Genomic DNA, 57,671 nt, shown 5'->3' with positions numbered 1-57,671 from the left:
CTCAGAATTTGCAAGATCGTGGATTTAGCATTAAAGTGGTTATAAGAAAAAAACAAACCGCATGCATTACCACATGCAAAGAGAGGCCACATCAATATGCAAACTATTATAATCACAATCGGAATGGACGTCCACAAAGAAACCTATGCTTTATGTTCTTATTTATCAACAAGTCAAAAATTTTTACAATTCAGTATATTAATTATATCTTAAATGTGAACATTTCCTTTTAAAATAAAAATAGACTACCTCTAAAATTAGATTATAATTCCCCAAATAATAAGATTTGGAAGAAATATGATAATTAAAGGAAATATAATTGTTAATTTTGATTAAAAAAGTATTAATTACTCAGCTTTAGGTAAAGAATTAAACATAGATAGAAGAACTGTAAAACATAAATTTTTGGTTTAATTACCACCCTAATATGTAAAGAGTTAATATATCTATCTTGTTATTCACACTTAATTATTCTAGATGATTTACTTGTAAAATCATCGATGACTATATTAACTTTTGCTACTTCATTACATATTTTTGATGCTCCAACTTGTAATACTTCTAGTGGATTCTAAACCAATCTGCAATCATATCAACTTAACTAGTTACATCTCTTAATGAACAAACTTCTATAAATATTCTCTCAACACCTTAAACCCAACACTCTTTATAGGAAGTTAAACAACAAGAGCTTGCTAAATTATTTCTATCAAGATTCTTTTCTCTAGGAAATTTTAATTTAAAATTGTTATTTTTAAAATGACCGAATGAATATTGCTAAAATGACCGAATGAATATTACGAAAACGACCGAATGAATATATAATATACTGTGAAGTTAATTATAAATAAATATAAAAAACATTTTTTTTTCTTCACTGCCCCTGCTAGCCAGTCCATTATTAAATATATCAAAAAAAATATTATTAAATGATTTACCTACATTAAGATTTTTATTTGAATCATTTTGTGCAATATTATTTCATCACCAAGAATATGATAACGATTAAATAGATTCTGTTATTAAATTAGATAAAATACAAAAAAAGCTATTAACACATAACTCCTTTCAAGAAAGGAGTTATGTTATTTATACTATTATTCCCACTCAATTGTTCCAGGTGGTTTACTTGTAATATCATAGAGGACTCTATTAACTCCAGCCACTTCATTACAAATTCTTGATGCTGCATTTTGTAATACTTCTGGTGGCATCCTATACCAATCAGCAGTCATAGCATCTTCACTAGTTACAGCTCTTAATGAACAAACTTCTCTATAAGTTCTTTCATCGCCTTGAACACCAACACTCTTAACAGGTAATAAACAAGCTAAAGCTTGCCATATTTCACCATAAAGTCCAGCTTTTGTAATTTCTTCAATAAAGATTGCATCAACATCTCTTAATGTATCTAGTCTTTCTTTTGTAATCTCACCTACACATCTAACACCAAGACCAGGACCTGGGAAAGGATGTCTATTTACCATATTTTCAGGGAGTCCTAATTCTCTTCCTAATTCTCTTACTTCATCTTTAAATAGAGATCTAAGAGGTTCTAATAAATCCCATTTTAAATCTTCAGGTAAACCGCCAACATTATGGTGTGATTTAATAGTTGATGAAGGACCACCGAAAGCACTTTGTGATTCTACAACATCAGGATATAAAGTACCTTGAGCTAAGAAAGAAATATCCCCAGCTTGGCGAGCTTCAGTATAGAATGTATCGACAAATAATTTACCGATAATCTTTCTCTTTGCTTCAGGTTCACTAACCCCTTTAAGAGCATCTAAAAAGTCATTTTCTGCATCAGCATATTGTAATCTAATAGAATAATTATCTCTAAATACTTTTTGTACGTTTTCTGCTTCATCTTTTCTTAGTAATCCATTATTAACAAAAACACATACTAATTGATCTCCAATTGCTTTATGAATAAGAACTGCTGCAACAGAAGAATCAACCCCGCCAGAAAGACCACAAAGAACTTGTTTATCTCCAACTTTTTCTCTAATTTCTTTCACAGCTTGATCAACGAAAGAAGACATACTCCAAGTTTTATCACATTCACAAACATCAATTACAAAATTTTCTATTAATTGAGTTCCTTCTACAGAATGAACTACTTCAGGGTGAAATTGAACACCATAAAATTTCTTTTCTTTATTTTCAACAGCTGTTATTGGACAGTTTTCAGTAGAAGCTACTACTTCAAAACCTTTAGCTAATTGAGATACTGAGTCTCCATGGCTCATCCAAACTTGTGATTTATCTGTCATTTTATTAAATAAAATAGAATCTTTAACAAAATCAATATTTGCAAGACCATATTCTTTTTTCTCAGGGCAAGTTACTTCTCCACCATTTTGTTTCATCATGACTTGTAACCCATAACAAATACCTAAAATTGGGATATCCAAACTGAAAATTCTACTATCGACCCTTGGTGATCCTTCTACAGACACAGAAGCGGGTCCTCCTGAAAAAATAATACCTTTAGGATTTAATTCTAAAATGTCATCGATTTTACAATTAAATGGCAATATTTGTGAATACACTCCTACTTCACGCACACGTCTTGCAATTAATTGGCTATACTGTGCACCGAAATCTAATACAACTATTAAATCAGATTTTTTTTGATCCATTTCAACTCCCTGAAAACAAATTTATGTCATTGTTATATTTTTTAATTATTTTTTCAATTACAAAATAATCATATATAAAAAAAAACGTTAGAAAATTCCAACGTTTTTTGATTTATTTAATAATTTAATAAGTTTTGCACTGGCGGATAAGCTTTTACAACTGCTCTTGATAATGCATAACCTGCTACAACACCGATACCTGCTTGAGCTATATTCCCAGGAATACCTGCTGCTGCCGCTCCTATTCCAATACTCATAAAAATAGCTGTTAAAATAAAATAACCACCAGCTACTATTATTACACAAACTACCATAGCGAGAATAACTCTAAGTGGAGAAACTTTTACTCCATCACTTATATCTTGTACGCTTCTTTTTACAATAAGTGCTACAACTAACCCTTCAAGTCCATGTACAACAAATGATATTGGTGCCCATTGTGGATAACCTGAAATAATATCGGCAATTGCGGTCCCCAAACCACCTGCTATAAACGCTGTCATTGGACTGAATGTAAAAGCTATAAAACAAATAGCTAAATCACAAAGATTCAAATATCCTTTAGTTGGAGTTGGAATCTTAATAATAATAGTAAACACTACAACTACTGCTGTTAATACTGCAATTAATGAAGTTCTCAATGCAGAATTTGATTTTTGATTTCCCATAAAAATTACTCCTAAAAATTTTTAAATGCAATTACCATTATAGTAAAAATAAACATAATGACAACAGTTTGGATAAAAAAACACTTATTTTTCGATAATTGATGAAAATTTGTTCTTTTATTTTTTAATCCATAACCCCGAGCTTCGAGTGACATTGCTAATGAGGGTATTGTTTTAAGAGATACTACTAGAGCACTAGTAAGGGTTGGAAAAAGGTTTTTTATCTTCTTTTTATTAGTTTCTTTAGATCTTCTTAAACTATGAGAATCAGAAATTTGATTAAAAGCATCGAAAATTGTTGGTATTGTTCTAAATACTAAAGAAATAGTTAAACATGTTTTATAAGGTATGAAAAAGAATTGTAAAGCTAAGATAAAATCATTCATCTTTGTTGTAAAAAACAAAAGAGAACAAGCGAATGTAATAGAATAAAATCTTAGAGTTAAAGTTAAGCTATGCAATAAACCTTCATAAGTAACTATTAATGAATTTTTTAATATAAGTAATGGAGTCCCAGATCTTTCATATAAAGGTGAAAATATTATTACTAAAATCATCATTGGAACTATAGCCTTAATTATTCCATTTGTACTTTTTCTTCCAACTGAATAAAAAGATAATATAGTTAAAAAAGCTGAAAAAATAACTAGAGCAGTAAATTTCATAGGTAAAAAAACAAACACACAAGCAACTAAAGTCACAATAACTTTAGTTCTCGGATCAAGTTTATATAATACACCTTTACCTTCACTATATATTGTAGCACTACTCATTTTTCACTACCTCAACTTTTCCACTCTTTGCTATATATGTTCTATCACTAATACTTTTAGCAAAGCTGTCATCATGTGTAATTATAATGATAGCAGCTCCTCTTTCACTAAGTTTATCAATAATATAGTATGCATCTTCATAATTCATTGCACCATCTATTTCATCAAAAATAATAAATGGCCTATCTAATAGATAATATACTCCTGCTTGTAAGAATTTTCTAAGAGCAAAACTCATAGTAGAAGGTGTTTCATCTAAATCTAAATTAAATAGAGCAGCACAATCACTAACTTTACTTTTAATTTCTTCTGAGCTGTAAGATGAATCATTTTCAAGACCATAAGCTAATTCTTCTTTTACTGTAGGTAAAAAAATCTGTAAATCTGGATTTTGAAATAAATAAGCTATTTTAGTTCTTAATACAGCTTCTTCAACTTCCTTTTTATTTAGTAAAACCTTTCCCTTAATCGGTGAATCTAATCCACATAGAACTCTACTTAGAGTTGATTTACCACTTCCATTATTTCCTACTAAACGAACAATTTCTCCAGTTTTTATAGAAAAATCGTTACAAAGAAGTTTAAAATTATTACTCTTTGAACTCTCTCTCACTCTCTCAATTTCTAAAGACTCAATTTGTAACTCTTCTTTATTAATTAATATATTTTCAACTCTTTTTTCGTGCTCATAAATTAATCTAGTATCATTTAAATATGTTGTGACATCTTGGTGTGTAAATTTATTTTTGAAGTTTTCATTTTTTACTATTTGTTTATTCTCAAGTACATTAATTGTATCAAAGACATCTTCAAATTGAGTTAAATATCTAGCACTAAAAACTAATACAGTGCTTTTACTTTCTTTTACTTTTTTTGCTAATAAAGCTCTATAATCTTTATCTAAATCATCAAAAGCTTCATCGAGTAAAATGATTTTAGAATTTAGTGCAAAAGTTACAGCTAGTAATAATCTTTTCCTCTCGCCTCCTGATAATTCAGAGGGTGAGACATCACGGTATTTTTCTAAGCCCCATTCTTTTATTGCTTTATTTACTTTTTTTATTATTAAAGATCTTTCAATACCTAATGTTTCAAATGGAAATGCTATCTCATTCTCAACTGTAGTAGTTATGAACATTTCCATTGGATTTTGAGAAACGTAACAAATCTGCTCTACTAAATCATAAGGTTCAAATTTTGTTATATCATTATCAAATAGCTTAATTGAACCACTAATTTCACATGGAATAAATTTTAATAATAGATTAGATAACAAACGTGACAATGTAGTTTTACCTTCATCGCTGTTTGCTAAAATTAGAGCCTTTTCACCTTCAGCTACACTTAAATTTAAATTATCAAATACATTTTCTGTTTGTTTTGATGTCCAACTTTTATATTTTAAAGTCAAACCTTTAATTTCTAGAGCTAACATTTTAATATTTATATTCTGGTAAGTTCTTATATTCTTCTCTAATCAAATTCGAAACTTTTTCAGGGAATGCTTTTTGTTCTTCTTTAGTTAAACCTTTTGCACTAACAGGTTCAAGAATATTTATATAACAATCATATCTCTTAAACCCTTTTTTAGATTCTAATGCACTTCTAGTACCTTGAACAACAAGAGGAACTAATGTGCTTTGAGCACGTAGTCCCATTTTATAACTTCCAGCTTTAAATTCACCTAGTTTTCCAGTTTTAGATCTAGTACCTTCAGGGAAAATAATAACACTTTTACCTTTTTTAAGTTCATTAGTACCATCTAATATAGCTTTAATTGAAGATTTAGGACTTTTTCTATCTAATAAAATAGTTCCAACACCTTTAGCAAAAGAACCAACAAAAGGAGCTTTTAATACTTCTATTTTTGCAATAGGTGAAGCTTTTACTTTTAATTTTCCTACAACCATACAAATATCTAATAAACTTTGATGGTTTGAAATGTAACATATATTTGATTGATCTTTTGGTAAATTTTCTAAACCCTTAATATGTACTCGACAATTTAATAACCATAGAACATAACTTGCTAGCTTTGGAGCCCAAAACCAATATATTTTTTTTGAAAGATTTTTACCATTAAACAATCTGATAATGTTTGCAGGTATTACACATAAGACAGTAGAAATAATTACTCCAATAAAAAATAATATTCCAACAAATAAATAATGTATATATTTCATAATTTTACCATTCCATTTTTGTATATCTAATAAAAAAATAATCTATCTATTTTTATTCAACAAGGTTATTTATTTAATAATTTTGAAAAAAATCTACTAAAGAGACCTTTTTTCTTATTACTTTCAGCACTCTGTGGTTTAACTGCCTTTCTATTACTATTAGAAGTAGTTTTCTTTACTTCAACCTTAGCAGGCTTTTGACCTTTTTGTAGAGGTTTTTTAGGGTTTTTACTATTAGTAGATTTCTCTAATAATTTATCGTCCCCATATAAGGTTTTATAATAATTTAGACGTTCTTCGATAGATAAATGCCTAATTTCATTATATTCTTTCTTATTTTTATTTCTAGGATATTCTTTTTTTACTCTAGAATCCTTATCATAATTCTTCTTGTTTTTATAGTTATTATTTCTATCTTTATTTCGATCATTATTTCTATTTCTATCATAAGATCTATCAGATTTTTTATTTTTGTAATTTCGATTACTAGAATTAGGACTTCTCTTATTTCTTGATGAAGGAGTTGATCTTCTTGAAGCATATTCTTTTTCACTAACTAAATCTCTAAATTTATAATCTTTAGATTTATCTTCGATTTTAGCTAATTCATCTTCATCAACCCACTCTACAGGAATTTTCATTTCAATATAATTTTCAATTGGTTCAAGTCCATAAATAAACTCTTCACAAGCTAAAGTTATTGCTTTACCAGTTTTACCAGCTCTTGCAGTTCTTCCAATTCTATGAACATAACTTTCAAAATCTTCTGGGATATCATAGTTTATAACTAATTGTAAATCATCTATTTGCAAACCTCTTGCTGCAACATCTGTTGCTACAAGATACTTAATTTGCCCCTCTTTCATCCTCTTAATAGTATTTAATCTTTTAGACTGACTTAAGTCCCCCATAAGATATTTGGTATTAAATCCATTTAATGAAAGTCTTTTAGCTAGTTCAATTGCTTTAGCTTTAGTATTTGTAAATATTAATGCATTTTCACTATTTTCTCTTTTCATTAAATATAAGAAATGAATGAACTTTTCTTCCTTTGAAACATGATAGAGTTCTTGAGTAATCTTTTCTACACAAATTTCTTCTGGTTCAACTTCAATCTCAATAGGATTACTCATGTATTCCCAAGCTAGATTTCTTACTCTTAAACTAAGTGTAGCTGAAAATAACATTGTTTGCATTTTATCTTTATTCTTTAAAAGAGAGAACATTTTTTTGACATCTGGATAAAATCCCATATCAAACATTCTATCAGCTTCATCTAAAACAAATATATCAAATTTCTTAAAGTCTATTTTCTTACTTTTTTGAAAATCTAATAATCTTCCAGGTGTACCAACAAAAATATCACAATTTTTTAATTGTTTCTCTTGTTTTTCATATCCTACGCCTCCGTAGAAAACACCAATATTAACATCTAATTCAGAACTTAATAATTTAGCATCTTGCTTTATCTGTACAGCAAGCTCTCTTGTAGGTGCTACAATTAATGCTTTCTCTAATGGTTGATTATTTTCAATTGATATAGCAATTCTTTGTAATATTGTTAATAAATAAACAGCTGTCTTACCAGAACCTGTTTTAGATTGAACCATTAAATCTTTATTTTCTAGACTTACTGGCAATACTTTTTCTTGAACTTTAGTACATTCAATAAAGTTCGCTTTTTTTATACCTTTTAATACATTTTCATTAAAAGGTAATTGTGTAAATTTCATTTATATTTCACCTTATTAGGAATTATTTCTCAAAAAACAAGCAAAGAATAATATAAATTCATTATTATTACAAGAATACTCTATATTATGTAAGGTTTTACTTATCAAACTTTTCTTTATCTCTAACCATTTTCATCAAAGATAGAGTTCTTGAGAAATCTGTATCAAAAGGCATCTCATCAATTTCTTTAATTGGCATAGCTGCCATAGAAGTAGAAGATATAAATAATTCATCAAAATCCCCATGTCTAATTTCTTTTAACATAGGTGCTCTCATTACAACTTCTATTCCTAATTCACTAGCAGATTCCAATATTCTTGTTCTAGTAATTCCTTCTAATACTTTCTCATTTTCTGCAGTATATAATTTTTTATTTTTGAAACCATAAAAGTTTGATCTAGTACCTTCTAATAAATATCCATCAGGATTAACTAGTATAGCCTCAAAAGCTCCTTTTGTTTTCGCATCTTCTAATGCAATATAACTTAATAATAAGTTACTTGTTTTAAATTTAGGAAATATTCTCTCCCCATCATATGTTGTAACTGATACTCCTTCTTTGTAATAAAGACTTGGGTATGTAATTTTATCTGTGTATGTGATAAATAATTGAGGATTTGCACCACCAATTATTAAAATTCTCATAGTAGCACTTTCAATATTATCAATAGTAATTAAATCAATAATACATTGTTTAATTTGACTTCTTCTAAAAGGATGTCTTAATTTTATTCCTACACATGATTTAAATAATCTAGTTATATGATCTTCTAAAAATATAGCTCTTTTATTAACAATTGAAATTGATTCATAAACTGAAAAACTAAATTGAACTTCTCTGTATGTTATATTTACTACAGCATCTTCAACCTTTACAATGTCTCCATTTTTTACTGCATGTTCCTTGAACATTATATATTACCTTCTTCTTTATTGATATTTTAATAGTTCCCTTGGTTTACTACCATTAGGGGGACCGAGTATTCCTTCTTCTTCCATTGCTTCAATAAGTCTTGCTGCTTTGTTATACCCAATTCTTAATCTTCTTTGCAAAAAGGAAGCTGATGTACCATTTCTTTCATAAGCTATTTGTAATGCTGCATCCCATAAATCTCCATCTTCATTACTATAAGATTGGGGAGTGCTATCTTCATCTTCATAATCACTATCAAAGTATGATTCATCAATATATTCAGGCTCTTCTTGTTGTTTAGCAAAATCTACTATCTTTTCTACTTCTTGATCCGATAAGAAAACACCTTGCATTCTTACAACAGCTTTTCCATTTTCACTAAATAACATATCACCTTTACCGAGTAAATCCTCAGCACCAGAATTTCCAATAATTGTTCTAGAATCTTGTGTGGATGTAACAGCAAATGCAACTCTAGTTGGTAAATTGTTTTTTATAACACCTGTTATTACATCAACAGATGGTCTTTGAGTTGCAAATACTAAATGTATTCCTACCGCTCTACTCATAGCAGTAAGTCTAGAAACTTTTTCATCTAATTCTTTTCCTGCAATACTCATTAGAGATGCAAACTCATCTATTATTACAACAATATATGGCATTTTTTCTCGAGCAATTCTTTGCTCTACTATTTTCTTGTTATAACTCTTAATATTTCTTACACTCATCTGAGCTAACATCTTATTTCTTCTGTCCATTTCATCTATACAGAAATCTAAAGCTTTTAAAGCTCTCTTTGGATCAGTAATAACAGGTGTTAATAAATGAGGAATTCCATTATATATTGTTAATTCAACAACTTTTGGATCTACCATGATTAATCTAACTTCTCTAGGAGTTTTAGAATAAAGAATTGAACATATCAATGAATTAACACAGACACTCTTACCAGAACCTGTTGATCCTGCTATTAACATGTGTGGAGATGTTGTTACATCAAAACCTTTACAATCTCCATATAAATTTCTACCCATTGCCATTGGAATTGAATATCTATCAGTATCAATAGTTTGAAGAACTTCTCTAAACCCAACTTTCTCTCTCACATCATTTGGAATTTCGACACCAACAGCTCTTTGGCCTGGGATAGGGGCTAATATTCTAACTTTTTTTGCTTTTAAATTCATAGCAATATTATCTCGTAAATTATTAATAGCACTAACTTTTATTCCCTTTCCAGGTACTACTTCAAACATTGTAATAGAAGGTCCTTTTACTATGTTTCTAAGTGTTACAACATATTTAAACTGAGCTAAAGTTTCTATTAAGATTTCGGCTTTCTCTTTTGTAATATCATCTATTCTTTGCTCTGATTGAGGATATACCTCTAATAGAGACATTGGTGGGAATTTATATGAGAATTTATTAGGATTTACAAAGTTAGAACAAGAAAGACCGGCAATAGCTGATTCTAAATCTTCTTCATCCTCTTCAATTACTTTAACAGTTTCTTCCTTTTCATCTACCAAATTAGCACCATTAACTGGTTTTGCACTACTATAATAATTATTAGTAGCAATCTCATTAGGTTTTAATGAATTATCTTCATTCTTTATCGAATTATTCGAATATAATGATGAAGATAAAACATTTCTAGCGCCTTCGTCTTCAAAAGAAATATCATCAATATCTTTTATAATTTCATGCCTATGTTCTTGTGCTTTTTTATTAATTTCATCAATCAATGATAAGCTTTCATGTTTCTTATTTTCATTTTCACTAACTATATTATCAATCTCTTTTTTTAAAGAATGCTCTTCAGTTGCTTTTATTAAATGACCACTTTTCATGATGTTTTTTATAGAATTATTATTTTCAACAGTATCATTTTCTTTATAATTGTCTGTTTTTTGCACATCTGAGTTACTATTTGAATTATATAATCTTGAAACAGATTCTCTCGCTTTTTTTGCTTCTCTTTGTTTATAAGCTGTTACAGCAGGGCTCTCTTTTTTAATAGAAGTATCTACACTAGGTAAGTCATCATCTTCTCTTTTTATTGTATCTTTAGAAACTCTATCTTTAATTACAGACTGTAAATCAAGTGGATTAGAATTATTATTATTCTTTACTACTGTTTTTTTGATAGGTTTAGGTGAATTTATTTTATTCATCTTTTCTTCTACATTTTTCTTTGCTCTAAGAAGAGTTTCATATGATATAGTCGATGGTTGATTTATATAATCATTTACTTCACTATCTATTTCTTTATTAATCTTTTGAACATCAGCTTCATATTTTTCAATATTTTTAGGAGTTTCAATATCTCCAATATCATTTGTATCTAAAGATACATGTTGAACAAAAGAAGGAATTTTAACATCCACTGGTTGTGGAATATTCATACCTAAAGAACTTTTTTTAGTTACAATATCAATATTTGGAGGTTCAATTTTTTTCTCTTTTTGAACTTTTTCTTCAACTATTTTTGTGTTATTTTTTTCCGGTTTTCTAGTTTTTCTTATAAAACGCTTTTCATTTAAATAGTCACAAATAGGATTAAATATAATTAATAAAACTATTTCTAAAATTACAGATAATAATAGTCTAAATGATATTTGTGCAGAAGTTAAATCATTAGTTAAAAAACTATTTACAACAAATGTTGGAAAAGGCAGATTAATAGCTTTTAATGTAATTAAATAAAAGCTAAAAACGCACATACTAAATATTCCTATTTTAATATAAGAATATTGTTTATCTCTTCTATATACCAAAATCATAATTGAAATAATGAAAGTTGAAATAGCTGTAAATAATAATAATAAAGCATGATTTTTTACAAAAGTTAATTTATCGAGAAAAAAATTAACAACTTTATCTGCATAGGCTTCTAATCCTATCGGTTGATTAAATAAATCAATAAAGATAGAAGATAATAAGATCAGAGAAAAAATAACACCGATGCACCCTATAATAAGAGAAACTTTCCCTCTTTTAAGTTTTTGTGAAGTGCTTTTATTTTTCCCCTTTTTACTTTTTTTAGTTGAATTATTATTTTTTATTTTATTTTTATTTCTTTTTTTCATCTCAAGTATCTCAAAACTAACTTTTTTAATAATATCATATTTTTAAAAAATCTTCGACCTTTTTTACTTTTACACTAATTAATTATTTACAAATAAAAAAGAGCCCAATTAAGGACTCATTAACTATACTAACATTTTTTCAATAAACATAACATTCTTGGAGCATCAATAAATGGTATATCTAAATTTACATATTCAAATTCCCATTTACTACTACACTCACTATCGACCATATCTTTTTCTGCAACTACACTATCCAATCTAGCTTTATATGCACAAATAATCGAATCTTTATGAGTTATATTATCAATTTCATCAACTATATCAAATAACGGATGAAAAGCTCTAAATGTTACTAAATCGAACTTTTTATCAACCTCTTTCAAATCTTTAGGAATAATTTCAACTCTATTATTTAATCTAAGTGCAATAATAGCATTGTTTAAAAAATTTACACGTCTACTCATTCTTTCAATTAGAGCAAATTTATTATTTTCAAAATAAATTGCTAAAGGAATACCAGGAAGGCCAGCGCCTGATCCAACATCACAAATAATTGAATCATCACTAATGTGTTTTTCTATTTCTTTAACAGCTGATAAACTATCCATAATATGTTTAGTTATGATTTCTTCATCTTTAGCACCAACTAATTTATATTTTTTATTAAATAATTCAATCTCACTAACATATCTCAATAGTTTTAAAACTTGTTCATCACTTAACTCTATATTTAAAGATGAAGCACATTCTCTTAATATTTTCTCATAATTCACTATTGATTACTTCTCCATCTCTTAACATGTACCATTAATACAGCCACATCAGTAGTCCTAAGACCACTTATTCTACTAGCTTGTCCAATGCTTCTAGGTCTAATTTGTTTACATTTTTCAATACCCTCAGTACTCATACCACTAACACTATCATAGTCAAAATCATCAGCAATTCTAATAGATTCTAAAGATGCAAATCTTTGTACTTCTTTTTCTTGTTTTTTAATATATCCTTCATACTTAACATCAAGTTGAGTTTGATATCTTACTGGTTCACTATAATTAGCTAATTTAGGTATTTTTGTTATCATTTCATCAATCTCAACTTCTGGCATTTTTAATGCTTGAAGAGCATTTTTCTTATTATATGAATGATGTTTTAATAAATCTTTAACACTTTCTATATGTTTTAACTTTTCTTTTAATCTTTCAAGTTTTTCTTCACTTTGAAGTCCAACTTTATGTCCTATTTCAGTTAATCTTTGATCGCAAGAATCATGTCTCATATTAAGTCTATATTCAGCACGAGATGTGAACATTCTATATGGTTCTTTTGTACCTTTAGTTACTAAGTCATCAATTAATACACCTGTATAACTTTCAGCTCTTGATAAAACAATAGAGTCTTCACCTTTAAGTTTTTGGGCTGCATTTATACCAGCCATTAAACCTTGACAAGCAGCTTCTTCATAACCACTAGTACCATTAGTTTGACCTGCAACAAACAAACCACTAATCTTAATTGTTTCTAACGATGGAAGAAGTTGAAGTGGGTCCATATAATCATATTCAACTGCATAAGCTGGTCTCATAACTTCAACGTTTTCAAGACCTTTCATAGTTCTCATAAATTCATTTTGAACAAATTCAGGCAAAGAAGAAGACAGTCCATTTAAATACATCTCTTCACTTTCTGCACCTTCTGGCTCAATAAAGATTTGATGTCTATTTCTATCTGGAAATCTAACAACTTTATCTTCAATAGATGGACAATATCTTGGGCCTTTACCAACAATTTTCCCACCATAAAGTGGAGATAAATGCATATATTTTTTAATTACGGCGTGTGTATTTTCATTAGTCCAAGTGATATAACATGGAATTGAAGGTCTGTCTACTGTTTCATAATCAAAAGAGAAAGGCATCATTGGATCATCACCAGGTTGAAGTTCTAACTGAGAAAAATCAATTGAAGATCTTCTAACTCTAGCAGGTGTACCTGTTTTCATTCTACCTAAAGTAAATCCATGATTTCTTAGAGCTGTGCCAAGTCCAATAGCAGCAGCTTCGCCAAGCCTTCCACATGGAGAGTCATATTTACCAATAAAGATTCTACCTTCCATAAAAGTTCCTGTAGTTAAGACTACAGTTTTAGAAGATATTTTATGGCCTCTTTCTGTAATTACACCATTAATAACATTTTTATCATGATCAATCATCAAATCTACAACAGTATCCATAAAAACTTCTAAATCTTTTTGAAGTTCTAATGTATGTTTAGCCTTCATATGATATGCGAATTTATCAGCTTGAGCACGAGGGGATTGAACTGCAGGCCCACGTCTTCTATTTAAGATTCTATATTGAATCATAGTATCATCAATTAAATGAGCCATTTCCCCACCTAATGCATCTACTTCTCTAACAATATTCCCTTTTGCAAGCCCACCAATTGCTGGGTTACATGATAATCTTCCAATCGCATCTATATTTTGTGTTACTAATAATGTTTTAAAACCAATTCTACTAGTAGCTAGACATGCTTCAATTCCTGCATGTCCACCACCAATTACTATTACATCATAATCCATACTGTTTCCTTATTTTCCTACGCAAAATCCACCAAATACTTTATCAAGTACATCATCGCTTGTAATCTCACCTGTTAAACCACCCAAAGCAGTTATAGCATTATTTAACTCTTGAGCGATAATATCTAATCCCATATCAATGGAATTTAATTCTAGTGCTGTATTTAGGGCTTCTCTAGCTTCTTCTAAAAGTTTATGTTGTCTACTAGATTCAATTACAAGTGTTGAATCATCAGAAATAGATATTCCTGATGCTGTTTTTTCTAAAATTGCATCAAATAAATGATCTAACCCTTCACCTGTAATTGTACTAATCGATATAGCTTCTTTTCTATGTTTAATATCTCTCTTTGTATATGCTAATATAGTCTTAGAATTGTCAATAATACTTCTATCAATTATAGTATTTTCATCAACTCCATCTACTAAATATATTACAACGTCACAAATATCTATTAATTCCTTAGTTCTTTTAATACCTTCGTTTTCGATTAAATCACTACTATCTCTTAACCCCGCTGTATCAAATAATCTAACAGGAACTCCTCTAATTACAGTTTGAGCTTCAATATAGTCACGAGTTGTTCCTTGAATATCTGATACAATTGCTCTTTTTTGTTTTAATAAGAGATTGAATAGAGAGCTTTTACCAGCATTTGTGCTTCCAGCTAAAACAATTTTTACACCTTGAGAATATAATCTACCTGTTTCATAAGTATCAGATAGAGAAGCAATAGAATCTCTAGTATCAGATATTACACTTAATGGGAAATCAAAATCTTCGACTTCATCTTCAGCATAATCAAGTTGAACTTCTATAATTGCCATTGCACCTAATAGATTTTGTTTTAATTCTTCAATTCTATTATGTAGAGTTCCTTCTAATCTTCCTAACGCTAAACCTCTTTCCATTTGAGATTGAGATGTTACAAGTTCATGTACAGCTTCAGCTTGAGTTAAATCCATAGCTCCATTTAAAAAAGCCCTAAGAGTAAATTCTCCACCTTTTGCTTGTCTCATTCCATTATTAGAAAGTAAATTCATAATTTCTGTAATTACAGCTAAAGAACCGTGAGTAGTAATTTCTACGGCTTCTTCTTTAGTATATCCATGTCCTTCTAAATTAATAGATAGAACAACTTCATCTATTTTATGATTATTTTCACCAACTATAAAGCCATGTAATAAAGTTGCATTTTTAGAATTCAATAGACTCTTTGGTCTTGAAAAACATGAAGATAAAGCTTTCAAACAGCCTTTTCCGCTAATTCTAATAATTGCTAATGCACTTTGATTCCAGCCTGTAGCTAGAGCATAAATAATGTCATCTGTATTATATGTTTCCATGGTTTTTGATTATATGATATAGAGGGATTAAATGACAAGATAACAAGCTAGATTTCTCATCAATCTATAATTATAAATATAATGGTTACTAAAAAAAGAAAAAAATTAGGATACAAATAAATATCCTAATTTAATTTTAAGTATATAGTTAATATTTTTTTAATAAACTTTTTTTATTCTCTAGCTTTTTGTGGAACAATAAACAACTGAGATAAATCATAGCCTTGTTCAATAGCTATAGATTTCATATATTCAAAAGTTTCTTCATCTAAATCAGGCGTTCTTGATAAGAACCAAATAAAGTTTCTGTTATTATTACCCACTAATGCCCAATCATAATTCTCTTCATCAATTGCAAATACTAAATAATCAGCGGTAAATAATGAAAAGAACTTAACTTTTAAAGCTCCTTGAACAGAATCATCAGGTCTCCATGCAACAGCATTTACAGCTTTATAAGTACCATCTAATCTATTTTTGAAACCACTATTAACAATTTTTATTCTTCCATCATCTTTTAAAGAATATTCAGCAGTCGCTCCATAAATTTTCTTTTCAAATCCACTTTGGAATCTAGCAATTTCATACCATCTTCCTAAATATCTATTTAGATCTAAAGTTTCAACAGTTTCTAGTGGATCTCCTTCAAATTTATTATTAGATGCACAACCTACTAAAAGGATAGATACTACTATTAATAATACAAAGATAAATTTAAATTTCATAAAAGCTCCTTTTTTATTATTATCTCATACCAACAATCATAAAACAAATAAGATAAACTAAAATCTCTGATTTAGTAATAGTAAAAAAAAAGTGTTATTAAGTTTATAAATAAAACTTACACAACACTTTTTATTTGATAGGCTAAAGCCTAATAATTAATTAAAATATTTTTCAACATTATTAAAAGAAATATCTTTAACGATTTTAGATAATAGTTCTTTATCATTATATACTTCACCATTTTCAACCCAAGTTCCAATTAAGTTACACATAATACGTCTAAAATACTCATGTCTTGGATAGGATAAGAAAGATCTACTATCAGTTAACATACCTACAAAGTTTGGAAGCATAGATAAATTTGCTAAAATTTTCATTTGTTCTTCCATACCATCTTTATGATCTAAGAACCACCAAGCAGAACCAAGTTGCACTTTATTTCTAATATTATCACCTTGGAAACAACCTAAAAGAGTTCCTAAAGAGTAATAATCTTTTGGATTAAGTGAATAAAGAATAGTTTTTGGTAGTTGATTAGTTTTTTCTAATTCATTTAAGAATAAAGAAACTTTTGATGCAACATTATTATCATGAGATGAATCATAACCTGTATCAGGACCTAATAATTTAAACATTCTAGTATTATTATCTCTAAGTGCTGATATATGAAGTTGCATAACAATGTTTCTTTTATGATATTCTCTAGCAAGATTTAGTAAAATATATGAACTATAAGCTTCTGCTTCTACTAAAGTAATAGCTTCATTATTCATTCTCTTTTTAAATATTTCATTTACTTCATTTTCACTTAAGAAAACAGCTGGAATATTACTAAGACCATGATCGGTTGCTTTACATCCATTTTCTACAAAATAATCTAATCTATTTACTAAAGCTACAACTACATCATTTACATTTTTTATATCAACATTAGCAACTTTAGCTAATTTATTTATGTAATCAATAAAAGTATCTTTTTCAATAATTATTGCTTTATCAGGTCTAAAAGAGGGAAGAACATTAGTCTTTAAATCACCTCTATCCATAATTTTTTTATGATATTCTAATGAATCAATAGGATCATCAGTTGTTCCAACTGTATGAACATTAAACTTATTCATAATACCATAAACATCTAAATCTTTATCGTTTTGTAATTTTTCATTAGTAATTTGATAAATAGTTTTTGCATTTTTAGTATTTAGAGGTAGTTTAATATCAAAATATCTTTGAAGTTCTAAATGAGTCCAATGATAAAGTGGATTACCAATTAAATTTTCCATTGTCTGAGCCCATGCATAAAATTTATCATAAGGATCAGCATCACCTGTAATTAGTTTTTCATCATGACCAAAGGTTCTCATTTGTCTCCATTTATAATGATCTCCCCCTAACCAAACATCTACAATTGAATCAAATCTTTTATTAGATTCAATTTCACTAGGAATTAAATGACAATGATAGTCAAAAATTGGCATATCTTTTGCAGCTTCAAACAATTCTTTAGCAGTATTATTTTGAAGTAAAAAATCATTACCCATAAACTCTTTCATAATATATATCTCCAATTGAAATTATTTTTTTATTTTATTTATGATGAAAACACTATCTCAAGTGAATTTTTTCTTGATTGTAAAATATGTTCTCTAAGCTTATTAGCAGCTAATTTATAATCATCTTCTAATAATGCGCTAATTATATGAATATGTTCATCATAAGTTCTTGGTACTCTAAAAACTTTTATTCCTGAATATATTCTAATTCTCTGATTATGAACTGTAGTATTTTCTAAAGTTTTAACTAAATAAGTATTTTTACTACAGCTAGATAAAAATCCATGAAATTCATCATCTATTTCAAATTCACTTCTATCCTTCCTATATTCGCCTTCGTACAATTTTTTAAATTCTAGTAATTTGTTTTTATCCAAATATTGGCCGTAATTTTCAATAATAAATGGTTCAATTAGTAACCTTGTTTCAAAAATAGAGGTAATTAAATCAGGAGTTAAAGGACAAACAATTATCCCACGTTTTGGAAGAATATTAATTAATTGCTCTTGTTCTAATCTCATAAGAGCTTCCCTTATAGGAGTTCGACTAACACTTAACTCACTAGCTATCATTTCTTCATTTATAAAAGCATTAGGAGCATACTCACAATTTATTATTTTATTTTTTATATATTCATAAGCTTTTTCTTTTAAGGTTTGCTTTTTAACTCTCATTAAATATTCCTTATTTTTATATTATTTGAAATTTAGTATAAATTATTATTGACAAAATTGCAATATCATATACAATGTTGTATACAACAGTGTATATTTAAGAGGTGGTTTATGAAAACAATTAATGAAATTACAAAAACAGTAAAAAGAGCTGAAAAGATTCTTCAATTTGGTGAAGGAAATTTCTTAAGAGCATTTGTAGATTGGCAAGTTGATATTGCTAATGAAAATAAAAAATTTGATTCTAATGTTGTAATTGTACAACCATTAGCAAATGGTTTATCCAAAATGATAAACGATCAAGAAGGTCTTTATACTACTATAACTAGAGGAATTAGAGATAATGAAATAGTTGAAGATTATAGAATTATTAATAGTGTAAGCAGATGTATTAATGTTTATGATGAATTTGATAAATATATTAAATTAAGTAAAAGTGAAGATTTACAATTTGTTATTTCAAATACAACTGAAGCTGGTATTTCTTATACACCAGATTGTAAACTTAGTGATACTCCAGCAGCTTCTTTCCCTGCTAAAGTAACACAATTGTTATATAAAAGATTCAATCATTTTGAAAAGAAAGGACATGGTTTAACTTTTATACCTTGTGAGCTAATAGAAAAGAATGGAGATAATCTATATAAAATAATAATTCAATATGCTAAGGAATGGGAATTAGGCGATGATTTTATTTCTTGGATTGATGAGGAATGTATTTTTGCTAATTCATTAGTTGATAGAATTGTAACAGGATATCCAAGAAATGAAGCAGATGCAATTTGTGAAAAAATTGGATATCAAGATAATCTTTTAGATACAGCAGAAATATTCCACTTATGGGTAATTGAATGTAAAAAAGATAAATTACAACAACTAAAAGAGTCTTTCCCTCTAGATCAAGCAGGTTTAAATGTAATCTTTACTGATGATATGTCTTTCTATAGAACTAGAAAAGTAAGAATATTAAATGGTGTTCATACTATGATGGTATTAGCTGCACATTTATATGGAATTAAAACTGTAGATGAAGCATTAAACAATGAAGTTGTTTATAAATTCATTAAAGATGGTCTTTTCAATGAAATTATTGAATCTATGGATGGGGAAAAAGAAATGTTAGTTGATTATGCTAATGATGTTCTAAATAGATTTAGAAATCCTTTCTTAAACCACCAAGTATTAGCTATCTCTTTAAATTCAACATCTAAATTTAAAACTCGTGATTTACCATCAGTTATCTCTTATGTTGAAAAATATAATAAAGCACCTAAAAATTTAAGTTTTTCACTAGCTGCATTAATTAAATTCTATAAAGGTAAAAATGTAGAAAATAGAAGTATGGCAGGCATTTATAATGGTAGTGAATATTTAATTAAAGATGATGAAAGTGTATTACATTATTTTGAAGATCTATATACAAAATATGATGATACAAAAGAACAAGATAGAAAAATAATTGTAAATAAAGTCTTAAGCAAAACTGATTGGTGGTCAGTTGATTTATCCCAGCTAGCTAATTTAGAAGAACTAGTTTTAGAAAGCTATAATTCTATTTGTGATAACGGGATGAAACAAGCTTTAGACAATTTTGTAAAATAGGTATTAAATATGAAAACAAAATATATACAAATTCAAGAAGATGATAATGTTATTATTGCACTTGAACCTATTAAAAAGTCTGAAGAAATTAATATAAACTCTAATACTTTTAAAGTATTAGAGGATATTAATTTAGGTCATAAAATTGCTATAACAAACATAAATAAAGGGGATAATATTATTAAATATGGTTACCCTATTGGTAAAGCAAAATGTGATATTGAAGTAGGTTCTCACGTACACACTAATAATACTATTACTAATTTAAGTGAACAAATCGAATATAGTTATGACGAAGATAAAGCTATTGAACTAAATCAAATTTGGAAAGCTAATAATAAAGTCGATAATGATATTTATATTAATGCTTATCTTAGAGATAATGGTAATATCGCAATTAGAAATGACATTTGGATTATTCCAACGGTTGGTTGTGTAAATAAAATTGCAACAACTCTAGAGAGCTGGGGGAATTCTCAAATTTCAAACACAAATATTGATAAAGTATTAGCATTAACTCATCCTTATGGTTGTTCTCAAATGGGAGAAGATCATGAAAACACAAAGAAGATACTAGCTGATTTAGTTAATCATCCCCATGCTGGAGGTGTATTAGTACTTGGCCTTGGTTGTGAAAATAATACAATTGATAAGTTCAAAGAAGAAGTTGGTGATTATAATCCTGATAGAGTTAAATTCTTAATAGCACAAGAAAGTGAAAATGAAATTGAAGATTCTAAAAATCTTTTACTTGATTTAATTAATTATGCTAAAAAATCTAAAAGAGAAAAAGTTAGTATAAGTAAATTAAAAATAGGTATGAAATGTGGTGGATCTGATGGTTTATCAGGGATTAGTGCAAACCCTTTAGTTGGACTTGTTTGTGATAAATTAGCTTCATATAATTCAAGTGTAATTTTAACTGAAGTTCCTGAAATGTTTGGGGCTGAACAAATCCTAATGGATAGATGTAAAAATACTGAAGTATTCAATTCTTGTGTAAAATTGATTAACGATTTTAAACAATATTATATTGATAATAATCAAGTAGTTTATGAAAATCCTTCTCCTGGTAACAAAGAAGGTGGAATTACTACTTTAGAAGATAAATCTTTAGGATGTGTTCAAAAAGGTGGTAAAGCACCTATTGAAGGTGTTTTAGATTACGGCGATATTATAGATAAAGGTGGTTTATTATTATTAAACGGACCTGGAAATGATATAGTATCAACAACTAATATGAGTGCTAGTGGAGTAAATCTTATTCTATTTACAACTGGTAGAGGAACTCCTCTAGGATCTGTTGTTCCAACAGTTAAAATAGCTACAAACAACAAATTAGCAACTAACAAAAAGAATTGGATAGATTTTGATGCATCACCAATTTTAAGTGAAAACAAATATGAAATAAGAGACCAACTTATTGACTATATAGTTAAACTTTCTAATGGAGATATACAATCTAAAAATGAAATAAATGGTTATAATGAAATAGCCATATTTAAAAATGGTGTTACTCTTTAATATTTCTTGCCTTTTTTTAAGGCAAGTTTTTTTTAACCTTGAAAACACTTATATATAAATATATTATCAATGATGTTATGAACAATTTAGACAAAATCAATGCAGTAAAAAATCGAAGTTTATTATATTCTAATATAAGAAAATTCTTTAATGATAAAAACTACTTAGAAGTTGAAACACCAACTCTATCTCCTACTTTAATACCAGAGTCGACAATAGATAACTTTTCAACACAATTTGTATCAGATTTTTTTCCTAGTAAAGAATTATATATGATTCCATCCCCTGAAGTATTTATGAAACAATTACTTAGTGAAGGTTATCCTTCAATTTACCAGTTTTCTAAATGTTTTAGAAACAGTGAACAATTAGGAAAACAACACAATATAGAGTTTTCTATGCTTGAATATTATTCAAACAATATGGATGAGCAAGATTCAATTGAATTAACAAGTGAAATGCTACTTAAAACACATATAAATAATACTCCTGATTGGGCTTTACCACCATTTAATAAAATGAGTGTAAATGAGGCTATGAAAAAGTACGCAAATATTGATTTAGATAAATGCCAAAGACAAATTGATTTATATGAAAAAGCGGTAGAATTGAATTTATCTTCTGTAAAAAGAAATGAAAGTTGGGAATCTACTTTTAATAGAATATTTTTAACTTATGTAGAACCAAATTTACCACAAGATAAACCTTTAATTTTATATAACTATCCACAACAAATAGATTGTTTAGCTACAAATCAAAAACAATCACCGTACAAAAAAAGATGGGAAATGTATATTGGTGGACTTGAAGTTGCAAATTGTTATGATGAGATGAAAGATGAAGAAAAAATTAAAGAATATTATAGAAAAGAATTTTCAACAATTGTAAGAGAAAGATCTTCTACAAATCGTGTAATTCCTGATATAGACGATAAATATCATGAAATTTTCAACTCTTTTCCTCAATCTAGCGGTGTTGCAATTGGTATGGATAGACTTTTAATGAGTCAAATGAATATTGATAGTATCGAGGGGGTGATTCTTTTCCCCTTTTCTGATATGCTACTCTAGCTATTAAATTTAATTTCATATTACAGAGGTAAATAAGCATGATAAAAGCAGGTCAAATTGAAAGAGGTACCGCTCTACTTATTAAGGGACAACCTTTTGTTTGCATCGACAGAGAATTCGTTAACCCAGGTAAAGGTTCAGCATTTGTACGTCTAAAATTAAAAAATCCTGGAACAGGTCAAATTCTTGCAGAAACAATGAAGAGTCAAGATAACGCAGAAGAAATTACAGTTGAAGATCGCGATTGCCAATACTTATACAATGATGGAGAATCTTTCCATTTAATGTTAACTGACACATACGATCAACTTGAAGTTCCTATGGCTAACTTCCCTGATTTCGAATATTTAATGAAAGACGGTGATACTTATCGTTGTACTTTCTGGGAAGATCAATTATTAGACATCCAAATTCCTAGTAAGGTTGTTTTCCTTGTTGCTGAAGCTGAAGAAGCAATTAAAGGGGATACTGTTCAAGGTGCTACAAAATATGTAACAACTGAAACAGGTCTAAAAGTTAGATGCCCTATTTTCATCAAACAAGGTGAAAAAATCAGAGTTAACACTGAAACTAAAGAATATTTAGAAAGAGTAAACAGTTAATTCTAAAATAATCATAAAAGGTCAAATCAATTTTTGACCTTTATTAATTATTAAAGGCTAATTCCAATAAAAGAATTAGCCTATTTTTTTTATTTAATTATCTAATTAATTTCTACAGGATCATCTTCAGGTTCACCTCTGTGAACGCCTCTCATTAATATAAAGGCAATACCCATATTTATAGCAGCATATACAAATAAACTTTGGAATCCAAATATATCAATACAGAAACCTGTAACAGGTGGAGATATAATTGAAGCTAATTGACTAAAGAAATAGTATAGCCCTGTATAAATTCCCATAGTTTTATAATCTGCCATTTGCCAAAGCATTGGAAAACTATTAGTTACTATTGTTACCCAAAAAATACCAAACAAGAATAATAAAGCCCAGAAAGTATATTGTCTAAATTGTTGTGATTGATTAGCTGTAATCTTATCATGAGCAAAAACACTTAATAAAATAATAACTAAAGCAAATAAAGCAATTCTAATTGTTTTTTTCCTTCCAAACTTATGAGCTATTTTACCAGAAGGGATAGCAAAGATAGCATAAGCAATACCTACCATTCCTGCAGCTAAAGAAGCTGTTCCTTTAGAAGTTTCTAGTATATCAATACTATAAAGACCTACGAAAGGTAAAACACCTTGGTATGCAATAAACCAAAATAGTAATGATAAAAGAATGAATAATGCGCTCTTATCTTTTTCAGAAAAAATAACTTTTAAACTTTTTTTAATTGAGACTTTTTCTTCATCATCTTCATCTTTATAATTTCCGTTTTTCTCTTTAACAAATATAAATAATAAAATAACAGCGACTATAACTAATATACTTGCAACTGGAAATGCCAAAATATTATCGTATGATTGATTATTGATAGTTATTGGAACATCCATCAATCTCGCTAAACCTACTGTTCCAACTATTGTTGCAATTCCACCCATAGTATTAATAACACCATTTGCTTCAGATCTAACTTCTCCTGGGACCATATCAGGCATTAATGCAACTACAGGACCTCTTACAGCTTGCTTAAAAATATTTAATAAAAAAACTGCAATAATTAATAGCCAAAGAGCATAAAGAGCTGAAAAAGGAATTAATCCAAACATGATTGCACTTAATGGTAGTAAAACAATAATAAATGGCATTCTTCTACCAATTGGAGTTCTAGTCCTATCACTTATTGCACTAAAAACTGGAATCAAAAATATTGCTAAAATATTATCAAAAGTCATAATTGAGCCAACTGCACCTTTTGAATTAATATATTTAGACAAGAAAATAGGAACATAAGTATCATATAAAGGGTCCATTAACCCCATAGTAAAAAATCCTAAACCAATTAAGAAAGTTGTTAAATAATATCCTTTCAAACTTTTTTTCTTTTCAGCAGACATAAATTCACCTCAAAACATATTATATCCTATTTTAACACACATTTGTTAATTAATATTATTAATTTTTCCATATAACAGAATTCTAATATTCAATACCACTTGTTAAAAATATGAAATTATAATAAACCATTACTTATGGAAATCGAAGTTCATAATTTTAACGAATTAAAGAAAAAATATAAATTAACTAAAAACGAAATGGCGTTTAAGGAAAGTGAAAACACTTTACCGATATCTATAACAAAACATTTTCTATCACTAATTAATCTTGAAGATGAAAACGACCCTCTTAGAATACAAGTATTCCCAAATGTTTTAGAAGAAATAGATGAACCTTTAGAAGATATAGACCCTCTTGAAGAAGTAAATAATACAAAAACTAATAGGTTAATTCATCGTTACGATAATAGGGTTGCATTGCTTACCACAGATATATGTCCTATGTATTGTAGACACTGTTTTAGAAGAAGATTTACAGGAAAATTAATCGGTCCAATAAAAAATGAAGAAATTATAGATGCAGCAAATTATATTCAAAATCATCCTGAAATAACTGAAATATTATTAACAGGTGGCGATTTATTAACTTTATCAGATACTAAACTTGAGTTTTTAATTAAAACGTTAAGAGATAAAAATCCCAAATTGATTATGAGAATATGTACAAGAATGGTTGTAACAGCACCTTCTAGAGTCACAGAGAATTTGATCAACATATTCAAAAAATATGATAGTGCACCATTCTATTTACTAACCCAAGTTAATCATCCAAGAGAACTTGAAGAAAAATCTATAAAAGCTATAAGTATGTTTATAGATGCAGGAATTCCTGCATTAAATCAAACAGTAATGCTAAAAGGTGTTAATGATAATTTTGATATTATGGAAGAATTATGTAAAAAATTATTATTTAATAGAATAAAACCTTATTATGTTTTTCAAGGTGATCTTGTATCAGGAACTGCTCATCTTCGAGTAAATGTTAATGAAACTATGAAAATAGAAAAAGAAATGAGGAAAAGATTATCTGGGCTTGCTATGCCTAATTTTATGATAGATTTACCAAAAGGTGGTGGTAAAGTTCCTTTATCTCAATGTTATTTGAAGGAAGTGAAAAACAATACTTATGTTTTTTACACTTTAAATGGAGAAACTAGAAAATATCCACATATTGAATAAAAAAAAGCCTTTGTAATTGAATAAATAAATATTCAAATTCAAAGGCTATTGTTATATAAATTATTATTTATTCTTCTGATAATAAATCTAAAGCATCTTGTATTGCTTGTTCTCTAATTAAATCTCTCAAAGATTCATAATCATCTTCACTTAATACTTGTGCTTGAGTTGAACTAAAAGTAGGTATACTAATTGATTCACCATCTTCTGTTGTATATTCTTCAACTATTTCATCTGATACTTCAGGAACTTGAGCTACTATTACTGCACTTATTGAAGCAACTTCACTTTCACTATCTTCTGTAGAAGAAACAACTTCTTCTTCTGTATCTTCAACTTCAACAGCTTTTTCAGTTTCACTTACAATATCTTCAACAACTTGAGAAATAACTTCTTCAACATCCGTATCTAATTCTGTTTCTGTAGTAGTAGTCGTAGCACTTTCTATTTTACTATCTGAAAGTATTAAATCTATATATTCTTCAATGCTGTCTAATATTACTGGTACTAAATCACTAATTATTTGATTTCTATATTCTACATACAAGCGCTTCATTTCTTCTTCATCTAGCTGATAACTTTCAACTTCAACGGCTTGAGTGAAATCACCTTTGTTTAATTCTATTTCGTTATATAGTTGTTCAACAACAATAGGTGTTAATGAATCAACTATTTGAGGGATGTATGAATCTAAATCAATTGTTTCAACTGCATCTTCAATTTTACCATCAATTTCTAAATTCATAGCCCTAATTTCAGAATCGAAATCGTCTTTTAAACTATTACTTAAGGATTTAGATAAATCAGTGATTAAATCAGATATTTTATCTTCTAAAGTTGGAACAAGACTACTATCTGTATAGTCTTGTACTGCTTTTTGAATTTCAGCTTGATTTGCTAATACAACAGCATTGATAAAACCTTCATCATTTAATAAAGAATTAGTTATTTGAGGAGTAACTTTTTCTGCTAATAAATCATAATTTATTTCAGGAGCAGGCAACCTAGTTGCAGGTTCTTCAACTTCTAAAAGAGGAACATTTTGACGTTGTTGTGCTTCTTCAATTATATAACTTGGAGTACTTGGCCTTGTATACCATAATGAACCAAAAGCAAGTATAGCAGCACAAATAGTAAACACTAATAAAGAAATACGTGTTGATCTTTTCATAAAATATAGTTCCGATTTAAGTTTAGCTTAAAACGAATTCCTCCTATCTAATTATCCTCAAAAGGTTTATTTTTATTTTCTCTAGTAAAATTATAACAATTTCTTACACGTCAAACAAGTTTATTTTAAATAAAAAATCAATTTGAATAAAAAAACTAAATTATTATAAATCACATCTCAATATTAAATATACCACAAATATTTACTATTTGTCGATAAATTTCATTTTCACTCGATTTATTAATTAAAATATTAACGTCAATTTCTTTTTTTAATTCTTTAATATTAATATCTTTTTGTGATAAATCTCTTTTTAAAAACCAAATAAAACTTCTTTTATCTCTAGTTTTTGATCTCTTATATCTTAAAAAAAATGGAGCTTTTACAAATATTACATTGTCACATAATTCAACTAATTTTCCTCTTTGTAAAATTGCAGCATTCAATATTATATCTTTTTCACTGTTTTTTATAAGATCGATACATAATAATTTTATATAAGGGTGAACAATGCTCTCTAAAAGCTTAAGTTTTTCAGGCGAAGAGAAAACAATATTTCCAAGAGTCTTTCTATTAATTATGTTATTCTCTAATATTTTTTCCCCAAAGGCTTTTACTATTTTATCTTGCTTATCTATTAAAGCTTTATGACCTAACTTATCCACATCGATTACATTAAATCCTTTATCTTCAAATATTTGAGCAACATAATTTTTACCAGAACAAGCTTTACCTGTTAAGCCAATAACTCTCATTAATGCATTTCTCCCCAACTGTTAGCTTTTTCTATGCTAACTCTTAATGGAATAGATAGTTTATATGCGCCTTCTAAAGATTCTCTCAATAACTTTTCAACTATTTCAATTTCATCATTTTCAACTTCAAGAATAACTTCATCATGAACTTGTAATAAAACTTTTGATTTTAATTTATTTTCAATTAAAGCTTTATTTATTCTAATCATACCTAATTTCATTATTTCAGCAGCTGAACCTTGTATAATTGAATTAACAGCAACTCTTTCACTAGCAGCCTTTTCTATTCTATTTTTACTATTTATATTAGGAATATTTCTTATATGCCCCATTAAAGTAGTTATTTTTTTCTCTTTTCTAACCTTAGAAATTGTATCATCTATAAATTTAGCAACATTATGATATCTATCAAAATAGGCTTTAATAAAAGTACTAGCATCGCCTCTACTAATAGAGAGTTCTTTACCTAATCTGAAAGCACTCATTCCATACATGACACCAAAGTTTATTGTTTTAGCAACTCTTCTTTCATCACTTGTTATTTCACTTATATCTTTTTCAAATATTAAGGAAGCAGTAAATTTATGAATATCTTCCCCGCTAATAAAAGCTTCTTGTAATGATTTATCATCTGCTACATGAGCTAACACTACTAATTCAATTTGAGAATAGTCTGCACTCATTAAAACACAACCGTCTTTTGGTACAAAAGCTTCTCTTATTTTTCTTCCTTCTTCACTTCTAATTGGAATATTTTGAAGATTCGGATTTATTGAACTTAACCTACCTGTAGCAGTTCCAAATTGCAAAAATGAAGTATGTACTCTCTTAGTTTTATCATTAACAACTGATGGAAAATTATCTACGTATGTACTCTTTAGTTTATTTATAGATCTATAATCTAAAATTTCTTTTATAATAGGATCTTCATCTTTTAAGCTCTCTAAAACATCAGTTGCTGTAGAATATCCAGTTTTTGTTTTCTTTTTAGCAGGTAAGCCTTTTTCATCAAATAATACTTTTTGTAATTGCTTTGTTGAATTTACATTAAATTCATGACCACTTAATTCATAAATTTGAGATAAATCATTTGATATTCTTTCACCAAATATTTTTGATAATTCATCTAATTTTTCAATAGATAATTTTATTCCTTCTAATTCCATGTTTGCTAAAATGGTAATTAAAGGCATTTCAATATCATAAAAAACCTTTTTTAAATTAGAACTAAGTGCATTATTAAAAAACTGATACAATCTAAAAGTAATATCACTATCTTCTGCAGCATAAGCAACTGCTAAAGATTTTTCTACATCACTGAACAATTTACCTTTCTCAACAACATCTTTATAAGCAACACATAAATAATTTAAATATTTTAGAGCTAAATTATCCATTTTAAAGGACGGCGAATTACTTTCATATAACCAAGCTGCAATCATAGTATCAAATACAATATTTTTAAGTTCAATACCGAATCTTTTCATAACTTTATAATCATATTTAATATTATGACCAATTAAAGCAATCGGATTATCTTCTAAAAATTCTTTTAATACAACTCTTACTTCATCATCTTCATGAACTCTTTTTCCATCACATATTATTGGAAAATAATAAGCTTCTTTTAATTTATAAGAAAGAGAAAAACCTACTAATTCAGCATCCATAGGATTTTCACTAGTTGTTTCTGTATCAAAAGCCATTAATTTAGTACTTAATGAAACATCTATCAATATTTTCTTTAAATCAGCGATTGTATCAATAGGTAATAAAGTAGAAGCACCTAATAATTTTGGATCGCAAACAATCTCAGATTCTTCATACTCATCTGTTTCAACTTTTGACTCTTCAACATTTTTAATCTCTTCTTTACTCATAAGTTTTTTTACAGCTGCAAGTAAAGATCTAGAATGAATATGTTCAAAATAAGGAATGATATTCTCGAAATTTACTTTATTTAAATCAAAATCTGCAACATCAAAATCTTCATATAATGATTCATCTATTTTTAATGTTACAAGTTCTTTTGATAAAAAAGCTAATTCTTTAGAATCAAGTAATTTAGTTTTAACTCCTTTAGATAAATTATCAACATTCTCATAAATATTTTCTAAAGTTTTATATTTAGTTAATAAATTTACAGCTCCCTTAGCTCCAACGCCTTTAACTCCTGGTACATTATCACTTTTATCACCTAAAAGTGATAAATAATCAACAATTTGCTCTGGTCTGATTAAAAACTCTTCTTCAACTTCACTTGAAGTAAATAAACGATATTCTTTTTGTCCTTTTTTAGGAGGTCTCAATGCATAAACATGATTATTAACTAATTGAAGTAAATCTTTATCTGCTGTAAACATTATTGCATTAAGATTTTGCTCAACAGACTTTTTACATAAATATGCAATAATATCATCAGCTTCTAAGCCTGACTTCATAATTGTAGGAATATTAATCTTTTGTAATAATTCAATAATTATTGGAATTTGATCTTTTAAATCTTGAGGAGCATCATCCCTATTAGCTTTATATTCACTATACATATCATGTCTAAAGGTAGGACCTTTAGAATCTAATGCTACAACTAAATGGGATGGTTTATATTTTCTTAAAACCATGAATAAAGTATTAAAAAAACCATAAATTGCAGAAATATTATTACCATCTTTATCAAATAATGGATTAGTAATAAATCCATAATAAGATCTAAAGATTAGACCAAAACCATCTATAATATAAAATTCATCACGATTTTGTTCATCAACATCTAAAATATCAACAACACTTTCAACATTTATATTTTTTTCAACTTCTTTTTTTTTCTCTTGTTTTCCATATTCTAAATCAATTGTTGGCATTTCATTTTTTTCTTGTAGAATTTTGCCTTCTTCAAAATCTTTATCATTAAATAGACTATCCATTATTCCTCCAAGTTGATAGATAAAGTGTCATAGGAAAGCTCCATATTTTTTGGTAGCCACTTACTATCTCTATCATGTTTTATTCCATGGGCTATATGTGTAAAAAAGGTCTGTTTTGCACTAATTTTCTTAGCCTCTTCAACTGCTTGTTCCAATGTAAAATGAGTTTTATGTTGATGATGTTGAAGAGCATCCAAAATAAGAACATCTAAGTTATTTAGATGCTTCATTGTTTCTTTAGGTATATAATTACAATCAGTTAGATATGCTGTATTAAATATCTTATAACCAAATATCGGTAGTTTCCCATGATAAACTACTAGTGGGGTTATTTCAAAACCATTAATATTTACTTTTTTATATGGTTCTAATTCATTTAATGATAAATTAGGAATAACTGTTTTATTTATAGTTCCTTTTACTATATAAGAAAAACGATATTTTATTTCATCTATCGTTTTATTATCACCATATAGTGGTAAAGGCTTATCTTTATTAGTAAAAGATCTTAAATCATCTATACCATTTAAATGATCAGCATGAGTATGAGTATATAAAACAGAATCTAATCTATCTAATTTTGCTCTTAAACATTGAATTCTAAACTCAGGGCCTGTATCAATAATTATTTTATTATCATTTTTTTCTAATAGGATACTACTTCTTAATCTATTATCTTTAGGATCTTTTGATAGACAAGTTTCACAATTACACCCAATTGAAGGAACACCATGACTTGTCCCGGTACCTAAGAAAGTAAGTTTATAAGACACAAAAATTAATCCCCAACCGAATTTATTAAATCACTTAATTTATCAGTATTTAATTCATCTAATAAATCGTCAACATTATCGCCTGTCTTCTCTTTAATTTCATCAGATAAGCCTTCAACTTTTTCAACACTATCAGAAGAAGCAGAAAAACCGACATTTAAATATTCATTGCTAAAACTTGGGAAAAAAAAGAAAATAATAAAAAAAGTTAATATTGATAAAAACAACGGTTTGATTATAAAATCTTTAAATCCAAATCTTTTCATAAAGCTCTCTCCTAATCTTTGTTTTATATTATCATAGATTTAAATGAATAGAAATACTAACCTTTAATTCTCTTTTTATTTGCAAACAAAAAAGGAGGGATAAACCCTCCTCTCTCATTTTAATCTAAAATTTATTAGATTAATGAAATTAATACTGCAATACCAAATTGACCTTGACCCCAATCAGCTGGAGCTAAATCTTCCATTGTGAATTCATCATTTACAATGTTGTTTATGTTAAAGCCTTGTGAATCAACTGTATAATTTGCTGAAAGTGTTAAACCACCTAATAAGAAATCAACATTTGCTTTATAAGTACAATTTGATTTCATGAAAATATCAGTAAATACAAATTCGTCACCCCAAGCATCAGTAACAGTACCATCATCATTGAAGTTTACTTCAAATTTTGGTCCAAGACCTACACCAACTCTTACAAGATTTAATAAATCAAAACTAACACCTGCAGTCATTAAGTTAGAAATTTGAACGCCACCATCATCAGTTGTTCCAACTAATGCGATATCTGAAGCTTCAACTAGTAACAATTTTACTCTTGCTTCAGCACCAAATTTATAATTTTCAATATCGAAAAAATCTTCTTCACTTCCACTTACTGTATCATCTGCACTAAATTGATATTGTGCTGTACCACCAATACTTAAATCGAGAGCTTCAGCACTTAGGCTAACAGGAACAATCAAACATAATGCTATTAACAAACCCAAAATCTTTCTATTCATAATATTAACTCCTAATTATAATAATAGTTTTTTTTACTTACATAACCTATAACTGTATTATAAACGAATTGTTACAAAAAAGTAATAAAAAAGCAAACTATTATGAATTCAATATATAAATATTGCTATATTTAATATTAATTAAACATACTACTTTATTTTTGTATAGTATCATCAACAAATGCTGAATTACTTGAATCACTAGGCATTCTCCAATCCCCTCTAGGGCTTAGAGTTACACTACCAACTTTAGGTCCATCAGGTAATGTTGATCTTTTAAATTGTTGAGCAAAGAAACGCTTTACAAAAACATTTAACCACTTATCAATTACTTTTGCCTCATAATCTTTATCAAATGCAACAAGTGCTAATCTTCTGATTTTTGGTATAGAGAAAGAACATCTCACGAAATAATACAAAAAGAAATCATGTAGTATATAAGGGCCTACAAATTCTTCTGTTTTTTGAGCAATTGTTCCATCACCACTAGGTGGTAATAATTCTGGGCTTACAGGAGTTGCTACAATATCTAATAAAGTAGTTTTCACATCTTCATTACTTATGCTTGCAGTATATGTGACTAAATGTTTAACTAAAGTTTTAGGTACTGATGAATTTACACCATACATTGACATATGATCTCCATTATAAGTTGCCCAACCTAAAGCTAGTTCAGATAAATCACCTGTTCCAATAACTAAACCACCGACTTTATTAGCATAATCCATTAAAATTTGGGTTCTCTCTCTTGCCTGAGAATTTTCATATACAACATTTTGATTTTTTTCATCATGGTCTAAATCTTTAAAATGCTGAATAACAGCATCTTTAATATTTATTTCTTTAAAATCAACACCTAATGACATTGCAAGCAATTGAGAATTAGATTTTGTCCTTTTTGTTGTTCCAAAACAAGGCATACTAATAGCAAGAATATTTTTTAGTGGTAAATTCGCTTTTTTAAAAGCTCTAATTGTTACTAATAAAGCTAGAGTTGAATCGAGCCCTCCAGAGAGACCAATAACAGCATTTGAAGCATGTGCCGCTTTTAACCTTCTCATCAAACCTAATGCTTGTAATGTTAAAATCTTTTCACATCTTTGTCTCATTAAGTAATCAGAAGTTGGAATAAATGGAGTTTTAGAAATTTGATAACTTGATAAATCTGTTATTTCATCTTGTAGTTCAAAATCAACAGTATTATAGCCATCAACATCATTATAAAAAGTATTCATTTTTCTTCTATCTAATGATAAATGTTGTACATCAACTATTGCAGTAGCAATTTCACCACTTCTTTCTTCTTGATCGATTAACACTTTGCCATTAGAACAAATTAAATTATGAGCATTAAACACTAAATCAGTCGTTGATTCCCCTTCGCCAGCACCAACATATAAATAAGCACAAATACATTTTGCACTCTGTATTGAAACCAAGTTTCTTCGATAATCACTTTTAGAAACAATATCATCTGTAGCTGATGGATTTGCAATAATGGTAGCACCAGAGACACAATGATTAAGACTTGGACTATTAGGCACCCATAAGTCTTCACAAATTTCAACACCAATAATCAAGTTATCTATGTTTGTACAATTAAATAATAATCTAGTTCCAAAAATAGTCTTCTGATTAAACACTGTTAATTCTACATTTTCATCTTTTGGTTCAACAAACCATCTTTTTTCATAAAACTCTTGATAATTAGGAATATTTTGTTTAGGGACTATCCCTAAAAGCTTACCATTGTTAACAACAGCAGCACAATTATATAATTTATTATTTTTTACAAATAAGGTTCCAATAACAGCTACTATCTGAGGTACAGTCTTTGTCGAAACTACTATTTCTTCTAATATCTTCATGGATTTATCAACAACACTTTGATTTAAAAATAAATCAGCAGCCGTATATGATGTTATACAAAGTTCAGGAAAAGTTATTACTTTTACACCCATATTTGCTGCATCCATAATACCATTAATAATATTCTTCTTATTATTTTCTAAATCAAGGGTATAATTAATTGGAGAATAAGTCGCTACTTTAATAAATCCGTCTTTCATAAAAGCCTCACATATTTAAACTATACCCTATTATCTTAATTTTTCAATTTTAAGTCAAACAAGAATCCAAAACAAATGTAGTTAATTTAAGCTATTATTAAAAATATAATTTCTTTAAAATATCTTTACTTTGTTTTTTATCTTCTTTAAGCATTTCACATTTAGGAGTAATAGCATTTACAGGACAAACTACATAACATGAACCGCATTCATCACAATAATTACCATTTATAGAAAAATAATCCCCTTTAATTTCAATAGCTTTAAATGTACATACTTTTTCACAAGATCCACAAGCAATACATTTTTCTTTATCAATTGTAAAACCTGCTTTTTCTACTACCATGCTATTAAAAGAGAATCTTTTTCTATCAAGCTTATTTTCTCTACTTGTTTTTTCAAAATCATAATCATAAACTTCACCACTATATTTATTTATTACAAAAGTAGTCATAGTAGGATATCTCTTTATATCATTAACTAAACCTTTAAAATTCGAATTAGTTTTTTCTTTTTCTAATAATTCATCAAATGATAATTCTCTAACATCACCTTTAATCCTAATAAAAAAGCCTGGTGGAAAATCACTTAATCCATTTTCATCTTTCTCGGCTTTTACACTATCAGCAACTAATGATAAAACAGCAACTTTTTTAGTTTGAATTAACTGTTTATAAAAAGGCTTTACTTTCATTGTTTGGAAATATAATCCATCTTCATCATAAGTTAATAAATGGGCTATTCTAATCTCTGGATAGTCATTATTAATTGTTGCAAAACTATATGAGTGCATAGTTTCAAATTTTTCAAAAACTTCTTTATTAGTTAACATATTTTCTCCTAAATTAATGGTTTATAAAATTCAAAAATCTTTTAGATTTTGATTTATTTATTTCATTTGTAGATCCATGATCTATTATATATCCATCTTCCATAAAAATATAATAATCAGCTACTTTCTTTAAAAAGTTCATTTCATGAGTTACTAAAACAAACTCCATTCCTTTATCTTTTAATGTTTTAATACTAGATAATACTTCTTTAGTTAATAAAGGATCTAATGCAGATGTTGGTTCATCTAAAAACATTACATTTGGATTTGTTGCAAAAGCTCTTGCAATAGAAGCTCTTTGAGCTTGACCTCCTGATATCTTTTCGGGAGTTTTATCTTTTACATTTTCAAGAGAAAATTCTTTCAGTAATGAATCCACTCTTTCTTTTGCCTTATCTTTTGAAATCTTTTTTATTTTTTCTAATATAAGGCTAATATTTTGAGAAACACTCAAATGTGGGAAAAGACTATGCTCTTGAAATACATAAGATATTTCACTCTGAAAATCTTTCTTTATTTTATTTTCTAGTTTTAAACCATTAATTATAATTTCACCATTATCAGCTTCTTCTATATAAGCTAAATGCCTTAATAAAGTAGATTTCCCACAACCAGAACTTCCTATTATACCAACAACTTTTACGTCTTTTATTTCAATATTTATATCTTTTAATACCTGATGGCTATCATATGTTTTATTTAAATTATTAATATTTATTCTCATTTTTCAAACCTTTTTGCCAAATATTTAGCAATAAGAGATAATGGTATAGTAATTATTAGATACATAATCCACATTATTAAATATCCTTCTATACTAGCATAAGTTTTATTAGATATAACTGTAATAACATATGCTATTTCAGAAACTGATATTATTTTTAAAAGTGCTGAGCCTTTTATAATGTTTGATAAATTATTTAACAAAGAAGGGAGCAAAGGCTTAATAATTTGAGGGAATATTACATAAACATATTTTTGATAAAAACTAAAATTATATAAATCCATTACAATAAATTGTTTATCACTAATTACTTCTATGGCAGATTCAAATGAATTAGCAATATATGGAATCATATATATACTTAAAGCAATTATGCCAAGTAATTCTTTATTTGTAATATCTACCCGTATCCCAAAAACATATACCACTAGAAAAACCATAACTAACAACGGTGTTCCTATAATGACTTCTCTAATTATTCTTGAAAAATATTTTATGTATAAATTCTTACTTTTAAGTAAAATATAAAATAAAAACCCTCCAATTAAACTTATTAATAAAGTTGCCATACTTATATACAGTGTACTAAATAGAGCATTTATCAACTTTCCTCTTTCAGAGAGAAAAGTTGAGTAATCTAAGTTATCAATTGAAAAAAATAATAAATATATTAAAAATATTATTACTACTATTAATGAAATAAAAAAAGGTTTTCTAGTTTGTTGGTTTTTGGACAATGTAATCTAACCCCAATTCTTCGTTTTTTAAATATTCTTTTATGATGGGATCATATTTACTAGCTAATTTAGAATAAAGACCACCCTCACTATACATTTCATCTATAAATTCATTTGCTTTTTTTACTAATTCTTCATTTCCTTTACTAATAGCAAAAGCTGAATCAAAGTACTCTGGTAAGCCAAAATATAATTCTGTAGTTTCACTATAAGCACTATGATCTTGAATTACTGTATTTGAGCCTATTAACACATTAGATAAGCCGGTATTTATTTCCATTAATGCTGATGCAATTTCTGTAACTTCTGTTGCTTCAACTCCGTATTTATTAGGAATACTTATAGATATTGTAGAAGCTAAACCTATGGGTTTTATACCTTCAAGACTAAATAGTTTTTCTGCACTCATATCATCACTAATTCCATTTTCTTCATAATAATCTTTATTTATTAAAGCAATAGCTCTTGAATATCTATAAGGAATAGAAAAATCAATTTTCTTCAATCTCTCACTTGTAATTGACATGTCACTTATAGCAATATCGCTTTCACCAGTTTCTAAAGAAGGGATTATCATACTAAAGTCTGTATTAACTATTTCTAATTCCATATCTAAGTAATCAGCAAATGCTTTTGCAATTTCTACTTCTAATCCTGCTATCTCATTATTATCATCTATATACATGAACGGAGGAAATTTCAAATCCATTGATACTTTCAATGTATTAGCTTCTTCTTTACTCTTTTGATTACTACAACCAATTAATAATAATAAACATAAACTTATATAAATAAACTTCTTCATAAATTTCTCCATGAATATTTTATAAAAGATATGATTTAATTAAGTAATATTAATATTTGTTTAAAAAATGTAAATATCGAACCTTTATTTTATTTTTGTTTTCAGTTAATAATTTAAAACATGGCTGTGAAACGAATTTCGTATAATAATAAATATAAAAAAAATACAAACTTTGAAATAGTAACTATAAAGGACTTCTTTAATAGAGTAAAATTATCTTATCTAAAAAAGGATTTTAGATTAGATTTTTACTCTCTTATTTACATAACAAAAGGATCATCTTTTCATAGTATTAATTTTGTAGAATATGAAATAAAAAAAGATAACATACTAGTATTAGAAAAAAATAAAATTCATTCCTTTAGAAATCCAAGAGATTTAGAAGGATATATAATCAACATTAATGAAGCATTTTTTAACAAAGGAGTTAATAGAATTGACTTTGATTTATTATCTTTTTTTGAAATGCCAATAGAATCCCCTATTTTAAATATCAACACTGATAAAAAGGAAACAAATAGAAACATTATTGATTTACTCTATAAAGAATATGAAAATGGTGAATATTCTATAAATAAAGAAAAACTATTAAACTCGCTGTTTAACAGCTTTGTGCATTCGGTTTCTTTAGAGAGAAAAAACAATTCTAAAGCATTTACAATTAATTCATACAAAATCTATTTCAAATATAGGGATTTAGTAAATGAATACTATAAAACCTACAAAGATGTTAAAGATTATGAATCAATGATGGGTGTAACTTATAAAACTATAAATAAGGCTACGAAAGAATGCACTGATATTAGTGCAAAACAAATTATAATAAATAAAATAATTTTAGAAACAAAAAGACTATTAGTACTTAATGAGTTATCTAATGCTGAAATTGCATATGAATTAGGTTTTTTAGAGCCTTCTAATCTATCACATTTTTTTAAAATTCATGCAAAAGTTAACATGAAAGAATTTAAAAAAATAAATAGAGATTAAAAGTTTTGTTGTATTTTAGAAGGATCAACATACATTTCAACTTTGCCACATTTTGGACAAACAGCAATACTAATTGTATTTAATGTAATCCCACATATTCCTTCTTTTTGAATATACAAATCACTTTTTGTACCTTTAAGTTTATAATCTTCAATCATTTCAACATCACATGTACTACATTTTCTCATATTTTACCTCTTACCTTTTTATAGTAATAAATATAAATAATTTATTAAGCAACTTTGTCACATAATATTTATTATACCATTATTTTAAATAAAACAATTTTTATTTAATTAGTGGATATATGAAATAATTAAAATTAACTTTATATTCGTTATTTAAAAAATCATAAGAACAATCAACTAAGAAATCATTTGTAATCTGATAACCTAAGGAAAGTGATAACTCTTTATTACTATAGGTTTGTTCATTATAGATTGGATAATCTAAATCAACTAACAAAAATGATTTACCATAATTTACTTTTAAATTTGATTTAATTTTTAATGTCAATTCTAGATCTTCTAGATTAGTTTCTACAGTTGGTATAATGCCAATTAAAGTATTTAATGTACCAAAAGCAATCCCAACTCCACTAGCGATATCAATATTAGAATTATTTGAATTATATTTTATAGAAAACGAAGTCGAAGGCGTCATTTTTAATAAATTTACTTTAGTATAAGAAAGTTTCTCTAAAAAAGTTAAGCTATCTAGTTTTATACCATCATCATACACTAATTCGGTTTCCATAAATTTAAAGGTATAAAGAGATATCGCACTTTGCCTTTGCTCAGAAATATTGTTATTAAATATCGAAAAACTAATAGAAGGATTATTATTATCAAATCCTAATGATAATTTAGAAACTTTTTCGCTAAATAATGTATTTGCCTTAAAGTTATCAAAATTAGCAACAAAATCATCAAAGCCATCTTCTGTTGTAGTTTCTCTACCAAAAACTTTATAATAAGAATAACGATCTAAAATATCACTCTTAGTCTGTGTAGTATCATCATTAAATAATTTCACCAAAGGCGGAGATATAGTCTTTTCATCTACTATCAAAGAATAATTTTTAACTAGAGTAATTAATCGAGCTGGCATAATAGCATGTGGAAAAGAATATTCTTTTTCTTCAGTTGTTAACAACTCTGATAGAACATCACCTAAAAGTGAAGAGCAATTATATAAAAAGAAATTATATTTTAAATCACTTTTTTTATATTCATAAACAATATTTAATAACTCAGGTATTTTATTACTTTCAATATTAGTTTTATAAAGAAAAAGTGTTCTCTGTTGTCCATTAGTATATCTTTCAGCTAATTGATTAAACTTTCTTATATCTATATATCCTGTTAATCCAACAGTTGTCCCTCTAAATATTTTTTCAACCTCAGATTGGCTTTCATGATACGCATAATAATTTATAGCAATACCATTATTAACATCATCGCCTTTTGCTAATACTATAAAAGCATGAGCTCCTAAAGAGCCAACATGTTCACTAGTTGGACTAGAAGCTGCTATATATATAGTATCAAAATTATTAGATAAAATATCTTCAATACTATATTCATATTCTAAAAAAGTAACATATTTAGATTCATCAGTTACTGAAAAAAGTTCAAAAGTGGATAATAATAAAATTACGAATATTGAAATTATTTTTTTTTGAACAGGTTTTAAAGTATTAAATTTTTTTTGCATTATCTCTTCCACTATTTTTTGCAAGGTACAAAGCCTTATCAGAAATATCTATTAAATAATTAGTACTAACATTTTCACTAGGATCTGAGAAAGTATATCCTAAACTTATTGTTAAAATCTGTTTCTCAGCTTCAACAAAAGGAATATTTAAATTTCTAACTTGATTTACTATATAATGTGCTATGTTATCAAATTTTTCTTCGTCTAAACCATAATAAAAAGCAATAAATTCCTCCCCACCATATCTATAAATTTCTATTTGTTTCTCTTTTGCAATTTTTGCAAATAATCTAGAAATATCTTTTAGGCATAAATCACCTTCGATATGACCTTTGCTATCGTTATATAATTTAAAATGATCTATATCCATCATTATTACACCTGTAATACTAACAGGAGAAGAATCTGAATCTTTTTCTAAGATGTTTAAGTACATAGATCTTCTATTTGGAAGATTTGTTAAAAAATCAATATGTTCGTTTTCTTTAGCAGCTCTTTGAACATCGAAACTAACTAATTTTATATGTCTATAAGAATTTCCTAATAAAAAGCCTATTGTTGTAAAACATGTAACATTTATTACATCTTCTATACCCACAGAAAACGGTTTTATTATTAGAGCTGTTGCACAAAATATGAGATAAAAAGCTAATAAAAACCCATTTACTCTTAAAAAATTATCTGGAATTAATAGTGGTAATAAAGCTAATAAAACAACAATACTTGTACCTGTAGCATTAGGTCTTTCAATAGCACCAATATATGTAAACAAGATAAAAATATATATAACTGCTAAATAATAAGTTAATAAATGGAGTCCATAATTATCAGACTCTAAGACAACTATATAACTAATCAGACTAACAAAAGCACCGATAGCATATAATATTACAAATTCAACTTTAGGCTTAGTGTATTGAGAGACTAATACTAATAATAAAAACAAAACGAAACAAACAGGTAAAATGTTTTTAAGTAATCTATCTAAATCATCTTTAACATCTTGCTTATTATTCTTTATTAATTGCTCTTCTAACTTTATATATTGCTTAAACTTCTTAAATAAATTAATAAGAATCCCCCTAGTTTTTTCAATACAAATTGAATGTACTAGGAAGAATATCCCCAAATAAGAAAAAAGTCTATAATTAAGTTAATTATAAATATTAACTTATTATTATTTAATAAGAAATTAAAGGTTTTTCAATATCCATAATTTCTTTAAATAAAGATTCAAATTCACAACCTTTTTTATAAAAAACTGCAGGAGTTAAACAAGGAGTATCTACTTCAAATTCTCCTTTATTATATTCTTTCCCAGTAAAAATATGCACCCAATTATCATTAGGTAAAATAACTTTTCGACTATACTTACCTTCATTTACTTGTGGAGCAACTAATAATTGAGCTCCTAATAAATATTGATCCTTAATATCATAAAAACTCTCATCATCATAATGGAAGAATAAAGGTCTTTGAATAGGAATACCCTCTTCATGATTTATTTTATTTAAATAACTTAAATAATCAAAAAGTTTATTATGAACTTTAACTAAATATGCAAATGCTAATATTGTTTCATCATCACTCATTAATTGATGATTAACCTCAGGTCTGTTTCCTTCATGAGTTCTCATAAATGCAGTAAAAGCACCCATTTCTGCCCATCTTATCAATAGTTCTTTACTTCTTTTTAGTGTGTATAAAGTAGTATATCCACCTATATCACTATGATGTAACCCCATAGCACACATTGAAAGAGAGAGCGCAGATGTTATAACACTTGGTAGACCATCATCTACTGTAAAATCAACATTTTGATCTCCAGCCCAAATTAATTTACAATATTTTTGACTCATTGAGTTCCCAGCTCTCATAAAGAATACTAAATCATCTCTTTTAGATTCTTTACATGCTTCCCAATTTAATTTAGCCCATAAACCTGGCCATCGATTATGTTCAACAAGAGCATCACCATTTTTCAAATAACAATCTGTAGGAAGATATTCTCCAAAGTCTGCCATCCATCCAGCTAGACCAAAGTTAATTAAATTTTCTTTAATTACTTCTTTATACCATTGATAAGCTTCATCAATCGTAAAATCTATTATTCCACAATTAAACTCACCAAAATCAACATAATAATCATTCCCATCTTTGTCTTTTGCTAAATAATTATTTTCTTTTGCTATTTTACATAAGGTACCATCATTTACAACATAGGGGTTAATATATCCCATGACTTTAATATTATCTTTATCAAAGTCACACATAATATTTTTGAGATTAGGATATAATTCTTCATCCCATTTCCAATCCCATCTTAAGCGCTTACCAAAAGAAGTATAATTAACACCTTCCCAATCTTGTATCCATATACTATTTAAATCTAAATCTAAGGATTTAGCTTTTTTAGTACATTCAACTATATAATCACTACCACCTTGAACACCTAAAGATAATCCTTTAAGAGCCCAATTTGGAAGTAAATCTTGTTTTCCTAAATAAGAAGATAATTTTTTTACTGTTTCTATTAATGTTTCACTGACCCCTACCACTATTTCATTTGGAGCTTCCCAAAAAGTTATTTCATGATAATTTTCATTTTCAAAATTAAAATTACAATATGCAAAAGTATCACAATGCATAAAATATTTTTTAGAAGAAACAAAAGTAGGTTGAGGATAAAAAGTTGTATAATAATCTCCACCCCCTCTCATATATTTGTCAGCAAGTTGAGTTATTTCAGTATTTTTATTTCTTCCAACACCTTGTTCTTGAGTAAAAATTGGAAAACTTTTCCCTCTTAAATTAAAATAAGAGAATTGTTCACCTAAACCAAAAACAGCTTCATCTTTTTCTGCTTTAAATTTTACTGTTATTCTATTATATCTTTCTGGAATTGTAACAAATTTTATTTTAATTAGATTTTTTTCTTCAAATATTTTTATCTGAGCTTTCTCATTTAGCTTACTTTTAAAATTTAAAAGTATTTCATTATTTTCAACTTTTGTATCATCAATATCAAAATCTTGAGACTCAATGATATTATCTTCAATAAAGAAATTTCCAAGGTGCATATCTATATCTGCTTCCCCAACTCCCAAAGTTAAAAAAATGTCATTTTCTACAAAAACTAAATCATCATTACAAATTCTTACTTGATTATTAATATTTTTAACAGCAATCATAAACTTATCCTTTTACAGCTCCATTTGTCATTCCACCAATAATTTGGTCATGCATAAAAATATATACAACAATTGTTGGGATCATTGTTATTACAATAGCTGCTAACATACTAGTATAGTCAACAACAAATTGTGATTTAAAGTATCTAATACCTAATTGAAGAGTTCTAGCTCTAACACTATTAGTTAATAACATTGCATAAGTAAATTCATTCCAACAATAAATAAACATTAACACACCAGCTGTTGCTAAACCTGCTTGAGATAATGGAAATACAACTTTTGTAAATCTTTGAGCAAAAGTACATCCATCTATAGTTGCAGCTTCTTCTAATTCTTTTGGAATTGTTGACATAAATCCATGAATCAAATAAACAGAAATTGGTAAGTTAATAGCAGCATATACTATAATCAATCCACCTAAATTATCAATTAAATGTAAATTATTAATTAATCTAAAATATGGAACCATTAAAGCAATAATTGGAACTAATACTCCAGCCATAATTATTGATAATAATAAATTATTAAACTTAAATTTTTCTCTTGCTATTGCAAAAGCTCCCATTGAAGAAACTATTAAATTCACTGCAGTTGCACAAACAGCTACAATTATTGAATTTAAGAATAATCTTGGAAGACCACTCATATTAATAGCATTAGCATAGTTTGAAAATTTCCAAACTTCTGGAAGTGAAAATGCAGAGGCTGTTTCAAATTCTAAATTTGATTTAAATGATGTTATAATCAACCAAATAATAGGAACTAATGTTATAAATAAAAAGAATATTAAATAAAACCATTTTAAAAATGATGATAAAAATCCAAATTTAGATTTTTCTCTTACTACTTTACTAGACATTATTACTATCTCCTAATTTTCACTATTTCTAGTCATAAAATATCGAATTAATCCAATTGTAACACCACCAAATATTACAAGCGTTGCTCCAATAGCATTACCTTCACCATAATGAAGTGCTTGCATATCTGTATAAAGCATAATTCCCATAACAGATGTTGTATGAGCTGGTCCACCACCAGTCATTAAGAATGTTGATTCAAAATGTCTCATACCATAAGCAAGTGCTAGTGTTATTGTAGTAACTAAAATTGGTTTTAGCATAGGAAGCGTAATATGAAATTCTTGTTGTAAAATATTTGCACCATCTAATTCAGCAGCTTCATAATAAGAGTCAGGAACACTTAATCTAGAAGCTAGAATAACAATCATGAAGTACCCAATATAAAAAACTTGTTGGAAAATAACAGCAGCGAAAGCTGTATCCATATTACCTAACCAGTTATTAGATAAGTGACCAAGTCCAACTAAAGTTAACAATGCATTTAAAACACCGTTTTCAGCATTGTAGATTGCGGTCCACATCATTGCTAGAGCAACTTGAGAAATAACATTTGGTAAAAAATAAACAGTTCTAAAGAATTTCCATCCTTTTGGTCTTCTTGCTAATACCATAGCCATAATACAAGCCATTGGGACTTGAACAAAGCCTAAGACTAATGCCCAAACTATATTATTTCTAAGAGATAATCTAAAATTTTCATCAGCAAATAAATACTTATAATTTCCTAAACCGATAAATTCAGGGGTTGTAAAACCATTCCATTTTGTAAAGCTAGTAGCTACAACATAAGTAAGTGGATATATAAAAAAGGCAGTAAAAAGAATTAATACTGGTAATAAAAAAAGAAAAATCATTTTCCCGTTCTTATTATGCATATGACCTCCCATTATATTTTGGGCCTAGATTTTTTATCTAGACCCAATAATTATTCTATATTAACGAATTTTTGAAGCAATTTGAGCCACAAATTCTTCAGGTGTTGATTTACCTGCACCTAATTTAGCTAAAGCTTGACCAAATTCAGCCATTACATCTGTTGCAAAGTTGAATTGGAAGTGTGTTTGAATAAATGACGCACCATTTACAGCTTCATTGAATTGTGTTTGAACTTTGTTACCTGTAACACCAGGAGTTTTAACAGCTAACATAGCACCAGAAGCTTGAGAAATTTTTGCAGCATTTTCAGGAGTTGTCATCCATTTCATGAATTTAATAACAGCTTCTCTCTTAACAGGATCATCAGTATTTGCAGCAACTAAGTTTGATTGTGGGAAACCAACTTGACCGTTAGAATATTCAGCACCAGGACCTGGGCCAATTTCTACAGCTTCAAATACTTCAGGAGCTTCACCTTTTACACGACCGATATACCATGGGCCATTAATAAACATAGCTGTATCGCCTTTTAAGAAGTGACCACCAGAAACACCAGCATCTCCACCAATAGCATCAACTGTTGTATTTCCATCTTGATACATTTTTTGTAAGATTGCAGCTGCTTCTACATATACTGGATCTGTTGCAAAATCTTTTTCCCAAACATTAGGACCTGCTAATGCATTTAAAATATGACAATACCAAAGCATTGAAGTCCAAGCATTTGTACCACCAGTCATTTGTGATGTTGGTGTATAACCAGCTGCTTTAATTTTTTCACATGCATCCCAGAATTCATCAAATGTAGCAGGAATTTCATCAACACCAGCTGCTTCAAAGATATCCATGTTATACCAAATAGGAGTATATCCCATTTCAAAAGGTAAAGATTTTGTCATACCATTAATTGTTGCAGAATCAATAGATCCATCAACAAAACTATTTTTCCAGTCCCCTTTTAAATCTTCTGTAAAATCCATTAATACATCACTATCATAGAACATAAAAGCTGTTTGATCAGGATTAAATGAGAATACATCAGGAGCAGAATTGGAACCTAACATTGTATTTATTTTTGATCTATATGCATCTGGGTCAGGATTTTCTTCAATTACAACTTTAATTTTTCCAGTATTTGCAGCGTTAAATTCGTCAACTAATTCTTTAACAGGTGCAGCTTTTGTATCAGCTCCTACCCAAATTGTTGAAAATCTGATTTCAACCTCTTTTTCTTCTGCTGTTTCTGCTTGACCGTTTGCAAAAACGAAAGAAGGAACGATAAATAACATTGCTAATAATGCAACTAAAAGTTTTTTCTTCATAATAATCTCCTTTTATTATATTTCTTTCATAAAGAAAGTTAAACACATCAATTACCACATGTCAACTTTTTTTTATTAAAAAACATATAATTTCAATTATTACAAATATTATTTTTTTTCACAAAATTGAGCTAAAATAAATAGAATAAAGATTAATATTATTATTTTATATTAGTATTAAGTCCTTTTATAAAAAGAAAATATATAAAAAAATCAGATTTACTAAATTTTATATTTTAAAAAAATATATTTAGTAAAAATCTGATTGTTGATTTTTTATTAAAACTTTTTTACTTAACAAAAATAGACTATTTTATATAAACTTATATTTTTTTATCTATTTTTTCACAAGATAAGTTATTTTGCCTTATAAATATTTATTAAATTAATTACTTTTTCTTTAATTAAGGATGAACACTCTCTAAAATCCTCAATTGGTCCGCCGGACGGATCATTTAATCCCCAATCTTCTTTTAATTTACATGGAACAAATGGACACTGAACATTACACCCCATTGTAATTAAAACATCAACACTTGATGGAATTTCACTTAACAATTTTGGATAATGAGAAGACATATCAATTCCTTCTTCATTCATAACTTTTACAGCAAGCGGTTTAACTTCATGATATTTTTCTGTTCCAGCTGAATATGCATCAAAAATATCACTACCTAATTCTTTCATCCAAGCTTCTGCCATTTGTGAACGGCATGAATTATGAACACAAACAAATGCTACGGTATATTTTTTCATTTTAATTCCTCTATTTTACAAACTTAATTCTACTTTCATCAAAACGATTGATAAATTTATTAGCTTTATTATCTAAAGGATATCCTATAGCAATTAAAGCAAAAGGTATAACCTCTTTATTAATATCTAGCACATTTTTAACATAATCTACTCTAGAAGGAATAGGATAAATTCCCATCCAAGTAGCTCCAAGATTTAAATTAACAGTTTCTAATAAAAGGTTCTCAATACAAGCACCTAAATCTTGATCTATAAACTTTTCTGCTTTTAAATCATTTTTCTTAGATAAAACAACAATTATGGATGAAGCATTTTTTGCAAAACTAGTATGAGGACTAGTTTTAGATAAGGCCTCTTTCTTTTCACTATTTTCTACAACTATAAATTCCCATGGTTGTTGGTTACAAGCAGATGGAGCTTGCATTGCAGCTTTTAAAATAGTAATAAGTTTTTCATCTTCAACCTTTTTATCTAAAAATTTTCTTACACTTCTTCTATTATTAATTATGTCCATAAGCTTATCCTATAATAATTTTTCAATTTCTTTTGCTGATAAAACTTTACCAGAAGAAACTACTTTTTCATCAATAACAAGGGCTGGAGTACTCATCACACCATAACCTATTATTTTTTCTATATCTTTTAAATGTGTAACTTCATCATTACTTTTTAAATTCTCTACAGCTAATTTAACATTTTTTTCTAAAGTTTTACATTTTGCACAACCTGAGCCTAATACTTTAATTCTTGCATTTGGATTGTAAAAAGTGTCTTCACTAATTTTTTTTGAAAATAATTTCATAATTTCCTCATTAATTTATTTATTATTCTTTTGATACTTATTACCTTTTACAACAACAAGCCTTTTTTTCTTTTGATAACACAGTAAATAATTCTGCTATTTTTCGAAAATGATCTTCATTTATTTTATAATAATGAGATCTTCCATCTATTCTCTCAATTATAAGAGAGGCTTCTTTCAATAATTTCATATCATATGAAAGTGTTGGCTGAGTTATATCAAATTTTTTCTGAAGTTCACAAGCGCATACTTCCCCACACGAAATAATATCTAAAATTTCTAAACGTTTTGCATTAGATAATATTTTAAACACTTCACTTAATTCTTTATAATTCATAAGGCCTCTTATACATAGAAAATCTTCTATGTATAGGCTAATGGATACATAGAAGATTGTCAATGTATAAACAATTCGTAATAATAATTTAAGGTAAAATTTTACCAGCAGCCATATATAATCTATACCATTCTTCTCTTGTTAATCTTAGATTTGAAGCTTTTGAAATTCTTTTTAATCGATCACTATTAGTGGTACCTGTTACAACTTGCATTTTTAAAGGAAGTCTAAGTAACCACGCAACAACAATAGCTTCATTTGAAACATTATATTTGTAACATAAATTATCAATTTCTTCATTTAATAACTCAAATTTATCATTATCTAAAAACACTCCATCAAAAAAACCATGTTGAAAAGGTGACCAAGCTTGTATTGTAGTATCATGAAGTTTTGAATATTCCCACATTCCACCATCTCTACTAGCACTTAATTCATTATTCATATTAACATTTAAAAAACTATCAATCATATAACAATCTGTGATACTCATTTGCATTTGGTTAATTACAAATCTATCACCACAGCTTTTATTTAAATAATTTAGCTGATGTGCATTTTGATTACTTACACCAAAAGCTTTTACTTTTTTAGTTTCTAATAATTCATTTAATATATCATTAACTTCAGCTTCTTCCATTAATGGATCAGGTCTGTGGAATAAAAAGAAATCAAGATAATCAGTATTTAATCTTTTTAAACTTCCTTCAATTGATTCTAATATATATTTTTTTGAAAAATCAAAACAAATACCAGGTCTTATTGCTGCCTTACTTTGAATAATAATTGATTCTCTATCTATATTTAAGGATTTAATAGCTTTTGCAAATTTTGTTTCACATTCATTTTTACCATAAATATCTGCATGATCAAAATAATTTAAGCCACAAGATAAAGCAGTTGTTATTAAAGTTTCAACTTCTTTATCGGTTTTTGTGTTAATTCGCATACAACCAACAATAATATTTGGCACTTCTTTTTTATAAGATTTAATATCCATAAGATTTCTTCTCTCCTTTTTTTTAAATGTGTAATGTATTATATCATACTAATATTTTACATTTTAGTATTTTATTTAAGATATTTCTTATTAACTTTCTTTTTCAAAAAATCCATAATTAATAGTAATAGATATATCATTAAAATTTTTTACCCCTCATCAATTATTTGCATATATATTAATTTTAAAATATACTTTCAAAACTAGGAAAAAATAATGGAATATAGACAACGATTAAAAAAAAATGTACCTAATAATTATATATTTATCTTTCTCTCTAATTTAAATCTTACCCATGGACTATGGATGATTTATTTAGCGATGAAAGGAATGAGCTTAGTACAGCTAGGGATTCTTGAAGGAATATTCCATATCACTTCTTTTTTGATGGAAGTTCCAACCGGTATAATCGCAGATATTTATGGCAGAAAAACTAGTAGAATTATAGGAAGGATTTGTGCTTTAGTTAGTATCATCCTTTTATTATTTGCCAATAGTTTTTATTTCTTTGCCCTTTCTTTCATATTCACAGCGCTTTCTTATAACTTAGAGTCAGGAGCAGGCGAAGCATTAATATATGATTCACTAAAAGAATTAAATGAAGATAAAGATTATATGAAAATTTCCGGTAGGCAAGAAATGGCATATCAAGCATCTCAAATTATAGCATTATTATTAGGAGGGTATTTAGCTACAATAGATTATAAATATGTTTTTTATTTAACTATGGTATTTATATTGATAACAATACTTCAATCTTTACAATTTCAAGAACCTTCAATAAAAAAAGAATCAATTGAATCTAAAAATCCTTTTATTATAATGAAAGTTCAAGTCACTCAAAGTATTAAAGTAATTAATAATAATAAAAAAATAGGCTTTTTTATTATATTTACACAAATCATTTTAGCTTTAGGTACTACCTTATTTTTCTATTTACAAAACTATTTAAAAAATAATAACCATGATGAATTTTTTATTGGTTCTTTATTTGCTATTTCAGCTGTATTTGAAGCTTTAGCAAGTTCAAAAGCGTATAAAGTTGAAAAAGTTATTAAAGAAAAAGGTATTTTATTAATAATGCCAATAATCAGTGTTATTTGTATTTGGTTTATAGCCTTAACACCTTATCCCTACATCTTTTATATAATTATGATGATTGTAGAAAGCCTTATATATGTTGCAATGAGTGACTACATTAACAAGCTTATCCCTAGTAACAATAGAGCAACTATTCTCTCTTTTGCTAGTATGATATTTAGTTTTTTCATGATTTTTATATTCCCATTAATTGGTAAAATAGGAGATATATATTCATTAAATAAAGCATTTACTGTACTTGCAATAATTGGTACAATTTTCGTAATAATTAACTCTTTATTAATTATTAATATTAATAAAAATAATCAATAATCACAATTTTTATGTTTAACAAAACTAGTCCAATCCTTATATATTAGCCTTAAATCATTATCTAAATAAGATAAAGCCTTATCTTCTATATCTTTTGGAACATTATAAAAAGCTTCAGCAATTGAACCTGTAATAGCTGCGATTGTATCACTATCTCCACCAAGTGATATTGCAATTCTAATTGCATCTTCAAAACTTGTAGATTCTAAAAAAGCTACAATTGCTTGTGGAACAGTATCTTGACATTTAGAACTAAAAATATAGTCATCTCTAATTTGATCTATAGTAAAGTTTAAATCATAATAATTCTCTTCTATTCTTTTTTTAACTTCATGTTTATGTAATCCACAACGGCATAAGAATATTGAAACAGCTACAGCTTGAGCTCCTTTTAAACCTTCACTGTGATTATGAGTAACTGATGTTACACAATTTGATAATTTATAGATATCCTCAATTGTTCTAGCAAAATATGCAACAGGACTTATCCTCATTGCCGCACCATTTCCATAGCTATTATAAGGATTACTATTATGGTGAAAAACCCAATCATAAAACATTTGACCAAAGCCACAATTAGGATATTTTTTACCAAATTCTTTTAAATATTTTACAGTTTGCTCTTTTAGTAACTTACAATATTCATCATTTTCAAAATGAGAAGCAAGTGAATATTTGATTATTTTTTCACTCTCCATAATTGCCTTAGCAACGGCTAATGATAATATTGAATCATCAGTAATATGGCAATTTTCAGAAAACAATTCAAAATTTTTACTTTTATTATTATTAAATTCGAAACGAGATCCAACAATATCCCCTACAATTGCACCAATCATAAGCCCCTCCTCACATTTATATAATAAATCTAGATTTCTCACAGAACAACATATAATTGATGCATTTAATAAAAAGAATAAAAAATTATTGGATTTTATATTTCAAATTTGTAATCAATTATTCTTTTTCTTCTAACAAATAACCCTTTTCACTTAATACTCTAATAGCATTATTTGTATTCTCTTTCTTTATTAATATATAATCAGTATCAAATGTTGATATAACAAATATACCAATATTATTATCTGCTAATATTGTACTTAATTTAGATAATATCCCTATTAAAGAAAAATCTAAGGGACCTACAATTTTTAATATATTCCAACCTTTTTCACATTTGATATTGTCTGGTATTTGATTAGATTTTAAAACAAGAGATAATTCATCTTCTGTTTTAGTTATTGTTACAAAATCTTCAATCTTACACCATGAAGGTATATCCTCATTACTTGATAATCTACAAATAGCATAATCATCTCTATTTACACGAATTTTCAAAATTTACTCCTAATTATTTTCTTTTATATATTTTTTGGGGAAAAAGGGAATACATCTATTTGTTTTTTTACAATAGTCTGTATATTCTTTACCATATTTATCAATTAACCATTTTTCTTCTGTTTTTATCATAATTATAGTTAATGAAAGCCAAAATAAAAAAGGAATTAATAAAAGCAAATAATTATGATTTATAAATAAAACCCCGCTAAAAAGAAAAATAAAAGCAGAATATATAGGATTTCTTACATATTTATAAACACCACTAGTTACTAATTTATTTTGTTTTATATTTTTATCAATTCTACTAAAAAATACTGCACAAATCCAAATAAAAAGTCCTTCTATAATTAACAAACTACCAACAAAAAAAAACAGAAACCTATATTTATCTATAATAAATAAATCTAAATAACCTAAATAATTAATCAATGTAAAAATAAAGGTAATTAAAAATAAACTAACAATAAATATAGGTCCTATACCAAAAACAGGTAAATGCGTTTTCTTTGATTTCATATAATAATATTATCAGAAAAAAAATATTGAAAAAAGTATCTCTATTTAAATTTATTAAATACTACAACTTCTTCAATTTTAGATTTCTCTTTATAAGGCCCTTCAGTCAAAGGCTTTCCAATAGGCAATACGGCTTTTATTGTTTTACCACTTGGTATATTTAATATTTGTCTTACTCCATCATTTAATTCTTTATTTCTGAGAATTCCATCGGTCCAGACAGTAGCATAACCTAAAGCAGTTACTGCTAATAAAATATTCTCACAAGCAGCACTATAGTTTTCTACTTCAAAATTAAAATTAGTTTTTTCGCTTTTATCTTCACTAAGCATTACTAGAATAAAAGGAGCAGTCTTTGTCCCATTTCTATTAATTAGAGTACCTAATTGATTAATCAGATTTTCATCTGTGACAGCAACATAAGAAGTTGATTGAACATTCATTGCTCTAGGAGCAGCTAAAGCAGCCTTTAATATTTTCTCAATATCTAAATCAGATAATTTTTCCTTAATAAATTCACCACGATATGAATATCGTTTATTTATAGCTTCAAATAAATTCATAAATATACCTCTACATATTATTCTTTTATACTTATATTATCTTTATATAATATAATAAGTCAAATTTAAAATACCCCTTCATTATATAGAAGGGGTACTACTTATTAACTAATTATATTAAATAAATCTTGTAATTTCATCAACATCTTTTCTTGGTGTTGCTTTTACTTCTGCTTCAGGGTATCCATAAACAATTAATGCTGCAACTGTTTCATCTTTTGGAAGATCTACAATTTCTGAAATTGATTTTTCATCAATTACACCCATTATACAAGTTCCTACACCAAAGGCATGTGCTGATAAACAAAAAGTTTGACAAGCAATCCCAGCATCAAATACTTCCCAAGCATTTGCCTTAGAAGTTGCGTAATCATCACCTTCTAATTTTCCACTTTTACCTTTCACAAAACTTAATACAGCTACATTTTTAGCATTTTTTAAAGTACCAATATTATATACAAAGTCATTAACACCATCATTTGCTAATTTAGTAATTACTTCTTTATCACTTACTAGTGTATATCTTGCAACTTGGAAATTACCCCAAGATGGTGCAAAACGTGCACTATCCATAATATTTCTCATAACTTCTTCACTAACAACTTCATCTTTAAATTGTCTAACACTTCTTCTTGATTTTATTAACTCAATTGCTTCCATTTAATTCTCCAATTATTACTTTATTTTATTCAACTGATATACAGTTGTTTCTTTTACATAATTTTTAATAGCTTCTTGAAATGCTTTTAAATGCTTAGCATCCATATGTGCATTCCAATCTTCTCTACTCTCCCAATTTTCATATAAGACAAACATATTTGGCGTGTTAATTTCTTGATGTAAATCATAATTTACACACCCCTTTTCAGCCCTTACACTAGGGATTACTTTTAATATTTCATTCTTTACAAATTCAATACTATCTTCTTTTGCATAAATATTAGCTACTAAAGTTAACATCTTAAACCCTCACTAATTGTCATAAATTAATTTCTATAGTAAATTGGTTGTAACAATTACCGTTACAACTAAAAATACAATAACAATTTGTTGTTGTAATGTCAATGGTTACAACAAAAATAAATAAAAAAAATATTGCTTAATAGTTTTCGATTTTATATATTTCAATTAAGGAGTCTATAATGCAAATTACATCAAGATTTACTCTTGCAATACATATAATGCTTTGTGTTTCTTCATTTTCAGAGAAAATCAAAGTTACCTCAACATTTCTTGCTAAAAGTGCAAACACTAATCCTGTAATTATTAGAAAAATTTTAGGACAGTTAAAAGAAGCTAAACTTGTAGAAATAAAGGCAGGAGTTGGTGGTGCTTTTTTATTAAAAGATCCAAACGAAATTACTTTATATGATATTTTTTATGCAGTTCATGCAGTTGATGACAATTTTTTTAATTTCCATCCAAATCCGAACTGTGAATGCCCTGTTGGCAAAAACATTCACACAGTTCTTGATTCGCATTTAGAAAAAATTCAAATTGCAATGGACAATGAAATGAAATCTACTACATTAGATACATTATTAAAGGAAACAGATGAATTCTTAGTGATTTAACACTTATAATAAACTTGATTTTTGCCTAACTCTTTAGATTTATAAAGACATTTATCTGCTCTATTAATTAATACTTCAGGAGTTTTAATACTATCTTCATAGAATACTAAACCCATACTGAGTCCAACTGGTTTATCCTCTAATATTATTCTTGTATTTACTTCTTTTTTTAATTCCTCAGCAATTTTAATAGATTCTTCTTTATTTGTAGAGTTTAAAATTATTAAAAATTCATCACCACCATATCTAAAAATATATCCTTTTTTAGTTAATATATTATCAAATATTTCAACTATATTTCTTAAAACTCTATCTCCACTTAAATGCCCTAATTTGTCATTTATTTGTTTAAAATCATCAACATCAACTAATATAACAGAAAAAGGAATCTTCTTTTTATTATAATAGGCTATTTCTTCTTGTAAGTTTTTATATAACAGATTTCTATTATATGCTTCTGTTAATTCATCATGAGATGTGATTTTTTCTATCTTTATCCTATTTTGTACAATTATTATTATGATTATAATTAATAAAACCCATAAGAATGTAAATAATAATATTTTAGAAATATATGCTTGATTTAAATCATATATGGTATCACATCTAGAAGTAAAAACTAAATAAGCAGCAGGTATATCTTCTACATTCCTTATTAATATAAAACCATTACAATAATCTAAATCCCCAATTTTAGAATGAATATTATAAGTTTGATCATTTTCTAAAATTCGAGTAATTTCACCTTTATCACTAATATTCATTAGCGATTCAGTTGTTAAATCATTTATTGTTTTATTATCAACATAATAATTGTCACTAAATTCAACAATTGAATAATTTAGGGCTATTTCTTCTTCCCATACTTTTGCATCAACAATTTCTTTCTTCATTAAAAATATAGTATTTGTATTAAATAACTTTTTCATCATATTAGAAATAGATTCAAAAGACATACTTATTTCAACACAACCTACTAATTCTTCTTCAAAATATAATGGGTATTCAAATCTATAACCATTAAAAATTCTGCCTTCTTCAAAGCCTTCAATATAATTCCCAGTTTCATTAACATATTTTACAGTATAGCGAACATCACTTAAATCATCACCGAATTTCTCTTTTTTATGCATTCTCAAAAAACTTTCATTATTATTTAAAACAAAGTGATACTGTCTAAAATCTGCTAATAACGCATTATCATAATCACCTTGAACTAATGTTATTAATTCATTTCTTAATTTAGCTTGATCTTCAGTATTACTATTATTTGCTTCATGCATTATTTCTAATATTCTCGAATTATTAATTATATTAGCATAATATGAATTTGATAATTGCCTATATGAATATAATACTATTTCATACTCTTCTTCAAAGTTATGTATTACTTCACTTTCTAAATAGTTTAACCTATTATTATATTCATTTTTCTCAAATATTATTATAGACAATAAAAAAATACTGATTAGAACAATTAATGCAAAAGCTAAATATTTAATTCTCGAAATTCTTTTCTTTAATAATTTATTCATAGATCCCCTTTAAATTAGTTTTTTTGAAGTTTTCTAATTTAGATAATAAATTAAGGTATCTAATAAAGCAAGTTTATTTATTTGAATAAAAACTAATCTTAATATTATTAAAAATAATATAATAATTACTTAGTATAAATATTATATTATTGACAATATATTTTTATTGGTTATATCCTTATAGATAAAGGATATATTTAATGAATATTTTAATAAAAAAAGAAACTAAAATTAATCATATACTTGGAATTATAGCTATAATTTCAGCATTTGCTTTATGTGTTGCAGATTTTTTACTTGAATTTAATCCTGAATATGGGATCTCAGTCTCAAGTATTGTTGAACCATCTTGGATAGAAATGTCTAATTGGAGATTTTCTCTATCACTAAATCTATGTGCTTTCTTTATCCCCTTTTATATTTGTGGATATTTTCTGGTATATAAAGTTATAAAAAAGACTAATAAAAAAATAGCAACTATCATATTAATACTATTCTCTTACGGCACTATTATGGGCTCCCCTCTTATTCATGGGGTGATGTGTAATTTCCCAATTATTTATAACTATGGTCTTGTTAATAATATAGATATTAACTTTCTCAACAATCTTATAGCTAATGAGTTAACTTCTAGCATTTTAATTGTTTTTATTTTCCATTATTTGATTACTTGGATTATAAGCCCAAGTATTTTATTTTTTTATATAATAAGTGGTAAAAGTAAATTAAAAAGATGGAATGCAATTTTAAATCCATTAGTGTTTTTAATTATCTGTTTACTAGGTTTAAAAGTTTTCCC

Annotated in this window: 54 protein-coding genes; 9 read left to right on the top strand and 45 right to left on the bottom strand. The window is 27.3% G+C overall.

Features of this window, described 5'->3' with window-relative positions:
* Positions 1-1,097: 1,097 nt before the first annotated feature.
* The 14 genes from guaA to ACPKM0_RS10375 all read right to left on the bottom strand — a co-directional run bounded on the left by guaA (position 1,098) and on the right by ACPKM0_RS10375 (position 18,895).
* The gene (guaA, locus tag ACPKM0_RS10440; RefSeq protein ID WP_472475725.1) at positions 1,098-2,648 is read right to left on the bottom strand and encodes a glutamine-hydrolyzing GMP synthase; all 1,551 of its coding nucleotides are present in this window, start codon (positions 2,646-2,648) and stop codon (positions 1,098-1,100) included.
* Between the two features lie 116 nt (positions 2,649-2,764).
* Positions 2,765-3,316, bottom strand: a complete 552-nt coding sequence (locus ACPKM0_RS10435; protein WP_472475723.1) for an ECF transporter S component — start codon at positions 3,314-3,316, stop codon at positions 2,765-2,767.
* Positions 3,317-3,327: 11 nt separating this feature from the next.
* Positions 3,328-4,089 (bottom strand): energy-coupling factor transporter transmembrane component T family protein, encoded by a 762-nt coding sequence (locus tag ACPKM0_RS10430; RefSeq protein WP_472475721.1) that lies wholly within the window; start codon positions 4,087-4,089, stop codon positions 3,328-3,330.
* Positions 4,082-5,524: an ATP-binding cassette domain-containing protein gene (locus ACPKM0_RS10425; RefSeq protein ID WP_472475719.1), complete on the bottom strand. Its 1,443-nt coding sequence runs from the start codon at positions 5,522-5,524 to the stop codon at positions 4,082-4,084. Before ACPKM0_RS10425 ends, ACPKM0_RS10430 begins: the two co-directional genes overlap by 8 nt.
* 1 nt (position 5,525) lies before the next feature.
* Positions 5,526-6,272 carry a lysophospholipid acyltransferase family protein gene (locus ACPKM0_RS10420; RefSeq protein ID WP_472475718.1) on the bottom strand — a complete coding sequence of 249 codons (747 nt, stop codon included), beginning with the start codon at positions 6,270-6,272 and terminating at the stop codon, positions 5,526-5,528.
* 65 nt (positions 6,273-6,337) lie between these two features.
* Positions 6,338-8,005 (bottom strand): DEAD/DEAH box helicase, encoded by a 1,668-nt coding sequence (locus tag ACPKM0_RS10415; protein WP_472475716.1) that lies wholly within the window; start codon positions 8,003-8,005, stop codon positions 6,338-6,340.
* 97 nt (positions 8,006-8,102) lie between these two features.
* Positions 8,103-8,918, bottom strand: coding sequence for an aminotransferase class IV (locus tag ACPKM0_RS10410; protein ID WP_472475714.1), 816 nt, complete (start codon positions 8,916-8,918; stop codon positions 8,103-8,105).
* Positions 8,919-8,936: 18 nt separating this feature from the next.
* The gene (locus tag ACPKM0_RS10405; protein WP_472475712.1) at positions 8,937-12,008 is read right to left on the bottom strand and encodes a DNA translocase FtsK; all 3,072 of its coding nucleotides are present in this window, start codon (positions 12,006-12,008) and stop codon (positions 8,937-8,939) included.
* A 128-nt stretch (positions 12,009-12,136) separates the two neighbouring features.
* Complete coding sequence (gene rsmG / locus ACPKM0_RS10400; RefSeq protein WP_472475710.1) at positions 12,137-12,784, bottom strand: 16S rRNA (guanine(527)-N(7))-methyltransferase RsmG; 648 nt, start codon at positions 12,782-12,784, stop codon at positions 12,137-12,139.
* The gene (gene mnmG, locus ACPKM0_RS10395; RefSeq protein WP_472475708.1) at positions 12,784-14,595 is read right to left on the bottom strand and encodes a tRNA uridine-5-carboxymethylaminomethyl(34) synthesis enzyme MnmG; all 1,812 of its coding nucleotides are present in this window, start codon (positions 14,593-14,595) and stop codon (positions 12,784-12,786) included. Before mnmG ends, rsmG begins: the two co-directional genes overlap by 1 nt.
* A gap of 9 nt (positions 14,596-14,604) precedes the next feature.
* Positions 14,605-15,942 (bottom strand): tRNA uridine-5-carboxymethylaminomethyl(34) synthesis GTPase MnmE, encoded by a 1,338-nt coding sequence (mnmE, locus tag ACPKM0_RS10390; RefSeq protein WP_472475706.1) that lies wholly within the window; start codon positions 15,940-15,942, stop codon positions 14,605-14,607.
* Between the two features lie 173 nt (positions 15,943-16,115).
* On the bottom strand, positions 16,116-16,667 hold the full coding sequence (locus tag ACPKM0_RS10385) for a lipocalin family protein (RefSeq protein ID WP_472475704.1): 552 nt from the start codon (positions 16,665-16,667) through the stop codon (positions 16,116-16,118).
* 156 nt (positions 16,668-16,823) lie between these two features.
* The gene (gene uxaC / locus ACPKM0_RS10380) at positions 16,824-18,221 is read right to left on the bottom strand and encodes a glucuronate isomerase (protein WP_472475702.1); all 1,398 of its coding nucleotides are present in this window, start codon (positions 18,219-18,221) and stop codon (positions 16,824-16,826) included.
* 38 nt (positions 18,222-18,259) lie between these two features.
* The gene (locus tag ACPKM0_RS10375; protein WP_472475701.1) at positions 18,260-18,895 is read right to left on the bottom strand and encodes a GntR family transcriptional regulator; all 636 of its coding nucleotides are present in this window, start codon (positions 18,893-18,895) and stop codon (positions 18,260-18,262) included.
* Positions 18,896-19,006: 111 nt separating this feature from the next.
* Between ACPKM0_RS10375 and ACPKM0_RS10370 the strand changes: the two genes are divergently transcribed.
* The 4 genes from ACPKM0_RS10370 to efp are packed head-to-tail and all read left to right on the top strand — an operon-like array spanning position 19,007 to position 23,693.
* Positions 19,007-20,497 carry a tagaturonate reductase gene (locus ACPKM0_RS10370; RefSeq protein ID WP_472475700.1) on the top strand — a complete coding sequence of 497 codons (1,491 nt, stop codon included), beginning with the start codon at positions 19,007-19,009 and terminating at the stop codon, positions 20,495-20,497.
* A 9-nt stretch (positions 20,498-20,506) separates the two neighbouring features.
* On the top strand, positions 20,507-22,021 hold the full coding sequence (locus ACPKM0_RS10365) for a UxaA family hydrolase (protein WP_472475698.1): 1,515 nt from the start codon (positions 20,507-20,509) through the stop codon (positions 22,019-22,021).
* A gap of 38 nt (positions 22,022-22,059) precedes the next feature.
* A complete protein-coding gene (locus tag ACPKM0_RS10360) occupies positions 22,060-23,091 on the top strand; it encodes an amino acid--tRNA ligase-related protein (protein WP_472475696.1) in 1,032 nt (343 codons plus the stop codon).
* Between the two features lie 38 nt (positions 23,092-23,129).
* Positions 23,130-23,693 (top strand): elongation factor P, encoded by a 564-nt coding sequence (efp, locus tag ACPKM0_RS10355; protein ID WP_472475694.1) that lies wholly within the window; start codon positions 23,130-23,132, stop codon positions 23,691-23,693.
* A gap of 101 nt (positions 23,694-23,794) precedes the next feature.
* On the opposite strand, the gene ACPKM0_RS10350 is transcribed toward efp, so the two are convergent.
* Positions 23,795-25,096, bottom strand: coding sequence for an MFS transporter (locus ACPKM0_RS10350; RefSeq protein WP_472475693.1), 1,302 nt, complete (start codon positions 25,094-25,096; stop codon positions 23,795-23,797).
* A 135-nt stretch (positions 25,097-25,231) separates the two neighbouring features.
* Between ACPKM0_RS10350 and ACPKM0_RS10345 the strand changes: the two genes are divergently transcribed.
* Positions 25,232-26,275: a KamA family radical SAM protein gene (locus ACPKM0_RS10345; RefSeq protein WP_472475691.1), complete on the top strand. Its 1,044-nt coding sequence runs from the start codon at positions 25,232-25,234 to the stop codon at positions 26,273-26,275.
* Between the two features lie 67 nt (positions 26,276-26,342).
* Here ACPKM0_RS10345 and ACPKM0_RS10340 read toward each other — a convergent pair whose 3' ends face one another.
* The 11 genes from ACPKM0_RS10340 to ACPKM0_RS10290 all read right to left on the bottom strand — a co-directional run bounded on the left by ACPKM0_RS10340 (position 26,343) and on the right by ACPKM0_RS10290 (position 38,074).
* Positions 26,343-27,446, bottom strand: a complete 1,104-nt coding sequence (locus ACPKM0_RS10340) for a hypothetical protein (RefSeq protein WP_472475689.1) — start codon at positions 27,444-27,446, stop codon at positions 26,343-26,345.
* A 170-nt stretch (positions 27,447-27,616) separates the two neighbouring features.
* A complete protein-coding gene (gene coaE, locus ACPKM0_RS10335; RefSeq protein ID WP_472475687.1) occupies positions 27,617-28,201 on the bottom strand; it encodes a dephospho-CoA kinase in 585 nt (194 codons plus the stop codon).
* A complete protein-coding gene (gene polA, locus ACPKM0_RS10330) occupies positions 28,201-31,125 on the bottom strand; it encodes a DNA polymerase I (protein WP_472475685.1) in 2,925 nt (974 codons plus the stop codon). Before polA ends, coaE begins: the two co-directional genes overlap by 1 nt.
* On the bottom strand, positions 31,125-31,898 hold the full coding sequence (locus tag ACPKM0_RS10325) for an MBL fold metallo-hydrolase (protein ID WP_472475683.1): 774 nt from the start codon (positions 31,896-31,898) through the stop codon (positions 31,125-31,127). The genes polA and ACPKM0_RS10325 overlap by 1 nt, the downstream gene beginning before the upstream one ends.
* Positions 31,899-31,903: 5 nt before the next feature.
* On the bottom strand, positions 31,904-32,164 hold the full coding sequence (locus ACPKM0_RS10320) for a hypothetical protein (protein ID WP_472475682.1): 261 nt from the start codon (positions 32,162-32,164) through the stop codon (positions 31,904-31,906).
* Positions 32,165-32,298: 134 nt separating this feature from the next.
* Positions 32,299-32,907, bottom strand: coding sequence for a hypothetical protein (locus ACPKM0_RS10315; protein WP_472475680.1), 609 nt, complete (start codon positions 32,905-32,907; stop codon positions 32,299-32,301).
* Between the two features lie 155 nt (positions 32,908-33,062).
* On the bottom strand, positions 33,063-34,976 hold the full coding sequence (locus ACPKM0_RS10310; protein ID WP_472475678.1) for an NAD(+) synthase: 1,914 nt from the start codon (positions 34,974-34,976) through the stop codon (positions 33,063-33,065).
* 97 nt (positions 34,977-35,073) lie between these two features.
* Entirely contained in the window at positions 35,074-35,808 is a 735-nt protein-coding gene (locus ACPKM0_RS10305) for a 4Fe-4S binding protein (RefSeq protein WP_472475676.1), read from the bottom strand.
* 13 nt (positions 35,809-35,821) lie between these two features.
* Positions 35,822-36,532 (bottom strand): amino acid ABC transporter ATP-binding protein, encoded by a 711-nt coding sequence (locus tag ACPKM0_RS10300; RefSeq protein WP_472475674.1) that lies wholly within the window; start codon positions 36,530-36,532, stop codon positions 35,822-35,824.
* Entirely contained in the window at positions 36,529-37,101 is a 573-nt protein-coding gene (locus tag ACPKM0_RS10295; RefSeq protein ID WP_472475672.1) for an ABC transporter permease subunit, read from the bottom strand. The genes ACPKM0_RS10300 and ACPKM0_RS10295 overlap by 4 nt, the downstream gene beginning before the upstream one ends.
* Before the next feature lie 145 nt (positions 37,102-37,246).
* Positions 37,247-38,074: an ABC transporter substrate-binding protein gene (locus tag ACPKM0_RS10290; RefSeq protein ID WP_472475670.1), complete on the bottom strand. Its 828-nt coding sequence runs from the start codon at positions 38,072-38,074 to the stop codon at positions 37,247-37,249.
* A 120-nt stretch (positions 38,075-38,194) separates the two neighbouring features.
* On the opposite strand from ACPKM0_RS10290, the gene ACPKM0_RS10285 reads away from it, so the two are divergent.
* Positions 38,195-39,064, top strand: a complete 870-nt coding sequence (locus ACPKM0_RS10285; protein WP_472475668.1) for an AraC family transcriptional regulator — start codon at positions 38,195-38,197, stop codon at positions 39,062-39,064.
* On the opposite strand, the gene ACPKM0_RS10280 is transcribed toward ACPKM0_RS10285, so the two are convergent.
* The 12 genes from ACPKM0_RS10280 to ACPKM0_RS10225 form a co-directional block, all read right to left on the bottom strand.
* Positions 39,061-39,252, bottom strand: a complete 192-nt coding sequence (locus ACPKM0_RS10280) for a hypothetical protein (protein WP_472475667.1) — start codon at positions 39,250-39,252, stop codon at positions 39,061-39,063. The genes ACPKM0_RS10285 and ACPKM0_RS10280 overlap by 4 nt on opposite strands.
* Before the next feature lie 100 nt (positions 39,253-39,352).
* A complete protein-coding gene (locus ACPKM0_RS10275; RefSeq protein ID WP_472475665.1) occupies positions 39,353-40,780 on the bottom strand; it encodes a lipoprotein N-acyltransferase Lnb domain-containing protein in 1,428 nt (475 codons plus the stop codon).
* Positions 40,764-41,909: a GGDEF domain-containing protein gene (locus ACPKM0_RS10270; protein WP_472475663.1), complete on the bottom strand. Its 1,146-nt coding sequence runs from the start codon at positions 41,907-41,909 to the stop codon at positions 40,764-40,766. The genes ACPKM0_RS10275 and ACPKM0_RS10270 overlap by 17 nt, the downstream gene beginning before the upstream one ends.
* A gap of 52 nt (positions 41,910-41,961) precedes the next feature.
* Positions 41,962-43,971 carry an alpha-glucosidase gene (locus ACPKM0_RS10265; protein WP_472475661.1) on the bottom strand — a complete coding sequence of 670 codons (2,010 nt, stop codon included), beginning with the start codon at positions 43,969-43,971 and terminating at the stop codon, positions 41,962-41,964.
* Between the two features lie 4 nt (positions 43,972-43,975).
* Positions 43,976-44,833 (bottom strand): carbohydrate ABC transporter permease, encoded by an 858-nt coding sequence (locus ACPKM0_RS10260; RefSeq protein ID WP_472475659.1) that lies wholly within the window; start codon positions 44,831-44,833, stop codon positions 43,976-43,978.
* Between the two features lie 12 nt (positions 44,834-44,845).
* The gene (locus ACPKM0_RS10255) at positions 44,846-45,712 is read right to left on the bottom strand and encodes a carbohydrate ABC transporter permease (protein ID WP_472475657.1); all 867 of its coding nucleotides are present in this window, start codon (positions 45,710-45,712) and stop codon (positions 44,846-44,848) included.
* Between the two features lie 60 nt (positions 45,713-45,772).
* A complete protein-coding gene (locus tag ACPKM0_RS10250) occupies positions 45,773-47,035 on the bottom strand; it encodes an ABC transporter substrate-binding protein (protein WP_472475655.1) in 1,263 nt (420 codons plus the stop codon).
* A gap of 357 nt (positions 47,036-47,392) precedes the next feature.
* Complete coding sequence (locus ACPKM0_RS10245) at positions 47,393-47,791, bottom strand: arsenate reductase ArsC (protein WP_472475653.1); 399 nt, start codon at positions 47,789-47,791, stop codon at positions 47,393-47,395.
* 10 nt (positions 47,792-47,801) lie between these two features.
* Positions 47,802-48,305: a nitroreductase family protein gene (locus ACPKM0_RS10240; protein WP_472475651.1), complete on the bottom strand. Its 504-nt coding sequence runs from the start codon at positions 48,303-48,305 to the stop codon at positions 47,802-47,804.
* A 9-nt stretch (positions 48,306-48,314) separates the two neighbouring features.
* Positions 48,315-48,593, bottom strand: a complete 279-nt coding sequence (locus ACPKM0_RS10235) for a thioredoxin family protein (protein ID WP_472475649.1) — start codon at positions 48,591-48,593, stop codon at positions 48,315-48,317.
* A gap of 40 nt (positions 48,594-48,633) precedes the next feature.
* The gene (locus tag ACPKM0_RS10230; protein ID WP_472475647.1) at positions 48,634-48,930 is read right to left on the bottom strand and encodes an ArsR/SmtB family transcription factor; all 297 of its coding nucleotides are present in this window, start codon (positions 48,928-48,930) and stop codon (positions 48,634-48,636) included.
* Between the two features lie 88 nt (positions 48,931-49,018).
* Positions 49,019-49,930, bottom strand: coding sequence for an aldo/keto reductase (locus tag ACPKM0_RS10225; protein ID WP_472475645.1), 912 nt, complete (start codon positions 49,928-49,930; stop codon positions 49,019-49,021).
* Positions 49,931-50,146: 216 nt separating this feature from the next.
* Here ACPKM0_RS10225 and ACPKM0_RS10220 point away from each other — a divergent pair, with 216 nt between their 5' ends.
* Entirely contained in the window at positions 50,147-51,343 is a 1,197-nt protein-coding gene (locus tag ACPKM0_RS10220) for an MFS transporter (protein WP_472475643.1), read from the top strand.
* Here the strand turns inward: ACPKM0_RS10220 and ACPKM0_RS10215 are convergent.
* The 6 genes from ACPKM0_RS10215 to ACPKM0_RS10190 all read right to left on the bottom strand — a co-directional run bounded on the left by ACPKM0_RS10215 (position 51,337) and on the right by ACPKM0_RS10190 (position 54,723).
* Entirely contained in the window at positions 51,337-52,182 is an 846-nt protein-coding gene (locus ACPKM0_RS10215) for an ADP-ribosylglycohydrolase family protein (protein ID WP_472475641.1), read from the bottom strand. The two genes, ACPKM0_RS10220 and ACPKM0_RS10215, sit on opposite strands and share 7 nt — an antisense overlap.
* Positions 52,183-52,300: 118 nt before the next feature.
* Positions 52,301-52,681 carry an ACT domain-containing protein gene (locus tag ACPKM0_RS10210; protein ID WP_472475639.1) on the bottom strand — a complete coding sequence of 127 codons (381 nt, stop codon included), beginning with the start codon at positions 52,679-52,681 and terminating at the stop codon, positions 52,301-52,303.
* 9 nt (positions 52,682-52,690) lie between these two features.
* Entirely contained in the window at positions 52,691-53,200 is a 510-nt protein-coding gene (locus tag ACPKM0_RS10205; protein ID WP_472475637.1) for a methyltransferase family protein, read from the bottom strand.
* Between the two features lie 41 nt (positions 53,201-53,241).
* Positions 53,242-53,763, bottom strand: a complete 522-nt coding sequence (locus ACPKM0_RS10200) for a nitroreductase family protein (RefSeq protein ID WP_472475635.1) — start codon at positions 53,761-53,763, stop codon at positions 53,242-53,244.
* 117 nt (positions 53,764-53,880) lie between these two features.
* Positions 53,881-54,423 (bottom strand): nitroreductase family protein, encoded by a 543-nt coding sequence (locus tag ACPKM0_RS10195; RefSeq protein WP_472475634.1) that lies wholly within the window; start codon positions 54,421-54,423, stop codon positions 53,881-53,883.
* A 15-nt stretch (positions 54,424-54,438) separates the two neighbouring features.
* On the bottom strand, positions 54,439-54,723 hold the full coding sequence (locus ACPKM0_RS10190; RefSeq protein WP_472475632.1) for a putative quinol monooxygenase: 285 nt from the start codon (positions 54,721-54,723) through the stop codon (positions 54,439-54,441).
* A gap of 182 nt (positions 54,724-54,905) precedes the next feature.
* Here ACPKM0_RS10190 and ACPKM0_RS10185 point away from each other — a divergent pair, with 182 nt between their 5' ends.
* The gene (locus ACPKM0_RS10185) at positions 54,906-55,337 is read left to right on the top strand and encodes an Rrf2 family transcriptional regulator (RefSeq protein WP_472475630.1); all 432 of its coding nucleotides are present in this window, start codon (positions 54,906-54,908) and stop codon (positions 55,335-55,337) included.
* On the opposite strand, the gene ACPKM0_RS10180 is transcribed toward ACPKM0_RS10185, so the two are convergent.
* Positions 55,334-56,872 carry a diguanylate cyclase gene (locus tag ACPKM0_RS10180; protein ID WP_472475628.1) on the bottom strand — a complete coding sequence of 513 codons (1,539 nt, stop codon included), beginning with the start codon at positions 56,870-56,872 and terminating at the stop codon, positions 55,334-55,336. The genes ACPKM0_RS10185 and ACPKM0_RS10180 overlap by 4 nt on opposite strands.
* Before the next feature lie 200 nt (positions 56,873-57,072).
* Between ACPKM0_RS10180 and ACPKM0_RS10175 the strand changes: the two genes are divergently transcribed.
* Positions 57,073-57,671, top strand: a 599-nt coding sequence (locus ACPKM0_RS10175; protein WP_472475626.1) for a DUF6796 family protein, incomplete at its 3' end; no start/stop codon positions are given.

The organism is Pleomorphochaeta sp. (assembly GCF_050031695.1).
GTDB lineage: Bacteria > Spirochaetota > Spirochaetia > Sphaerochaetales > Sphaerochaetaceae > Pleomorphochaeta.
Note: the sequence above shows the minus strand (reverse complement) of the source record. Positions and strands in the feature narration are given on the sequence as shown.

Coding starts and splice junctions, on each gene's coding strand:
- guaA (WP_472475725.1), bottom strand. CDS start 2,648: ATGGATCAAAAAAAATCTGATTTAATAGTTGTATTAGATTTCGGTGCA.
- ACPKM0_RS10435 (WP_472475723.1), bottom strand. CDS start 3,316: ATGGGAAATCAAAAATCAAATTCTGCATTGAGAACTTCATTAATTGCA.
- ACPKM0_RS10430 (WP_472475721.1), bottom strand. CDS start 4,089: ATGAGTAGTGCTACAATATATAGTGAAGGTAAAGGTGTATTATATAAA.
- ACPKM0_RS10425 (WP_472475719.1), bottom strand. CDS start 5,524: ATGTTAGCTCTAGAAATTAAAGGTTTGACTTTAAAATATAAAAGTTGG.
- ACPKM0_RS10420 (WP_472475718.1), bottom strand. CDS start 6,272: ATGAAATATATACATTATTTATTTGTTGGAATATTATTTTTTATTGGA.
- ACPKM0_RS10415 (WP_472475716.1), bottom strand. CDS start 8,005: ATGAAATTTACACAATTACCTTTTAATGAAAATGTATTAAAAGGTATA.
- ACPKM0_RS10410 (WP_472475714.1), bottom strand. CDS start 8,918: ATGTTCAAGGAACATGCAGTAAAAAATGGAGACATTGTAAAGGTTGAA.
- ACPKM0_RS10405 (WP_472475712.1), bottom strand. CDS start 12,008: ATGAAAAAAAGAAATAAAAATAAAATAAAAAATAATAATTCAACTAAA.
- mnmG (WP_472475708.1), bottom strand. CDS start 14,595: ATGGATTATGATGTAATAGTAATTGGTGGTGGACATGCAGGAATTGAA.
- mnmE (WP_472475706.1), bottom strand. CDS start 15,942: ATGGAAACATATAATACAGATGACATTATTTATGCTCTAGCTACAGGC.
- ACPKM0_RS10385 (WP_472475704.1), bottom strand. CDS start 16,667: ATGAAATTTAAATTTATCTTTGTATTATTAATAGTAGTATCTATCCTT.
- uxaC (WP_472475702.1), bottom strand. CDS start 18,221: ATGAAAGAGTTTATGGGTAATGATTTTTTACTTCAAAATAATACTGCT.
- ACPKM0_RS10375 (WP_472475701.1), bottom strand. CDS start 18,895: ATGAGAGTTAAAAAGCAAACCTTAAAAGAAAAAGCTTATGAATATATA.
- ACPKM0_RS10370 (WP_472475700.1), top strand. CDS start 19,007: ATGAAAACAATTAATGAAATTACAAAAACAGTAAAAAGAGCTGAAAAG.
- ACPKM0_RS10365 (WP_472475698.1), top strand. CDS start 20,507: ATGAAAACAAAATATATACAAATTCAAGAAGATGATAATGTTATTATT.
- efp (WP_472475694.1), top strand. CDS start 23,130: ATGATAAAAGCAGGTCAAATTGAAAGAGGTACCGCTCTACTTATTAAG.
- ACPKM0_RS10350 (WP_472475693.1), bottom strand. CDS start 25,096: ATGTCTGCTGAAAAGAAAAAAAGTTTGAAAGGATATTATTTAACAACT.
- ACPKM0_RS10345 (WP_472475691.1), top strand. CDS start 25,232: ATGGAAATCGAAGTTCATAATTTTAACGAATTAAAGAAAAAATATAAA.
- ACPKM0_RS10340 (WP_472475689.1), bottom strand. CDS start 27,446: ATGAAAAGATCAACACGTATTTCTTTATTAGTGTTTACTATTTGTGCT.
- coaE (WP_472475687.1), bottom strand. CDS start 28,201: ATGAGAGTTATTGGCTTAACAGGTAAAGCTTGTTCTGGTAAAAATTAT.
- polA (WP_472475685.1), bottom strand. CDS start 31,125: ATGGATAGTCTATTTAATGATAAAGATTTTGAAGAAGGCAAAATTCTA.
- ACPKM0_RS10320 (WP_472475682.1), bottom strand. CDS start 32,164: ATGAAAAGATTTGGATTTAAAGATTTTATAATCAAACCGTTGTTTTTA.
- ACPKM0_RS10315 (WP_472475680.1), bottom strand. CDS start 32,907: ATGAATAGAAAGATTTTGGGTTTGTTAATAGCATTATGTTTGATTGTT.
- ACPKM0_RS10310 (WP_472475678.1), bottom strand. CDS start 34,976: ATGAAAGACGGATTTATTAAAGTAGCGACTTATTCTCCAATTAATTAT.
- ACPKM0_RS10305 (WP_472475676.1), bottom strand. CDS start 35,808: ATGTTAACTAATAAAGAAGTTTTTGAAAAATTTGAAACTATGCACTCA.
- ACPKM0_RS10300 (WP_472475674.1), bottom strand. CDS start 36,532: ATGAGAATAAATATTAATAATTTAAATAAAACATATGATAGCCATCAG.
- ACPKM0_RS10295 (WP_472475672.1), bottom strand. CDS start 37,101: ATGGCAACTTTATTAATAAGTTTAATTGGAGGGTTTTTATTTTATATT.
- ACPKM0_RS10290 (WP_472475670.1), bottom strand. CDS start 38,074: ATGAAGAAGTTTATTTATATAAGTTTATGTTTATTATTATTAATTGGT.
- ACPKM0_RS10285 (WP_472475668.1), top strand. CDS start 38,195: ATGGCTGTGAAACGAATTTCGTATAATAATAAATATAAAAAAAATACA.
- ACPKM0_RS10280 (WP_472475667.1), bottom strand. CDS start 39,252: ATGAGAAAATGTAGTACATGTGATGTTGAAATGATTGAAGATTATAAA.
- ACPKM0_RS10275 (WP_472475665.1), bottom strand. CDS start 40,780: ATGCAAAAAAAATTTAATACTTTAAAACCTGTTCAAAAAAAAATAATT.
- ACPKM0_RS10265 (WP_472475661.1), bottom strand. CDS start 43,971: ATGATTGCTGTTAAAAATATTAATAATCAAGTAAGAATTTGTAATGAT.
- ACPKM0_RS10260 (WP_472475659.1), bottom strand. CDS start 44,833: ATGTCTAGTAAAGTAGTAAGAGAAAAATCTAAATTTGGATTTTTATCA.
- ACPKM0_RS10255 (WP_472475657.1), bottom strand. CDS start 45,712: ATGCATAATAAGAACGGGAAAATGATTTTTCTTTTTTTATTACCAGTA.
- ACPKM0_RS10250 (WP_472475655.1), bottom strand. CDS start 47,035: ATGAAGAAAAAACTTTTAGTTGCATTATTAGCAATGTTATTTATCGTT.
- ACPKM0_RS10245 (WP_472475653.1), bottom strand. CDS start 47,791: ATGAAAAAATATACCGTAGCATTTGTTTGTGTTCATAATTCATGCCGT.
- ACPKM0_RS10240 (WP_472475651.1), bottom strand. CDS start 48,305: ATGGACATAATTAATAATAGAAGAAGTGTAAGAAAATTTTTAGATAAA.
- ACPKM0_RS10235 (WP_472475649.1), bottom strand. CDS start 48,593: ATGAAATTATTTTCAAAAAAAATTAGTGAAGACACTTTTTACAATCCA.
- ACPKM0_RS10230 (WP_472475647.1), bottom strand. CDS start 48,930: ATGAATTATAAAGAATTAAGTGAAGTGTTTAAAATATTATCTAATGCA.
- ACPKM0_RS10225 (WP_472475645.1), bottom strand. CDS start 49,930: ATGGATATTAAATCTTATAAAAAAGAAGTGCCAAATATTATTGTTGGT.
- ACPKM0_RS10220 (WP_472475643.1), top strand. CDS start 50,147: ATGGAATATAGACAACGATTAAAAAAAAATGTACCTAATAATTATATA.
- ACPKM0_RS10215 (WP_472475641.1), bottom strand. CDS start 52,182: ATGATTGGTGCAATTGTAGGGGATATTGTTGGATCTCGTTTCGAATTT.
- ACPKM0_RS10205 (WP_472475637.1), bottom strand. CDS start 53,200: ATGAAATCAAAGAAAACGCATTTACCTGTTTTTGGTATAGGACCTATA.
- ACPKM0_RS10200 (WP_472475635.1), bottom strand. CDS start 53,763: ATGAATTTATTTGAAGCTATAAATAAACGATATTCATATCGTGGTGAA.
- ACPKM0_RS10195 (WP_472475634.1), bottom strand. CDS start 54,423: ATGGAAGCAATTGAGTTAATAAAATCAAGAAGAAGTGTTAGACAATTT.
- ACPKM0_RS10190 (WP_472475632.1), bottom strand. CDS start 54,723: ATGTTAACTTTAGTAGCTAATATTTATGCAAAAGAAGATAGTATTGAA.
- ACPKM0_RS10185 (WP_472475630.1), top strand. CDS start 54,906: ATGCAAATTACATCAAGATTTACTCTTGCAATACATATAATGCTTTGT.
- ACPKM0_RS10180 (WP_472475628.1), bottom strand. CDS start 56,872: ATGAATAAATTATTAAAGAAAAGAATTTCGAGAATTAAATATTTAGCT.